This is a genomic window from Streptomyces sp. NPDC053048 (genome assembly GCF_044547045.1).
Lineage (GTDB): Bacteria > Actinomycetota > Actinomycetes > Streptomycetales > Streptomycetaceae > Streptomyces.
In genome coordinates, this window is the sequence record NZ_JBITZS010000012.1 from 54,941 (window position 1) to 110,603 (window position 55,663).

Here is a 55,663-nt window from a genome sequence, read left to right on the forward strand (position 1 = left end):
CCCTCGGCCCCATGCTCACCCCCTGGCTGCGCGCGCTGGGCGCCGAGGTGACCGCGACCCGCTGCCTGGGCGACGACGAGACGGCGCTGCGCGCCGCCCTGGAGGCCAGCGACGCCGACGTCGTCGTGACCACCGGCGGCACGGCCGCGGGCCCCGTCGACCACGTCCACCCCACGCTGCGCCGGCTCGGCGCCGAGCTGCTGGTCGACGGCGTCGCCGTCCGTCCGGGCCACCCCATGCTGCTCGCCCGCCTCACACCGGGACGGCACCTGGTGGGCCTGCCCGGCAACCCCCTCGCCGCCGTCGCGGGCCTGCACACCCTCGCCGGCCCCCTGCTGCGCACGCTCGCGGGTCGCCCGCCGGCCGAGCCGCGCCGGGCCGGGCTCACCGAGGCCGTCCCCGGCCACCCCACCCACACCCGGCTCGTCCCCGTGGTGCTGCGCGCCGGCGGAGCCCACCCGCTGCGCTTCCACGGCCCGGCCATGCTGCGCGGCCTCGCGGCCGCCGAGGCGCTGGCCGTCGTCCCGCCGGGCGGCGCAGAACGCGGCGACGCAATCGACCTCCTGGACCTGGGCCCGGTCGGCCCGGTCCCGGAGACGGGCCCGTACCCGGGAGGCGGCCGGTGAACCTCCCCCGCCACGACGCCGCGGCGCGCGAGAGCCATCACGAGAGCGACTTCCGGGTCCTGCTGCCGCGCTACACCGTGGCCCCGATACGGCAGGTCGGCCGGCGTCTGCTGCTCGCCCTGGGCGTCATGGTCGCCACGGTCTTCATCGTCTACACCGACCGGGCCGGCTACCACGACAACGCCGACAACAGCGTCGACTTCCTCGACGCCGTCTACTACTCCACCGTCACCCTGTCCACCACCGGATACGGCGACATCGTCCCCTACAGCGACAGCGCCCGGCTGACGAACGTGCTGCTGGTGACGCCCCTCCGTGTCCTCTTCCTGATCATCCTGGTCGGCACCACCCTCGAGGTCCTCACCGAGCGCACCCGCGAGCAATGGCGTTTGACCCGATGGAGGTCCGCTTTGAGAGATCACACCGTCGTCGTCGGCTTCGGCACCAAGGGCCGTTCGGCCGCGCAGACGATCTGCGGGCCGGCCGCCTCGATCCGCGAGAAGGAGAGGATCGTCGTCGTCGACCCCAACCCCAAGGTCGTCGAGGCGGCCACCGCCCACGGCTACGCGGGCGTGGTGGGGGACGCGACCCGCAGCGACGTCCTGCTGCGCGCCGAGGTCCAGAAGGCCCGGCAGATCATCATCGCCACCCAGCGCGACGACACTGCCGTCCTCGTCACCCTGACCGCCCGTCAGCTCAACCGTGCCGCGAAGATCGTCGCCGCCGTGCGGGAGGAGGAGAACGCCCCGCTGCTGCGGCAGTCCGGAGCGGACGCGGTCATCACCAGCGCCAGCGCCGCGGGCCGGCTGCTGGGCATGTCCGTGCTCAGCCCCAGCGCCGGCACCGTCATGGAGGACCTGATCCAGAAGGGCAGTGGCCTCGACCTCGTCGAACGGCCCGTCGTCAAGGCCGAGGTGGGGCGCATGGTGCGCGACACGGACGACCTCGTGGTGTCCGTGCTGCGCGGCCACCGGCTGCTCGGCTACGACGACCCGGAGGCGAGCCCGCTCAAGGCCACGGACCGGCTGATCACGATCGTGCGGGCGCGCCCGGCCGGCACCGAGGAGTAGCGCGCGCCCCGGGAATTCGGATGCCGCCGGTAGTAGTTTCGCCAGCATGCATGCGATCACCATTCCCGTTCCCGGCGGACCCGAGGCCCTGGTGTGGGCCGAGGTCCCCGACCCCGTGCCCGCCGAGGGCGAGGTCCTGATCGACGTTGTGGCCAGCGGCGTCAACCGCGCCGACGTGGTGCAGCGGCAGGGCTTCTACGACCCGCCGCCCGGTGCCTCCCCCTACCCGGGGCTGGAGGTCTCCGGCCGGATCGCGGCGCTGGGGCCGGGCGTGAGCGGCTGGTCGGTCGGCGACGAGGTGTGCGCGCTGCTGGCCGGCGGCGGCTACGCGGAGAAGGTCTGCGCGCCGGCGGGCCAGTTGCTGCCCGTGCCCGACGGGATGGACCTCGTCTCGGCGGCGTCGCTGCCGGAGGTGACCGCCACCGTCTGGTCGAACGTGTTCATGGTGGCCGGACTGCGCCCCGGCGAGACGTTCCTGGTGCACGGCGGCGGCAGCGGCATCGGCACGATGGCCGTGCAGCTGGCCAAGGCGGTCGGCGCCCGGGTCGCGGTCACGGCCGGCGGACAGGACAAGCTGGAGCGCTGCCGCGAACTGGGCGCGGACATCCTCATCGACTACCGGCAGCAGGACTTCGTCGAGGAACTGCACAAGGTGACCGGCGGCATCGGCGCGGACGTCATCCTCGACATCATCGGGGCCAAGTACCTCGCCCAGAACATCGACGCCCTCGCCGTCAATGGCAGGTTGACCATCATCGGCCTCCAGGGAGGCCGCAAGGCCGAACTGGACCTGGCCGCGCTGCTCACCAAGCGCGCGGCGGTGGCGGGCACTTCGCTGCGCGCCCGGCCGCTCGCGGAGAAGGCGGCAATCGTGGCCGCCGTGCGCGAGCACGTGTGGCCGCTGATCGCCGGAGGGCGGGTACGGGCGGTCGTCGACCGCACGCTGCCGCTGCGGGAAGCGGTGACGGCGCACCGGGTGCTCGAGGAGAGCTCCCACGTCGGCAAGGTGCTCCTCACTACGTGAGGAGCCACCGGCCGGGCTCGCCCGCCGTCACCCGACCGGCCGCTCAGCGCGCCCCGTGGCACAGCGCGTGTGAGGGTGGGGATGTCCGTAGGGGGGTGACTCTCGCGGAGGGTGCGACATGGACGGTGCAGCACGGGCGGCGGTCCTGGTCGGGCTGGCGGTGTCGGCCGCGCTGATATCCACCGGGGCCGCGCGGGCGGACGATCCGGACCCCTCGGCCCCGCCTCCTTCGGCGCCCGTCCCGGCCACGACGTCCACCACGGTCTTCCCGTCCTCGCCGCCGTCACCCGGAGCCAGTGAACTGGCCGGAACCGTGGCCGGCGTGGGGCGTGAGCACCCGGGCCGGGCGGCCGAACCGTCCCCGTCCGGGCGGCCGGGCATCCGGTCGCCGCGCGCCCCGCACCCGCAGGACGGACAGCAGCCGGCGGACGAGCGGGAGCAGACGGCGGCCGAGGAAGGGCCCAGCCCCCACCCTGGGCCGCCGCGCGCCCCCGCCCGCCGTGCCGCGCCGGAGCGGGAGCGGCAGGACGCCGGCGCCACCGACCGGGAGCGGGTGATGCGGGTGCTGCCGCTGGGCACGGGCATGGCGCTCGCCGGGCTCGGGCTGGGCTTCATCGGACTGCGCCTGCGGCGGCGGTAGGCCGCCCGGCGGCCCGGCGGGGGCGCGCCGGACCGGACGGAACGGGCGTGCGCCCCGGAAAGTCGTGCGCCCCCGCGCGCCCCCGCGTTGGATCAGGTGTGTACGGGGGCATCACCAGGGGGAAATCACCTGTGCGAGAGAATGGCGGCATGGATATGCCGAGGAATGAACGGTCGCAGGAGAGCCCGCACGTCCTGGTCGTAGGCCCGGACGGCATGGCTCTCGGCAGCGCCAGCCCCGGCGGCGGGGAGGGCGACGACGAGTCGCGCGAGGTCCCGGTGACGGAGATGGTGGAACAGCCCGCCAAGGTCATGCGCATCGGCAGCATGATCAAGCAGCTGCTGGAGGAGGTGCGCGCCGCACCTCTGGACGAGGCGAGCCGCGTCAGGCTCAAGGAGATCCACCACAGCTCCGTCAAGGAGCTGGAGGACGGGCTCGCTCCCGAGCTCGTCGAGGAGCTGGAGCGCCTGTCGCTGCCCTTCACGGACGAGACGATCCCGACCGAGGCGGAACTGCGCATCGCGCAGGCCCAGTTGGTCGGCTGGCTCGAGGGGCTCTTCCACGGCATCCAGACCGCGCTGTTCGCCCAGCAGATGGCCGCACGAGCCCAGCTGGAGCAGATGCGCCGGGCCCTGCCGGCCGGTGTGGCGGGCGACGACGAGCACGACGCCCAGCAGCACGGCGGCGCCCGCTCGGGCCCGTACCTGTAGGCCCCGACAGGCCAGGGCGGACGTCCGGACGTAGGACGCAGGTACGGCGAGGGCCGGTTGTCGATGCGACAACCGGCCCTCGCCGTACACGCCCCCAGGTTCTAGGAAGGCGCCTCACCCGTCGAGACGGTCAGCACGAACTGGCCGGTGTTCGGGTCGAAGGGGTCGCCCGAGTCGGGGAGCTGGGTCATCACGGTGCCCTTGCCCCACGTGTTCTCGTTCACCGTGTCGACCCGGTACTTCCATCCGGCGGCGACGAGGCACGCCTTCACCGAGTCGATGTAGATGTACTTGAAGTCCGGGGCGCTCTTCTTGGTCTTGTCCCGGTAGTTGTCGTAGGCCTTCGTGCACCGCTCGGCGTCGATGGTCTTGGACTTGTCGCCTTCCTTGACCTTCGCCTGGGTGCCGCCGGTGGCGCCGCCCGTGCCGCCGGCGGTGACGCCGCCGCCCGTGGTGGCCGAGGACGGGGCCTGGGTGGGCTTGTCGTCGGCCTCGTTCTTCTTGCCGCCGCCGTTCAGGGCGATGGCGGCGATGACGCCGATGACCGCGAGCACCGCGACGACACCCGAGCCGATGAGGACCGGCTTGTTGCTCTTTCCACCGGAACCGCCCGAGGCGGGCGCCGAGGGAGAGGTGTAGGGCGGCGGCGTGCTCGGACCGGGCTGGTACGGCTGCGGGGTCGTGGCGTAGCCCTGGGGGCCCGGAGCGGGCGTGGAGGGGCCGTAGCCGCCGTTGTACGGGCTCTGGGCGGTGGACTGGGGCTGGTACGGGGTCTGGACGCTCTGCGGCCCGGGAGCGGGCGTCTGGCCGTCCACGGGCGGGAAGACGGCCGAGCTGACGCCGGCGCCGCTGCGGGCCGGGGGGCCGCCCGCGATGATGATCGGCGAGGGCGCCGACATCGCCGTGCCCGCCACGCGCGCGCACTCGTCACGCATCGCCTCGGCGCTCGGGAAGCGCTCGTTCGGGTTCTTCTTCAGAGCGCGCAGGACGAGCGCGTCCACGGCCGGCGGGATCGACCGGTTGATCGTGGAGGGCGCGACCGGCTCCTCCTGGACGTGCGCGTAGGCGATGGCCAGCGGCGAGTCCGCGTCGAACGGCAGCCGGCCCGTCAGCAGCTCGAAGAGCATGATCCCGACCGAATACAGGTCGGAACGGGCGTCCACACCGCGTCCCAGGGCCTGCTCGGGCGAGAGGTACTGCGGGGTGCCGACGACCATGCCGGTCTGCGTCATCGAGGTGACGCCGGACTGCATGGCGCGGGCGATGCCGAAGTCCATGACCTTGACCACGTTGCGCTTGGTCATCATCACGTTGCCGGGCTTGATGTCGCGGTGGACCAGGCCCATCTCGTGGCTGACCTCGAGCGCGGCGAGCACATCGGCTGTGATCTTCAACGCCTTCTCGGTGGGCATCGCGCCGTACTGGGCGACGTCCGCGTCGAGCACCGAGCGCAGCGGCTGGCCCTCGACGTACTCCATGACGATGTACGGCATGGTCGACCCGTCCAGGTCGTCCTCGCCCGTGTCGAACACCGAGACGATGTTGGTGTGCGTGAGCTTGGCCACCGACTGCGCCTCGCGCCGGAAGCGCTCGCGGAAGGAGGACTCGCGGCCCAGCTCGGTGTGCAGGGTCTTGATCGCGACCTGGCGGTCCAGGACCGAGTCGTAGGCCAGGTGCACGGACGCCATGCCGCCCTCGCCGAGCAGATCGCGCAGCTGGTAGCGGCCGCCGCCGACAGATCGTCCCGCGTAACGGCCCTGTGCGCCGTCCTGGCTCATGGTGTTACTTCCCCCTCGGCGCACTGCCTGCTCGAACAGGCTCACCGTGGGGCCTGCTCAAAGGTCTGATCCAGCTGTTCTTCGTCGTATCCCGGCCAAGTCTGCCCCAGGCCACGGGCACGTCAAGCCGCGTGCCCGTTCCGTGACCGGATGCGCGACAAGGTGTCACGGGATTTGCCTTGCTCGTGCCGGTACGGGTTTGATAGCCGGTCCATCCCGGACCGGCACGTGGCCCGGAGGCTGTAGCGTGCCTTAGCGGAAGACAGCTTTCTCGAGTTCCACCCGCGCGATCGCCTCCGATGCGAGCGGACCAGATACGACGGCGAGGACTGATGGCACAGACGCAGAGCGCCCAGGGTCCGTCCGACCCTGACGCCAACGGGGGCGGAATGCCCGATGTGCCTGAAATGTGGGGTAACGGCGGACTGGTCGGCGACGGCCGCTACCGCCTCACCCACCGACTGGGCCGCGGCGGCATGGCCGAGGTCTTCGCCGCCGAGGACGTGCGCCTCGGCCGCACGGTGGCGGTGAAGCTGCTCCGCGCCGACCTCGCCGAGGACCCGGTCTCCAAGGCCCGCTTCACCCGCGAGGCACAGTCGGTCGCCGGCCTGAACCACCACGCCGTGGTCGCCGTCTACGACTCCGGCGAGGACACCGTCGGCCGCAACGTCGTGCCGTACATCGTCATGGAGCTGGTCGAAGGCCGCACCATTCGCGACCTGTTGCTCAACGCCGAGGCCCCGCCGCCCGAGCAGGCGCTGATCATCGTCTCGGGCGTGCTCGAGGCGCTGGCCTACAGCCACCAGCACGGCATCGTGCACCGCGACATCAAGCCCGCCAACGTGATCATCACCAACACGGGCGCCGTCAAGGTCATGGACTTCGGCATCGCCCGCGCCCTGCACGGCGCGGCGTCCACCATGACCCAGACCGGCATGGTCATGGGCACCCCGCAGTACCTCTCGCCCGAGCAGGCCCTCGGCAAGACCGTCGACGCCCGCTCGGACCTCTATGCGACCGGCTGTCTGCTGTACGAACTGCTGGCCCTGCGCCCGCCGTTCACCGGCGAGACCCCGCTGTCGGTGGTCTACCAGCACGTCCAGGACACCGCGGTGCCGCCGTCCCAGGTGCTGGAGACGGTGCCGCCGGAGCTGGACGGGCTCGTCATGCGCTCCCTGGCCAAGGACCCGGACGACCGGTTCCAGAGCGCCGAGGAGATGCGCGGGCTGGTCCAGTACGGGCTGCAGATGCTGCACGACGCCGGCAGCCACACGGGCGTGTGGAACACCGGCCCCATCGACCACGCCACCGCCGCCACACAGGTGATCGGCGGCGCCGGCATGGGCGCCACCACGGCCATGCCGCACCCGCAGCACGGCGACACCTCGCAGCAGCCGATCCTGCCGCAGCGGCAGGGCGCCGACAGCGGTGGCTTCGACGGCTACAACGGCGGCCCCGGCAGCCGCCGTCCGGGCGGCAGCGGCAAGGGCAAGGTGTGGCTGATGGCCGCACTGGCGCTGGTCGCGGTCGTGGCGGGCATCGCGTTCGTGATCAAGAACAGCAACGCCACCGCCGGCAAGAGCGAGAAGAACGAGCCGAGGCAGTCCACCGTCTCCACCTCGCCGAGCGCCAACAGCAGTAAGGACCCGAAGAAGCAGAGTCCTACGCCTCACGAGCAGGGCGGCACCACCGGCGGCACCGGTGAGCGGGACAGCGACTCGGACTCGGACAACGACACGGGCAACTGGCCGACCAAGGACCCGCAGACGCAGCCGCCGACGGGCCCCCCGACGGGCCAGCCGTCGCCGGACCCGCAGCCGTCGAACCAGCCGTCCACCGGCCCGACGGGCGACAACAAGCCGCCGACGCAGGGCCCCAACCCGCCGACCGCCGACCCGGCCACCCAGGGCACCACCAACCAGGGCCCGACCGGCGGCTGAACCACCCATAACTGAATCGACCGAGCCGGGCCCCCGTGGCCCGGCTCGGTCGTTTTCGGTCCGCTAGCGCCGCTCAGTCGGTGAACGCCTCCCGTACCGACTCGTACGCGCGCGTCCACCACACCGACAGCGCCGCCGAGGCCGGGAAACCGGGGTCGGCGCGCAGGTCGCCGAGCTGATAGCGCCAGCGCAGCATCCAGAAGTCGTTGAGCCGTTCCCACCACACCCGGTGCACCGCCGCGGCCAGTTCGGCCGCGTCGGCGCCGGTCGCGCGGCGGTACGCGCGCGAGTACGGCCGCAGCTTCGCCAGGTCCAGCGTGCCGTCGGGCTTCAGGAAGAAGATCACCGCCGCGCGCACCGCCTCCTCGGCGCGCGGCTGGACGCCCAGCCGGTCCCAGTCGACGATCGCGGCGGGCTCGCCGCCCCGGTAGAGCAGGTTGAGCGGGTGGAAGTCGCCGTGCACCCAGCCCCGGGCCGGGGTCGCGGCGGGCGGCGGACGGCGGTGGGCGTGCCGTTCCAGCAGGGCGCGGCGCTCGACGAGGCGGTGCTCGGCCAGTTCGTCGAAGGAATCGCGCGGACGGGCCCGTACGAGGCCCAGGAGCTCCTCGATGAGGGCGAAGGTGTCCTCGGGCGCCGCCGCGGCGTCCGAGCCGCCCAGCGGGCCCGTACAGCCGCCCTCGGGGCCCTCCATGACCTCCTCCAGGCACAGGTGCACATGGCCCAGCAGGGTGCCCAGCCGGTCGGACTGGGCCGAGGTGAGCTCGCCGCCGTCGCGGTGGTGGCCCTCGATCCAGGGGTGCAGGGCGTAGCAGCGGCCGCCGAGGACGGCGACGGTGTTGCCGTCGGCGTCGGCGACGGGCGGGGCGACGGGCAGGCCCAGGGCGTCCAGGCGGCGGGTGACCTCGTGCTGGCGGGCGATGGCCTCGCGGTCGCCGTCCAGGTGGTGCTTGAGGAAGAAGCGGCCGCGGGTGGTGGAGAGGCGGTAGCCGCGGTTGAGGAGGCCTTCGGTCAGCGTTTCGCAGGCCACGGGCTCGCCGGCGCCGTCGTAGCGGCGCAGGAGCGTGCGCAGGGTGCCGGTGTCGGGGCCGGTGTCGGGTGGGGCATCGGTGACAAGTGAGCGCGGCACGCCCCAAATGTTAGTTCACGCTGAGTGCTCGACCCGTCGCGCGGGTACGCCTTCGAGGTGGTGCAATGAGATGAACTGAGGTTCTATGCACAGGTATTCGGGAATGAAGGGCGCGTCGTCGGCGGTGTGCGGGGCGCGGCCGAAGAGATCCAGTTCCGCCGGGCCGGGGACGAAGATCCGGGCCGTGCCGACGAACTCCACGGTCCACACCGACTCGTCGCCCTCCTCGCGCCCGGCGAGGTTGTCGGCGCCGTAGGCCACCACGCTGCCGTCGCAGGCCTGGGCGTAGCCGAAGCCGCCGTGCAGCCGCAGCAGCACCCGCCCGTCGACGACGATGTGCCGGGCGACGGTCACGAACGGGAGTGCGCGCATGCTGACCGACACCCGCCCGTACGGGGTGCGGGCCAGTAGTTCGAGTGCCCGGTTATTCATCGGAGGGCTCGGAGGGATCGGAAGGCGCTGCAAGCATGGGCACCACTGTGCACCGCCGTACGCCGGGCACGTAGAGGCACCCGCCCCTATGTGCGCAGGGCCCTTGGTCCCTAGGGCGTGGCCGACCGGTCGGCACGGGCCCATCGGATACGCCCTAGCGCTTCTCCGCCTGGAGACGGGCCACGTAGGCCGCCGCCTGGGAGCGGCGTTCCATGCCCAGTTTGGAGAGCAGGCTGGAGACGTAGTTCTTGATGGTCTTCTCCGCCAGGTGCAGGCGCTCGCCGATGGCGCGGTTGGTCAGGCCCTCGCCGATCAGGTCGAGAATGCGGCGCTCCTGCTCGGTGAGGGAGGCGAGCCGGTTGTCGCCGCCCGAGGCCTTGCCGTCGCGCAGCCGTTCCAGCACCCGGGCGGTCGCCACCGGGTCCAGCAGGGATTTCCCGGCGGCCACGTCACGGACGGCCGAGAGCAGCTCATTGCCCCGAATGGCCTTGAGGACATAGCCGGCCGCGCCCGCCATGATGGCGTCGAAGAGCGCCTCGTCATCGGCGTAGGAGGTGAGCATCAGGCATTTGATGTTTTCGTCCTGCGAACGGATCTCACGGCATACTTCGACTCCACTGCCATCCGGAAGGCGAACGTCCAGTACGGCGACGTCGGGCCGGGTGGCGGGAATGCGCACGAGTGCGTCCGCTGCGGTGCCGGCCTCGCCGACCACCTCGATGTCCTCTTCGGACGCGAGCAACTCATGGACGCCGCGACGTACGACTTCATGGTCGTCAAGCAGAAATACCGTGATTTTTCCTTGTTCGCGCACGCAGCCAGTCTCACACATCGGCTCTTCCCCTGCTCTTGTCCTCCGGGATAACGTGCCCCCGTTCCGGCGGCTCGCAAGGCGCTGACCAGTGGATTGGCCCCCGCATTGGCCCGGCTTTCTCGATTTACTTGGAAATCCAAGCAAAATCGCAGGTCAGGCGGGGTTTCGCAGGAATGCCGCGTACTGGGTAACGTGCTTATTGCAGGCCATTCGCCGGGGCGACCTGTCACGCCCGGTTCCGGCCTCGGCACACCCACCCCGTGTGCCGTCGGGGATCGAGCGAGCCTCTCTCCGCCTGGCGGTGGAGAGACCCCCTCTGGCCGCCGGCGACCCCGGGGGCCGGACAGACGGAGGAGCACACGTGACCGTGGACAGCACTGCCGCGCGCAAGCCACGACGCAGCAGCAGCAAGCGCGCCGGCGCCAAGAAGGCGGCCGGCGAGCCCGAGCTCGTACAGCTGCTGACGCCGGAGGGCGAGCGGGTCGAGCACCCGGACTACTCCATCGACCTGTCGCCCGAGGAACTGCGTGGTCTGTACCGCGACATGGTGCTGACCCGCCGCTTCGACGGCGAGGCGACGACGCTGCAGCGCCAGGGCGAACTGGGTCTGTGGGCCTCGCTGCTGGGCCAGGAGGCCGCGCAGATCGGCTCCGGCCGTGCGACGCGCGACGACGACTACGTCTTCCCGACCTACCGCGAGCACGGCGTGGCCTGGTGCCGCGGGGTCGACCCGACGAACCTGCTGGGCATGTTCCGCGGCGTCAACCACGGCGGCTGGGATCCCAACGAGAACAACTTCCACCTCTACACCATCGTCATCGGCTCGCAGGCGCTGCACGCGACCGGCTACGCGATGGGCATCGCCAAGGACGGCGCCGACTCCGCCGTGATCGCCTACTTCGGCGACGGCGCCTCCAGCCAGGGCGACGTGGCCGAGGCCTTCACCTTCGCGGCCGTCTACAACGCGCCGGTCGTCTTCTTCTGCCAGAACAACCAGTGGGCGATCTCCGAGCCCACCGAGCGGCAGACCCGCGTCCCGCTCTACCAGCGCGCCCAGGGCTACGGCTTCCCCGGCGTCCGGGTGGACGGCAACGACGTGCTGGCCGTGCTCGCCGTGACCAAGGCCGCGCTGGAGCGCGCCCGCACCGGCGAGGGCCCGATGCTGGTCGAGGCGTTCACCTACCGCATGGGCGCCCACACCACCTCCGACGACCCCACCCGCTACCGCCGCGACGAGGAGCGGGAGCTGTGGGAGGCCAAGGACCCCATCCTGCGCCTGCGCGCGTACCTGGAGAAGCAGGGCCTGGCGGACGAGGAGTTCTTCGCGGCGCTCGAGACCGAGAGCGACGCGCTCGCCAAGCGGGTGCGCGACACCGTGCGCACCATGCCCGACCCCGACCACCTGGCGATGTTCGAGCACACCTACGCCGACGGTCACGCGCTGGTCGACGAGGAGCGCGCGCAGTTCGCCGCGTACCAGGCTTCGTTCGCAGAGGAGAGCAAGTAGTCATGAGCACCGAGAAGCTCACGATCGCCAAGGCGATCAACGCCTCCCTGCGCACCGCCCTGGAGACCGACCCCAAGGTCCTGATCATGGGCGAGGACGTCGGCAAGCTCGGCGGCGTCTTCCGCGTCACCGACGGGCTGCAGAAGGACTTCGGCGAGGACCGGGTCATCGACACCCCGCTCGCCGAGTCGGGCATCGTCGGCACCGCCATCGGCATGGCGCTGCGCGGCTACCGGCCGGTGGTGGAGATCCAGTTCGACGGGTTCGTCTTCCCCGCCTACGACCAGATCGTCACCCAGCTGGCGAAGATGCACGCCCGCGCGCTCGGCAAGATCAAGCTGCCGGTCGTCATCCGCATCCCCTACGGCGGCGCGATCGGCGCGGTCGAGCACCACAGCGAGTCGCCCGAGGCCCTGTTCGCGCACGTCGCGGGCCTGAAGGTGATCTCGCCGTCGAACGCCGCCGACGCGTACTGGATGATGCAGCAGGCCATCCAGAGCGACGACCCGGTCATCTACTTCGAGCCCAAGCGCCGCTACCACGACCGCGGCGAGGTCGACACGGCCGCGATCCCGGGCCCGCTGCACGCCGCCCGCACCGTCCGCGAGGGCACCGACCTGACGCTGGTCGCGTACGGGCCGATGGTCAAGACCTGTCTGGAGGCCGCGGCCGCGGCCGAGGAGGAGGGCAAGTCGCTGGAGGTCCTGGACCTGCGGTCGGTCTCGCCCATCGATTTCGACGCCATCCAGCGGTCCGTGGAGAAGACCCGCCGCCTGGTCGTCGTCCACGAGGCCCCCGTCTTCTTCGGCTCCGGTGCCGAGATCGCCGCCCGGATCACCGAGCGCTGCTTCTACCACCTGGAGGCCCCGGTCCTGCGGGTCGGCGGCTACCACGCGCCCTACCCGCCGTCCCGGCTCGAGGACGAGTACCTGCCGGGCCTGGACCGGGTGCTCGACTCCGTCGACCGCGCGCTCGCGTACTGAGGCTGAGGAGAGTCGTGACGATGACTGCAAGCACCGCCAACACCGGCCAGCGGTTCCGCGAGTTCAAGATGCCCGACGTGGGCGAGGGACTGACCGAGGCCGAGATCCTCAAGTGGTACGTGGGCGTCGGCGACCCCGTCACCGACGGGCAGGTGGTCTGCGAGGTCGAGACCGCCAAGGCGGCCGTGGAGCTGCCGATCCCCTTCGACGGCGTGGTGCACGAGCTGCGCTTCGGCGAGGGCACGACGGTCGACGTCGGCCAGGTGATCATCTCGGTGGACACCCAGCCCGGCGCGGGGCCCGCGGAGGAGGCCCCGGCCTCGACCGCCGCCCACGCCGAGCGCTCGGCCGCCTCGGCGCTCGCGGAGGAGCCCGAGCAGCAGGGCCGCCAGGCCGTGCTCGTCGGCTACGGCGCCGCGCCGTCCTCCACCAAGCGCCGTGCGCGCAAGCCGCAGCCGGGCGCCGCGGCGCAGCCGCTGGCCGCCGCCATCCAGGCCGAGATGAACGGGCACCCGGCTCCGGCCGCTCCCGCCCCGGCGCCCGCCGCCGCACCGGCCGCCGCCCGGCCGCTGGCCAAGCCGCCCGTGCGCAAGCTGGCCAAGGACCTGGGCGTCGACCTGGCGACGGTCGTACCGACCGGCGAGGGCGGCGTCGTCACCCGTGACGACGTCCACGCCGCCGTCTCCGCCCGGGTGGCCGCCGCCGAAGCGGTCGCCGAGCCCGCCGCCGCCGAGGCCGCGCCGGCGGCACCGGTCGCACCGGTCGCCTGGCAGGGCCGCGAGACCCGCATCCCCGTCAAGGGCGTCCGCAAGGCCACCGCCCAGGCCATGGTGGCCAGCGCCTTCACCGCGCCGCACGTCACGGAGTTCGTCACCGTCGACGTCACCCGCACGATGAAGCTCGTCCAGAAGCTCAAGGACGACCCCGACATGGCGGGCCTGCGGATCAACCCGCTGCTGCTGATCGCCAAGGCACTGCTGGTGGCGATCCGGCGCAACCCGGACGTCAACGCCGCCTGGGACGAGGACAACCAGGAGATCGTCCGCAAGGACTACGTGAACCTGGGCATCGCCGCCGCCACCCCGCGCGGCCTGATCGTCCCGAACATCAAGGAGGCCCAGGCCAAGACGCTCCCCGAGCTGTCGCAGGCCCTGGCCGACCTGGTGGCCACCGCCCGTGAGGGCAGGACGAGCCCGGCGGACATGTCCGGCGGCACGGTCACGATCACCAACGTCGGCGTCTTCGGCGTCGACACCGGCACGCCCATCATCAACCCGGGCGAGTCCGCGATCCTGGCCGTCGGCGCGATCAAGCTCCAGCCGTGGGTGCACAAGGGCAAGGTCAAGCCGCGCCACGTCACCACCCTGGCGCTGTCCTTCGACCACCGTCTGATCGACGGCGAGCTGGGCTCCCGCTTCCTCGCCGACATCGCGGCCGTCCTCGAGAACCCCCAGCGGCTGATCACCTGGGCGTAACACCGGACGGGGAACGGGCGTAGCACCGGACGCCGGAATCCGGACCGGGGATGCGGGCGCGAAACCGCATCCCCGGTCTGGAAAACCGCCCCCTCAGGGCGGAAGAAACGCACAGGCCAGAGGGCCCGGACACCCACTCCTCGCCCCCCTCCAGCGAGGAGGGAGCAGTCGTCCGGGCCCTCTGGCGGCGTGCTGAGCGGCCTCGGGACACCACCCCCCACAGGGGGTGGAATGGCCCGTGCTGCGCAATTTACTTAAGATTGACCGACACTTGCACTGTCGGAATTGGAGGCCGCGCCTTGACGGCCGAGGTGGACCACATGGGCGACGGTGAATCCATCAGTCGCCTGCTCCGCGCCTGGCGGGCACGCGTCGACGCGAGGACCGTGCCGGAGCTGCGCGGGGTGTTTCCCAGACCGGGCCGTCGGCTTTCGCAGAAGCACGTGGCCCGGATGACGGGCGTCAGCGAGGGCTGGTACCGCGCCCTGGAGGCCGGCCGCCGCCAGGACTTCTCCGAGGCGTTCCTGCTGCGCGTCGCCCAGGCGCTCCGGCTCGGCGAGGCCGAGCGGCTCACCCTCTTCCTGGCCGTCTCCGGCCGCCGCCCCCCGGAACCGGCCGGGACGCGCGCCGACCTGCCCCCGGGCGTCAAGGCCCTGCTCGAACAGCAGGTCTCCTACCCCGCCTACCTCTCCGACGTCGCCTGGAACGTCGTCGCCACCAACTCCCTGATGGGCGAGTGGTTCCCGTGGGTGCGCCGCCCCCGGCCCAACCTCATGCGCTGGGCCCTGCTGCACCCCGAGGCCCGCGAGCAGATGCTCGACTGGGAGAACAGCTGCGCCCGCGTCTACCTCGCCATGCTGCGCGTCGCCGCCAACAGCAACCCCCGCAACGAGGAACTGCGCGCCCTCGTCCACGAGATCCTGGACGCCGACGCCGACTGCCGCCGCATCTGGGCCGAGGAGCACGACGTCGTCGAGCACCGCGACGGTCATGTCTTCAGGCTGCGCCTGCCGTACCACGGGAACGCCGAGATCCGGGTGACGTCCCATGTGCTGCTGCCCATACAGCGCACCGACCTGCGGTTCGTCTTCATCACCCCCGCCGACGGCTGGGCCGGCGTATAGCGGGAGCGCGACGGCCGTTACGCCCGCGCATTTCTGACAACCCGTCGATCGTCCGGATCGCGGACGCCCCCTCACCAGGCATCTGTGTTGTATCTATGCTGTGCGCATGTCTTCCGCACCCGCCGTCCAGGTCAGACAGCCCCCCGCCGCCGAGCGGGTGTACGCGCACGTCAAGGACGGCGTACTGCAACGGCGCTACGAAGGGGGCACGCTCCTGACCGAAGGCGACCTCGCCGAGGCCGTGGGGGTCTCCCGGACGCCTGTGCGCGAGGCGCTGCTGCGGCTGGAGGGCGAGGGGCTGCTCAAGCTCTACCCGAAGAAGGGGGCGCTCGTGCTCGCCGTCTCCGCCCAGGAGATCGCCGACGTGGTGGAGACCCGGCTGCTGGTGGAGAAGCACGCGGCCGCCAAGGCCGTCCCGGCCCCGCCCGCGCTGCTCGAACGCCTCGAGGAACTGGTCGCCGACATGCGCCGCCAGGCCGCCGCCGGCGACCTGGCCGCCGTCTCCCTCAGCGACCGCGCCTTCCACGCCGAGATCGTGCGCAGCGCCGGAAACCGCATCCTGTCCGGCCTCTACGAGCAGCTGCGCGACCGGCAGCTGCGGATGGGCGTCGCCGTGATGCACGCCCACCCCGACCGGATCGCCAAGAACATCGCCGAACACACCGAGATCCTCGAGGCCCTGCGCTCCGGGGACGCCGCCGCCGCGATCGCCGTCGTCGACCGCCACGTCAGCTGGGTCCGCAATCTGGCCCGGGGGGAGACCCGATGAGCTCAGGCCCGCCGGCACTGCCCGGTGATCCACCCGGCGGACGCCGGGTGCTGGCCGTGTGGGGGACCGGCGTCGCGGTCTACTTCGTCGCGATCGTCTTCCGGACCAGCCTGGGCGTCGCCGGCATCGACGCCGCCGACCGCTTCGGCATCAACGCCTCGGCCCTGTCGACCTTCTCCATACTCCAGCTCCTGGTCTACGCCGGAATGCAGATACCCGTCGGCCTGCTGGTCGACCGGCTCGGCACCAGGAAGGTGCTGGCCCTGGGCGTCGTGCTGTTCACCTCCGGACAGCTGGGCTTCGCCCTCGCGCACTCCTACCCCGCCGCCCTCGCCTGCCGGGCGCTGCTCGGCTGCGGCGACGCCATGACGTTCATCAGCGTGCTGCGCCTGGGCGCGCGCTGGTTCCCCGCCCGCACCGGCCCGATGATCGCGCAGGTGGCGGCCCTGTTCGGAATGGCGGGCAACCTGATCTCGACGCTGGTACTGGCCCGGCTGCTGCACAGCGCCGGTTGGACGGCGACCTTCGCGGGCAGCGCCGGAGCGGGCGTGGTCGTCCTCGTCCTGATGCTGGCCTTCCTCAAGGACCACCCCGAGGGCCACGAGCCCGCGCCGGGACCGCGCCCCGCGAAGGGCTTCGTCCGCCGACAGATCGCGCGGGCCTGGCGCGAGCCCGGCACCCGGCTGGGGCTGTGGGCGCACTTCACCACCCAGTTCCCCGCGATGGTCTTCCTCCTGCTGTGGGGGATGCCGTTCCTGGTCGAGGCCCAGGGCCTCACCCGCGGGACGGCCGGCTCGCTGCTGACGCTGATCGTGCTGGTCAACATGGCGGTCGGCCTGGTCTATGGACAGATCATCGGCCGCCACCACGCCGCCCGGCTGCCCCTGGTGCTGGGCACGCTGGCGGCGACGGCCCTGCTGTGGGCGGCGGTCCTCGCCTGGCCCGGGGCGCACGCCCCCATGTGGCTGCTGATCACGCTGTGCGCGGTGCTCGGCGCCTGCGGACCCGCCTCGATGATCGGCTTCGACTTCGCGCGTCCCGCCAACCCGCCCGAGCGGCAGGGCACCGCCTCCGGCATCGTCAACATGGGCGGCTTCATCGCCTCCATCACCACGCTGCTGGCCGTGGGCGTGCTGCTCGACGCGACCGGCGGGAACTACCGGATCGCCTTCGCCTCAGTCTTCGTCCTCCAGGCGCTGGGACTCACCCAGATCCTGCGGCTGCGCGGCCGGGCCCAGCGGCGCGAGCGGGAGCGGATCGTCGCCTCGCGTGTGGAGACCGTGCACGTGCCCGTGTGAACCGGGGCGGGGGCGGGGGCGCGGGCCGGGCCGGTGCCGGGCCGTCAGCGCGTGACCGCGAACTCCCGCAGGATCGCCCCCGCCAGCTGCCGGTCCCCCTCGACCTTGATGTGGTCGGCGACCGCCTCCGGCCGCACCCGCCCGCACGCCAGCCGGGCGTACGTCTCCCAGTCCAGCGCGAACGTCACCGTCGGCCCCAGCGAGACGCTGCTGTCGATCGTCCCCTTGCCCTGCGGCCCGACCCGAACGGTCCGCAGGAACTCCAGCGGGCCGTGCACGTCGAACGCCGCCGTCGAACCCGGCCCGGCCCCGGCCTTCTTGGCGACCACGTCCGGCAGCGCGAGCAGCAGCACGTCCCGGGCGACGACCGCGGCCGGGGAGTCCAGGTTCCCCGGCATCCCCAGCGCCCGCCGCACGTCCTGCTCGTGCGTCCACACGTCGAACGCCCGCAGCGCCAGCATCCGTTCGAGGGTGTGCTCGGCGGCACTGCCCAGCGGCCAGCGCACCGTCGTCTGCGGCGAGCGGTGCTCGTTGCGCAGCTGACGGCAGCGCCGGATGATCGTGTACTCGAGCTCGGAGGTCATCTCCAGGGCCGTGTGGCAGCGCCGCACGTCGACCTGCACCTCGATGTAGCGCGAGAACTCGTCGGTCACGTGCCGCAGATCGCGCGGCAGCGTGTGGATCGGCCGCGGTTCGCCCAGCATTTCGCACTCCACGCCGATGATGTGCGAGACCACGTCGCGCACGGACCACCCCGGGCACTCGGTGGCCCGGTTCCAGTCGCTCTCGGCGAGCGTTTTCACCAACTCGTTGACGGATTCGATGGAGTGGGTCCAGGCGTCGATGGCGGGCTGAAGACTCGGGTGGACTGTCACGGGCGGATCCCTCGGCGGTGCTGGGCGGCGGGTGCGTGCGCGTGGGCGGCAAGTGGTGTCTGGGTTCTACGCAGTTAAGTTACGCTGCGGACGGTCGCCCCGGCAGAGGTTTCGTGTGACGCATGCGGAGAGTGGTGGTACTGTGCGCGCCTCTTTGATCCAGCTCGGTGTGGACGACGATGAGACCGCCGCCGCCCGCCGCGAACGCGCCGCCGCCCTCGTACGGCGGCAACAGGGCAGTGACCTGGTGGTCCTCCCTGAGCTGTGGCCCGTGGGCGCCTTCGCCTACGAGGCCTTCGACCGCGAGGCCGAGCCGCTGGACGGGCCGACGGCCGAGGCCATGTCGCACGCGGCACGGGACGCGGGGGCCTGGCTGCACGCCGGTTCCATCGTCGAACGCTCCTCCGAGGGGCCGATGTACAACACCTCCCTCGTCTTCTCCCCGGCCGGCGCCCTGGTGCGCGTCTACCGCAAGATCCACCGCTTCGGCTTCGACAAGGGCGAGGCCGTCCTGATGGGCGCGGGCGACCGCCCCGTCACCGTCCGCCTCCCGGACACCACGCTCGGCCTGGCCACCTGCTACGACCTGCGCTTCCCCGAGCTCTTCCGCGCCCTGACCGACGCCGGTGCCCACACCTTCGTCGTCCCGGCCGGCTGGCCCGAGCGCCGCCGCGAACACTGGACCCTGCTCGCCCGCGCCCGCGCGGTGGAGAACCAGTCCTACGTCCTGGCCTGCGGCACCGCCGGCACCCACGCGGGCGTCCAGCAGGCGGGCCACAGCATCGTCGTCGACCCCTGGGGCGAGGTCCTGGCCGAGGCGGGCCACGACGAGGAGGTCCTGACCGTCGACCTGGACCCGGGCCGGGTGGCGAAGACACGGGAGGAGTTCCCGGCGCTGAAGGACAGGGTGTTGGGGCGCTGACGCGCATCCGCGGGAGGCGGTTGCTAGTCCGCGTAGTCCTTCAGCTTCTCGGTTTCGAGGGTGATGCCGACGGGCTGGGGAATCTCGACGACCTTGCCGAAGGTCCACGACCTGCTGAGGCGGTACTTTCCGTGATCCGGCTCGTGGTGGACGGTGAGGGTGCAGTCGTCCCGGTCGATGAGCAGGTAGACCGGAATCCCGGCAGCCGCGTATCCGTCGCGCTTCTCCCGGCGGTCGCGCCGATCGGTGTCCGGATCGCCCGACGTGATCTCGACAGCCATCAGGACCCCGTCAGGATCGGCCCACTCGCCCTGCCCGGCGAAGTACTCCTCGGGCGCGAGGGTGCCGTCCGGGCGCGCTCGTCCCTTGCGGTAGGCCTCGACCTTCAGCCCCTGCTCAGGAAACAGCGACAGCTCCGGACGCTGTTGCATGCACTGTTTGATGAGCCACATCAGCATCTGACCGTGATTCCCGTCCGGCACGGGCTTGACCTCGATCTTTCCGTTGATGAACTCCAACCTGATGGTTTCGGGAGCCCTGCGGGCCAGCTCCTCGAAATCCTCAGTGAGTACCTGAGGCTGGTCAGCGGTGCTGGGGGTCATGGCGTCGCCTCCTCCCCCCAATGGTGCCCCGATGACGGGAGGCGCGTCGTGCACAGCGGTCATGCGCGGATCCTTTCGCTCGAGCGGGCAGCCGCCCGCAGCTCCGCGACGCGGGCGCGGACCTCGTCCGCACGCTCGGGCGGCTCCGGGGGACGCGGCTCGCCCCGGCAGTCCCGGCACAGCCCACCCGGCAGTGCCTCCGGGCGGCCCGGTACGCCGCAGACGGCGCACTCCATGTAGCGCAGGGGCGCCGGGCGGGGCTCCGGCTCCGGCTCCCGCTCCGGCGGCAGCCTGTCGATCAGGCGGCGGCGTGTCAGCCCGCCCGGAGACTCGACCTCGGGCGGCAGTCTCTCCGTGAGCGCACGGATGATCTCCGGCTCGGTCGCCCCACGCGCCAGCCACTCCGCCGCGAGCGGCTCCAGTGCCGCGCACTCCGCCGCCGACAGCGCCAGCCGGGAATCGGTCCTGATCAGCCTCGCCAGCACCGCGTACGCCCGCGATTGCGCGGGGCGGCCCGCGGGCGGCGGCGGGGGTGGTGCCGGTGCCGGTGCCTCGTCCTCGTCCGGGACGTCGCCGCGCAGGAAGCCCGCCCACCACGCGTCGTCCCGCGCGGTCCGCGAGAAGTACGTACGGGTCACCCAGCGCTTGCCGTCCTCGGTGAGCAGGTGCTCCTTGACCCGCCGCAGGTGCCCGGCCTCGGTGAGCCGCTTGAGCGCCGTCCGGCAGGCCGCCTGGCCGTACTCGGGGCTCTCCTTGGCCAGCGTCTTGGCATCCATCGCCGCTCCCTCGGGAAGGCGGTCGATCAGTGCCGCGATCGCCGCTTCACGCCTGGGCAGGTGTGCGAAGTCGCCCTTGCGGCGGGCGGTTTGGCCGGGCGCGCTGTGTTTCCCGTAGCCGGGGTTGGCCATGGAGCGTGCGGGGGCAAGCGGAACGGCACTAGAGTTGGCAGAAGCCACGGATCGAACCTCTATCTTCGATCTCGGAGGTCAGGCCCCGGCATGGTGTTGCTAGCACCCGCCGGGGCCGTTTGTTGTTGCGCACGCTAGACGGTCGCAACGCGGCGTCGCAACCTGATCACAAAAAGTCATCTGCGCGTGCTATGGCGGCACTTGGGTGGGTGGGTGGGTTGTACCAACCCACCCATTCCTTGGATAAAGGGCTCGGGTTCCGCGGCCCGGGGCCCGGAGCTCAAAAAGTCGCGCCGCCAGGTGGCTGTGACACCACGTTCATGCGGGGATGGCACGCTTGAACCATGAACCATGCTTCTCGTGCCCGCGTCCGTGCCCCCGAACTGATCGGCAAGGGTGGCTGGCTCAACACCGGCGGGAAGGAACTCAGCCTCGCCGAGCTCCGAGGTAAGTGCGTTGTTGTCGATTTCTGGACGTTCTGCTGTGTGAACTGCCTGCACGTCCTCGACGAGCTCCGTGAGCTCGAGGAAGCGCACCGCGACACCGTGGTGATCGTCGGCGTGCACTCGCCGAAGTTCGTGCACGAGGCCGAGCACCAGGCCGTCGTCGACGCCGTCGAGCGGTACGAGGTGCACCACCCCGTCCTGGACGACCCCGAGCTCGCCACGTGGAAGCAGTACGCCGTCCGCGCCTGGCCCACGCTCGTGGTGATCGACCCCGAGGGCTACATCGTCGCCCAGCACGCGGGCGAGGGGCACGCCCACGCGATCGCGAAGCTGGTCGAGGAGCTGGAGGCCGTGCACGAGGCCAAGGGGACGCTGCGGCGCGGCGACGGGCCCTACGTCGCCCCCGAGCCGGTCGCCACCGATCTGCGCTTCCCCGGCAAGGCCGTGCTGCTGCCCAGCGGCAACTTCCTGGTCTCCGACTCCACCCGGCACCAGCTGGTGGAGCTGGCCGCCGACGGCGAGACGGTCGTGCGCCGCGTCGGCACCGGCGAGCGCGGGTTCACCGACAGCCCCGCGAGCTTCAGCGAGCCGCAGGGCCTGGCGCTGCTGCCCGACGGCACCGTGATCGTCGCGGACACCGTCAACCACGCGCTGCGCACGTACGACCCGGCCACCGGCGAGGTGCGCACGGTCGCCGGGACCGGTCGCCAGTGGTGGCAGGGCTCGGCGACCTCCGGCGCCGCCCGTGAGGTCGACCTGTCCTCGCCCTGGGACGTGGCCTGGTTCGCCGACCGGGTGTGGATTGCCATGGCGGGCGTGCACCAGCTGTGGACGTACGACCCGGCCACGGCCACGGTCGCCGTGGCGGCCGGCACCACCAACGAGGGCCTGGTCGACGGGCCGGCGGCCGAGGCCTGGTTCGCCCAGCCGTCCGGGCTCGCCGCCGCCGGGGACCGGCTGTGGCTCGCGGACTCCGAGACCTCGGCGCTGCGCTGGGTCGAGCGGGACGGTGACGGCTTCGCCGTCCGCACGGCCGTCGGCGCCGGGCTCTTCGACTTCGGGCACCGGGACGGCGACGCCGCGCAGGCCCTGCTGCAGCACCCGCTCGGCGTCACCGCGCTGCCCGACGGGTCGGTGGCCGTCTCGGACACCTACAACCACGCGCTGCGCCGCTACGACCCGGCGACGGGCCAGGTCACCACGCTCGCCACGGATCTGCGCGAGCCGTCGGACGCCGTGCTCGCCGGCGAAGACATCGTGGTCGTCGAGTCCGCCCGGCACCGGCTGACGCGGCTGCGGCTGCCGGAGGAGGCCGTGCGGGTCGAGGCCGTCGAGCACCACACGCGGCGTGAGGCGACGGAGGTCGCCGCCGGCAGGCTGCTGCTGGACGTGGTCTTCCAGGCGCCGGCCGGCCAGAAGCTGGACACCCGCTACGGGCCGTCGACGCGGCTGCTGGTCAGCTCCACGCCGCCCGGTCTGCTCGCCGAGGGCGCGGGCCAGGGCACCGATCTCAGCCGTGAGCTGGTGCTGGCGGACGGGGTGGACGAGGGCGTGCTGCACGTCTCGGCGATGGCGGCCTCGTGCGACGACGACCCGGCCAACGAGTACCCCGCCTGCCATGTGCACCAGCAGGACTGGGGTGTTCCGGTCCGGGTGGTGGCCGGTGGCGCCGAGCGGCTGCCGCTGGTGCTGGCGGGGCTGGACGCCTGAGCGCGAGGCGACGGTCGAGTGCTCGGCCCCGGCCGAGCGCTCAGCGCACGAACCGGTGGTCCTCCTCGATGACGGGGGCCGCCGGGCGCGGCGGCTGCATCCTGCGGCGCTTGAACACGCTCACATAGGCGCTCAGCCCCAGCAGGCCGGCCGCCATGAGGATCAGGCCCACCAGGGGGATGTTCATGCCCTCGATGTGCCAGTCGACCGCGAAGGTGAGGATGCCCCCCGCCGCGATCAGACCGATGCACCATCCCATTCCCATGGGGAAACGCCTCCCGTTGTGATCGGCCGTGCCGTGAGTGGCCGGCCCGGACAGGGCGGGTACCCCGGTCCGGGACGGCCAATCAGGGATCGGGGCCGGCTCGCCGGTCGGCGGCTACCACTCGAGGGCGGTGGCCTCGTCGTACAGCCAGTACGTCGTGCGGGCGGAGTCGTCGATGTGCAGCTTTCCGCCCGGCGCGGCGGCCTGCGCCGGGTCGCCCTCGATGGGGTCGCCCTTGGGCGTCTGGAAGGTGACGGAGATCCGCTGGGCGTCGCGGCCCTTGCCGCCGGAGCCGTCGGCGGCGGAGGTCCGCACCCCGGCGTAGGCGGACTTGCCGGGCTTGAGCCCGATGCGGTCCTGCGGCTTGCTCTCCTCGACGACCACGGCTGTGGCCTGATCCTGGTCGAAGCGCAGGAAGGGGAAGCCGTAGGCGAAGCAGGTGGACTCGGAGGTGTTGGTCGCCACCAGCAGGACGTGGTTGACGGGCGACTTCACCGCCCTGACCTCGAGCTTGACGTCACCGGGCGCACAGGCGTCGCCCTTGTCCTGGGGCTTGGGCTTCTCGTCGGCGACGCTGTCCTGGCCTCCGCTGCCGCCGTCGCCGCTCGCCTCGTCGCCCGCCTCGGCCGGGGCACCGGAGGCCTGGCCGTCGGCCTTGGCCTTGTCGTCCTTGCCGCCGTCACCGTCGCCGCCGCATGCGGTCAGGGTCAGGGCGGCGACGGCAGTGAGCGCTGCGGCGGCGATCCGCAGGGTGCGGGTGGTCATGGTGCTTCCCCCGGTGGGATGTTCGAGTCGGTAGGCGCTGTGTATATCAGCCTTCGAGGAAGGCGGTGAGCGCGGCGGCCAGCAGGTACGGGTCGTCCGCGCCGCACAGCTCGCGCGCCGAGTGCATGGACAGGATGGCCACGCCGATGTCCACGGTGGTGATGCCGTGCCGGGCGGCCGTGATGGGGCCGATCGTCGTACCGCAGGGCATCGCGTTGTTGGACACGAAGTGCTGCAGGGGAACGCCGGCCCGCTCGCACGCGGCGGCGAAGACGGCCCGGCCGCTGCCGTCGGTGGCGTAGCGCTGGTTGACGTTGACCTTCAGCAGCGGGCCGCCGTTGGGCATCGGGTGGTGGTCCGGGTCGTGGCGCTCCGGGTAGTTGGGGTGCACGGCGTGGCCGGTGTCGGAGGACAGGCAGACGGTGCCGGCGAAGGCGCGGGCCCGGTCCTCGTAGGTGCCGCCGCGTGCGAAGACCGAACGTTCGAGGACGTTGCCGAGCAGGGGTCCCTCGGCGCCGGTGTCGGACTGGCTGCCGTTCTCCTCGTGGTCGAAGGCGGCCAGCACGGGGATGCACGGCAGGCTCGCGGAGGTGGTCGCGGTGGTCAGCGCGGCCAGGCCGGCGTGGACGGACAGCAGGTTGTCCATGCGCGGGCCGGCCAGCAGCTCGCGGTCGCGGCCGAGGTAGGCGGGGGCCTCGACGCTGTGGACCATCAGGTCCCAGCCGCCGACCTGTGCGGCGTCCAGGCCCGCCTCCTGGGCGACGAAGCGGATCAGGTCGCCCTCGTCGACCTTGCCCAGGCCCCAAATGGGCGTCATGTGGCGCTGCTTGTCGAGCTTGAGGCCGTCGTGGTTGACGGTGCGGTCGAGGTGCACGGCGAGCTGCGGGACGCGCAGCAGCGGGCGGTCGATGTTGACGAGGTGGTGGCTGCCGTCGCGCAGGGTGAGCCGGCCGGAGAGGCCGAGGTCGCGGTCGAGCCAGGTGTTGAGCAGGGTGCCGCCGTAGAGCTCGACGGCCACCTGGCGCCAGCCGTGGGAGCCGGTGTCGGGCAGCGGCTTGACGCGCAGGTTCGGGGAGTCGGTGTGGGCGCCGATGATGCGGAACGGGGTGGCGGCGGTGGCCCCTTCCGGTACGTACCAGGCGATGATGGCACCGCCGCGCGTCACGTATCGGCCGCCGGCCTGTGCGTCCCAGGCGTCGGTTTCCGCGACCTGGCGGAAACCGGCCTTCTCCAGCCGCTCGGCGGTGTTGGCCACCGCGTGGTACGGCGACGGACTGGCCGCGAGGAAGGTCATCAGGTCGTCGGTGTGGCCGCGGTCGAAGCGGTGCGCAGAGCTCATGGCCTCAGGATAGGGACAAGGGGCAGGAGCCGGGCGTTCCTTTCGGTGCCCGGCTCCCGCCCCTGGAGTCCCCGTGTCGTCGGGCGACTTGGAAAGCGGTCCTTGGAACGAGGTTCTTGGAACGAGGTTCCTAGAACGCGGCCTCGTCCAGCTCCATCAGGGAGTTGTCGACGGCCTCGGCGAGCGAGCGCTCGACGGAGACGCGCGGCAGGATGTCGGTGGTGAAGAACTTCGCCGCCGCGATCTTGCCGGTGTAGAACGCCTTGTCCTTGGCGGAGGCGCCGGCCAGCTTCTCGGCGGCCACGGCCGCGCCCTTGAGCAGCAGGTAGGCGACGACGACGTCACCGGAGGCCAGCAGCAGGCGGGTGGTGTTCAGGCCGACCTTGTAGATGTTCTTGACGTCCTCGCCGGTGGCGGTGAGGTCGGTGATCATCTTGCCGACGATCGCCTCCAGGTCCACCGCGGCCTTGGCGAGCGCACCGCGGGCGCCGGCCAGGTCCTCGCCGCCGGCCTCGGAGGCAAGGAACTTCTTGATCTCCTCGGAGAGGGTGTTCAGGGCCTGGCCCTGGTCACGGACGATCTTCCGGAAGAAGAAGTCCTGGCCCTGGATCGCCGTGGTGCCCTCGTAGAGGGTGTCGATCTTCGCGTCGCGGATGTACTGCTCGATCGGGTACTCCTGCAGGTACCCGGAGCCGCCGAAGGTCTGCAGCGACTGGGCGAGCTGCTCGTAGGACTTCTCGGAGCCGTAGCCCTTGACGATCGGCAGGAGCAGGTCGTTGAGGCCGTGCAGGGCCTTGGCGTCCTCGCCCGCGGCCTCCTTGACCACGATCTCGTCCTGGACGGAGGCGGTGTAGAGGACCAGGGCGCGCATGCCCTCCGCGTACGCCTTCTGCGTCATCAGCGAGCGGCGCACGTCGGGGTGGTGGGTGATGGTGACCTTGGGCGCGGTCTTGTCCATGAAGTTGGCCAGGTCCGGACCCTGCACCCGCTCCTTGGCGTACTCCAGCGCGTTGAGGTAGCCGGTGGAGAGGGTGGCGATCGCCTTCGTGCCGACCATCATGCGGGCGAACTCGATGATCATGAACATCTGGCGGATGCCGTCGTGCTTCTCGCCGATGAGCCAGCCCTTGGCGGGGTGCTTGTCGCCGAAGGTCATCTCGCACGTGTTGGAGGCCTTCAGGCCCATCTTGTGCTCGACGTTGGTGGCGTAGACGCCGTTGCGCTCGCCCAGCTCGCCGGTCTCGAAGTCGAACTCGTACTTCGGCACGAGGAAGAGGGACAGGCCCTTGGTGCCCGGTCCGGCGCCCTCGGGGCGGGCGAGGACGTAGTGGAGGATGTTCTCCGCCATGTCGTGCTCACCCGAGGTGATGAAGCGCTTCACGCCCTCGATGTGCCAGGAGCCGTCCTCCTGCTGCACGGCCTTGGTGCGGCCGGCGCCCACGTCCGAGCCGGCGTCCGGCTCGGTCAGCACCATGGTGGAGCCCCACTGCTTCTCCACCGCGATCTTCGCGATGTGCTTCTGCTGCTCCGTGCCCTCCTCGAAGAGGATGCCGGCGAACGCCGGGCCCGAGGAGTACATCCAGACGGCCGGGTTGGAACCCAGGATGGACTCGGCGTAGGCCCAGATCAGCGAGCGCGGGGCGGTGGTGCCGCCGATCTCCTCCGGGATGCCCAGGCGCCACCACTCGGCGTCCATGTACGCCTGGTAGCTCTTCTTGAAGGTCTCCGGAACCGGGGCGGTGTTGGTCTCGGGGTCGAAGACCGGGGGGTTGCGGTCCGCGTCGGCGTAGGAGTCGGCCAGCTCGTTCTCCGAGAGGCGCGTGATCTCCGACAGGATGTCCTTGGCGGTCTCGACGTCCATCTCCGCGAACGGACCGGAGCCGTACAGCTTGTCGCGGCCGAGAACCTCGAAGAGGTTGAACTCGATATCGCGGAGATTCGACTTGTAGTGGCCCATGACAGACGGCTCCGTAGGTGACGGGAGGGCGATCCTCTGTGCGTACCGGTCAGTAAGCAGCATGATGCTACCCAGCGGTAACAAGACGCAAGACCTGATCGCCCAACTGTGACTCGTTACGCTTTGGCCCATGTACGGCTACGACCAGAACGCGGCACAGCAGGGCTACGCGCCTCCGCAGCAGCCCGGTGGCTACGGCGAGCAGCCGCTCTACCCCGAGCCGTCGCCCCCGTCGCTCGCCGACGCGGTACGGGCCTTCACCACGGGACAGATGTCCGCCGAGGACTTCCAGACGATCTTCGCCAACTCCAAGGTCTACTGCCCGCGCGGCGACAACCCCGGGTTCCTGGCGCTGCACAACACCCAGCAGCCGGTGATCCCGATGTTCACCTCGCTCAAGGAGCTGCGCCGGTACGCGGGCAAGGAGTCCAAGTACTTCGTGATCACCGGCGCCGAGGTGCTGGACCTGCTGCCCACGGGCTACGGGTTCGTCCTGGACATGGAGGGCGACCACCGCATCGTCTTCGACGCGAAGTCGGTGGAGCAGATGGTCGACTTCGCGATGCGCCGGATGTACGGCTGAGCGGCGGCTACCCGGTCGCGCGTTCGTAGAGTCGCTTGATCGCGCTGCCGAAGTAGGGGCTGTACGAGGTCTCCTCGTCGCCGCCCTCGTCCTTGCCGCCCAGGACCCCGATGATCGTGCCCAGGCCGGTGGCGGCGTCCACGTCGGTGAGGAACGGGCTGCCGCTGGTGCCGTTGGGCAGGCCGGCGCAGTCGAAGCGCAGCTGGGTGCGGCTCTCGGTGTCCGTCGTGTTCTGGCAGGACAGTGGGCGTTCCCCGCTGTTGGGGTAGCCCAGAACCCGGGCGGGCCGGCGCGTCGGCGGGTCGAAGCGGATGCGCTCCGCGCCGGTGATTCGTTCGAGGGGCGTGCGGCCTTCGACCGGGCGGACCCGCAGGAATGCCACGTCGTGGTCCGGGTCGCGGTCCGCGGCCCACTCCGGGTCGATGTCGATGGAGGTCGGCACCCACACCCCGTACGGGGCCTCCCCGTCCCGGTAGCCCGGCACGAAGGCGACGTCGGTGCGGAAACCGCCCTGGTGCACGCAGTGCGCCGCGGTGACGACCAGGTCCTCGGTGCGGCTGTGCACCACGCTCGCCGTGCAGCCGTGCCCGGGTGCACCCCCGGCGGTGTAGAACAGCGGGCCGACGGCCGCCGAGGGCTCGGCCTCCTTCGCGGCCGGGGGGTCCGAGGGGGTCAGCGGGTCCTTCCGGCCGGCGTCCCGTCCGGCGGGCGCGTTCAGCGGGGCGGGTGCCGAGGCGTCGACGCGCACGGCGGACCTCATCGCCTCGCCCGTCTCCTCGGCCCGTTCCTTCGGCTGCTCGAAGTGGCCGGTGGCGTCGCCGTCGGCCGTCGGGCCGCCCGTCGCCGGCACGCGGCCCGCCACGAGCAGGCCGACGACGGCGAGGACCGCCACGGCGGCGGCGAGGACGGCGTGTTTCAGGCGCATTGATCAAGTGTCCCTCTTCGGGGTGCGAGCCCCCCTCCGGGAATACGCGCACCCTTGCAGATGGTTCATTGTTCAACTAACTTTGACGGCGCCAACCACCCGAGGAGGCCGCAATGCCCGCCGTGACCGTAGAGAACCCGCTGGTCCTGCCCCGTGTCGCCGCTCCCGCGCAGGCGCGGCAGCGCCCGGTGCTGTACGTCGGCACCGCGCCGGCAGGCTTCGAGGGCGAGGGCTTCCCCGTGCGCAGGGCGTTCGCGGGGATCGACTACCGCCACCTCGACCCGTTCATCATGATGGACCAGATGGGTGAGGTGGATTACGCCGCCGGCGAGCCCAAGGGCACCCCCTGGCACCCCCACCGCGGCTTCGAGACCGTCACCTACCTGATCGACGGCACCTTCGTGCACCAGGACACCCACGGGGGCGGCGGCACGATCAAGGACGGCGACACCCAGTGGATGACCGCCGGCTCCGGTCTGCTGCACATCGAGGCCCCGCCGGAGGCCCTGGTCGCCAGCGGCGGGCTCTTCCACGGCCTCCAGCTGTGGGTGAACCTGCCGCGCAAGGACAAGATGATGCCGCCCCGCTACCAGGACATCGGCGGCGGCAAGGTCAGGCTGCTGACCTCCTCGGACGGCGGCGCGCTGGTGCGCCTGATCGCCGGTGAGATCGGCGGTCACCAGGGGCCGGGCATCACCCACACGCCCATCACGATGACGCACATATCGCTGCGCCCCGGCGCCGAGCTCACCCTGCCCTGGCGCCCCGACTTCAACGCCCTGGCCTACGGGCTCGCCGGCCACGGCACCGCGGGCGCCGAGCGGCGGCCGTTCGGCACGGGCCGGACCGTGGTCTTCGGAGAGGGCGACGCGATCACCGTCAGGGCCGACGACGCGCAGGACTCGCGCAGCGAGGACTTCGAGTTCGTGCTGCTGGGCGGGCAGCCGATCCGCGAGCCGATGCGGCACTACGGGCCGTTCGTGATGAACACCGACGCCGAGCTGGCGCAGGCCTTCGAGGACTTCCGGGCCGGGCGGCTCGGCACGGTCCCCGCCGACGCGGCCTGACCCGGCATCGGGCCCGCCGGGCTCGGTGATCGGCCTCTGATCGGCCTCTGATCGGCCCCACCGGGCTCGGGTGATCGGCCCCGCCGGGCTCAGGTGATCGCCTCGAAGTCCTCCTCCGAGGCGGCCTCGTAGAGCTCGAACCAGATGTTCTTGCCCTCGCCCCGCGGATCGACCCCCCACGCCCCGGCCAGCAGCTCCATCAGCACCAGGCCGCGCCCGGAGGAGGCCATCTCCCCCGGGTGGCGGCGGTGCGGCAGCTCGTCGCTGGCGTCCTCGACGTCCACGCGCACCCGGCGCCCGCCGGGCCGCCCCGATATCTCCGCGATCAGCAGCGCGTCCCCGTCCGTGTGCACCAGGACGTTGGTGACCATCTCGGAGACCATCAGCACCGCCGAGTCGGTCTGGTCGGGGTCGGGCCAGTCGTGCATCAGGTCGCGGATCTGCTGCCGGGCCTCCGCGATGCGCTCCGGCTCGGCCTGCGCGACGGTCAGCACCGTGCGCCGGGGCGGGCGCGGGACGGCGGGCGGGGCGCCGACCCCGGTGGGGGCCGGCAGGTCGCGGCGCAGGAGCAGCAGGGCGATGTCGTCCTCGCGGCGGTCGATGAGCGGCCCGGTCGTGTAGTGCGAGGGCGGCCCGTGGACGGCCTGGACGAGCGCGTCGGCCAGCTTCTCCAGGCCGCCGCCGTCGCCGTCGCCGTCCGGCGGATGGCCCTCGACGACCTCGCGCAGCCGGTTCCAGCCGGTCTCCAGGTCGTGGCCGCCGGTCTCGATGAGCCCGTCGGTGCACACCAGCATCGTCTCGCCCGGTTCGAGGACGATCCGCGTGGTGGGGTAGTCGGTGTCCGGGACGATGCCCAGCGGCAGCCCGCCCGCCGTGGGACGGACGAGCATGGTGCCGTCGCTGAGCCGGATCGCCGGATCGGGGTGGCCGGCGCGGGCGATGACCAGCGTCCCGCTGCTGGGGCAGGCCTCGATGTAGAGGCAGGTGGCGAAGCGCTGCTCCGCGCCTTCGTCGCCGTCGCCGTTGATCCCGGCCAGGAAGCGGGAGGCCCGCGAGAGCACCGCGTCGGGGTGGTGGCCCTCGGAGGCGTAGGCGCGCAGGGCGATCCGCAGCTGGCCCATCAGCCCGGCCGCCCGCACGTCGTGCCCCTGGACGTCGCCGATGACCAGGGCGATCTTCCCGGAGGGCAGCGGGATCATGTCGTACCAGTCGCCGCCCACCTCCAGCCCGCCGCCGGTGGGCACGTAGCGCGCCGCCACCGACATGCCGGGCACGTCGGGCTGCACGGTGGGCATCATCGAGCGCTGCAGGCCGACGGTCAGCTCGCGCTCGGACTCGTGGACGCTGGCCCGGCCCAGGGCCTGGGCGAGCATCCGGGCGACGGTGGTGAGCACCGAGCGCTCGTCGGGGGTGAAGGAGACCGGGATGCTGAAGCCGGCCATCCAGGCGCCGATGGTGCGGCCCGCGTTGATCAGTGGCAGGAAGGCCCAGGAGCGCCGGCCGAAGTGTTCCACCAGCGGGTAGATGGTGGGGAAGCGGCGCCGGTAGTCGTCGGGGGAGGGCAGGTAGACCGCGCGGCCGGTGCGGATGACCTCGGCGGCCGGGTAGCCGGTGTCCATGGGCTGGTCCAGGAACTCCTCCATGTCCCCGGGCGCGTAGCCGTGGTGGCCGATGAGCTTGACCCGCCCGCCCTCGCTGACGAACACGGCCAGCCCCGACGGCTCGAAGCCCGGCATCGACAGGGTCGCCGCCACCCGCAGCACCTCGGCCGTCGAGCGTGCCTCGGCCAGCGCCCGGCCGGCGTCGAGCAGGAAGGCCTCGCGGTTGCGCCGCCAGTCGCCCGTGACCGGGGTGCGGGCGGCGGAGGTGCCCTGCTGCGGCTCGGGGACCTCCTCGAGGGTGCCCACGAGTTTGTAGTCACCGCCGTGCCCGAAGGGCTTGGTGCGGCTGCGCACGGTCCGCAGCACCCGGCCCTCCTCGTCCACGATCCGGATGCGGGCCTCGGCCAGCGTGCCCTCGGCCACGGCGAGGTTGATGATGCCCTGCACCTCCACCCAGTCCACGGCGTGGAAGCGGGCGCGGGCGGCCGACTCCGACAGCTCCACCCGGGTGGGCGGCAGGCCGAGCAGCCGCGCGGCCTCGGCGTCGAAGGTGACCCTGCGCGAGACGTTGTCCCAGTGCCACAGGCCGGTCGCGACGGCGGCCAGTACGTCCTCGGTGCGCATTGCCCCACCTTATGCAGGTATGCACAGGGGAGACCACCGATGCCGGGTGGGGCAGTACCCTTGCTTGGTGCTGTATGCACTGTGCGGCGCACCTGACGACCAACGCCCTCGACCACGACTTGGATGAACGATGCATCGGTACCGGTCCCACAACTGCGGCGAGCTCCGTGCGGCTGACGTCGACACCGACGTCCGTCTGAGTGGCTGGCTGCACAATCGGCGCGACCTGGGCGGCATCCTCTTCATCGATCTGCGCGACCACCACGGTCTGGTCCAGCTCGTGGCCCGGCCCGGCACCGCCGCCAACGAGGCGCTGAGCCACCTGACCAAGGAGACCGTCGTCCGCGTCGACGGCAAGGTCATGAGCCGTGGCGCCGAGAACGTCAACCCCGAGCTGCCCACCGGTGAGATCGAGATCGAGGTCACCGAGGTCGAGGTGCTCGGTGCCGCCGAGCAGATCCCCTTCACCATCAACACCGAGGACGGGGTGAACGAGGAGCGCCGTCTGGAGTACCGCTTCCTCGACCTGCGCCGCGAGCGCATGCACAGCAACATCATGCTGCGCTCCGCCGTCATCTCCTCCATCCGCGAGAAGATGACGAACCTCGGCTTCAACGAGATGGCCACCCCGATCCTGTCCGCCACCTCCCCCGAGGGCGCGCGCGACTTCCTGGTGCCCTCCCGTCTGCACGCCGGCAAGTTCTACGCGCTGCCGCAGGCCCCCCAGCAGTTCAAGCAGCTGCTGATGATCGCGGGCTTCGACCGCTACTTCCAGATCGCGCCCTGCTTCCGTGACGAGGACGCCCGCGCCGACCGCTCGCCGGGCGAGTTCTACCAGCTCGACATGGAGATGTCCTTCGTCGAGCAGGAGGACGTCTTCCAGGTCATCGAGAAGGTCATGACCGACCTCTTCGAGGAGTTCGGCAACGGCCGCCACGTCACCTCCCCCTTCCCGCGCATCCCCTTCCGCGAGGCGATGCTCAAGTACGGCTCCGACAAGCCGGACCTGCGGGCGCGGCTGGAGCTCGTCGACGTCACCGACGTCTTCGAGGGCTCGGAGTTCAAGGCCTTCGCCGGCAAGCACGTGCGTGCCCTCGCGGTGCCCGCCGTCCAGGACCAGCCGCGCAAGTTCTTCGACGGCCTGGGCGACTTCGCCGTCGAGCAGGGCGCCAAGGGCCTGGCCTGGGTCCGCGTGGGCGAGGGCAACCAGCTCTCCGGCCCGATCGCCAAGTTCCTCACCGCCGAGAACGTCGAGGCGCTCGCCGGCCGCCTGGGCCTCGAGCCCGGCCACGCGGTCTTCTTCGGCGCGGGCGACTTCGACGAGGTCTCCAAGATCATGGGCGCCGTGCGCGTCGAGGCCGCCAAGCGCGCCGGCCAGTTCGAGGAGAACGTCTTCCGCTTCTGCTGGATCGTCGACTTCCCGATGTTCGAGAAGAACGAGGACACCGGCCAGATCGAGTTCTCCCACAACCCGTTCTCCATGCCCCAGGGCGGCCTCGAGGCCCTGGAGACGATGGACCCGCTGGACATCCTGGCCTGGCAGTACGACATCGTCTGCAACGGCACCGAGCTGTCCTCCGGCGCCATCCGGAACCACGAGCCCGAGGTCATGTACAAGGCCTTCGAGATCGCCGGTTACTCCAAGGAGGACGTCGAGCGCGAGTTCGGCGGCATGCTGCGCGCGTTCAAGTTCGGCGCCCCGCCGCACGGCGGCATCGCCCCCGGCATCGACCGCATGGTGATGCTGCTGGCCGACGAGCCGAACATCCGCGAGACCATCGCCTTCCCGCTCAACGGCAACGCCCAGGACCTGCTGATGGGCGCCCCGAGCGAGGTCGACGACGCCCGCCTGAAGGAGCTCCACCTGAGCATCTACAAGGGCGCGGCCAAGGCGACGCCGTACAAGCCGACGAAGTAACCGTCACCCGGCATGCGAAGGGGCCCGGCAGCCGTGCTGCCGGGCCCCTTCGCATCCCCCCGTCGTTCCCGTCCGTTTCAGACCAGGGCGGCCTCTATCGGCACTCTCGGGCAGCAGCCCGCCGCCTGGTGGACCGCGCGCGAGAGCCGGCCCGGCGTCAGCCGGTCGGCCCGGAGCACGGACCGCACCCCGTACTCCGCGACCGCCATCAGCTCGGTCTCGCCCAGCTCCTGCGCGACCAGCACCAGCGGCGCGCGGCCCGCGCGCGCCAGGCGGCGCAGCTCGTCCGGGCCGTCCTGGTCGTGCCGGCCCATGACCAGGATGTCGACGGCGGCGTCCTCGTCCCCCCGGACCACGCCGACCCCGGGCAGGGCCCGCAGCTGCCGGACGATGCGGTGGCGGCCCAGCTCGTCGGCGGCACGGACGTTCACGGTGATGCGTTTCTCGAACACTGCTCTTCCTCGTCTTCCCCCGCGTCTCGTCCTTCCCATCGTGTGCTCGGGGGCTGAACGAACGATTGCCGATCGATCAACGGCCTAGCCGTTGCCCTCCTTCAGGGCGATCCCCTGGAGGTTGTAGAGGGTGCCGTCGGCGGACTCGGCCTTGGACGGGTAGAGGATCTGCGCCCGTACGTCGAGTGGGGTGTTGGGCTCGATGCTGTGCCCCGTCGCGGGCGACTCGAGGACGACGTGCCCGTCGACGCTGCCGTCCTTGACCACGGTGTACCAGTGCTGGTTGTACTGCGGGTTGAACCGGCCGGGCACGGGCAGGTCGAAGACCAGCTGCCACTGCTGGATCCGGTTCTTGCTGGCCGCCAGCTCGAAGAGGAACGACCACACGTAGCCCTTGGCCTCGGGCGGCCAGGACTGCTCGAAGCCCGTCTTCTCCTTGACGGTGATGTCGATCTTCGGGGGCGTGACCTTGGTGGTGAAGGAGGCGGACTTGTAGGGCGAGGTGTTGGTGACCTTCTTGGTGTCGATCTTCGAGGTGACGGTGAGGTCGCCGGTCCAGTTCTGCTGGATCGTGCCGCTGATGCGGATGACCGCCTTGCCGCCCTTGGGGAGCTTCAGGGGCTGGGTGAACGCGCCGCCGTCAACCGTGCCCTGACCGGCGGTGGCACCGCCGGAGAGCTGGGGAGCGTCGAACTTCACCCCCGTGAGCTGTGCCGGGAAGGCGCCGGTGAGGTCCGCCTCGGCGACGTCGCCCGGCCCGTTGTTCTGGACGGTCATGGCGTACGAGACGGGCTTCCCCGAGTCCGCGACCGCCGGGCCCCGCATCCCCAGCGGGACGTCGGCCGTCGGCGGCGCGGTCACCTTGGTGGTGACGGAGTCGGAGTACTTCGTCGCGATGTTCGATCGGGTCTCCGAGGCGATCGTGGCATCGCAGGTGATGTCACCGACGACACCGGTGTTGATCGTCCCGTTCAGCGGGATGACGGCGCCGCCGCCCTTGGGGAGGACCAGTGGCTGGGTGAACGTGCCGTTGGTGATGGTCCCGGCACCGGCGGTCGCGCCGCCGGTGAGCTCGATCGTCCCGAAGACCGTGCCTGAGACCTCGGTGGGGAGCTTGCCTGTCACCTTGGCGTCGGGCACGGCGTTGGGGCCCTTGTTCGACACCGTGATCCGGTAGCCGATCGGCGAACCAGCCGTCGCGGCCTGCGGCCCGGCCATCGCCAGCGGCATCTCGGCCGGGAGCGTGACCGCCAGATCGCGGACCTCGTAGTTGTTGGTGCACATACCGGTGGCCGCCGAGAGGCCCAGTTTGAGCGTGGCGGGCAGCGCCGCCTGGCCGGTCGCGTTCCTCAGGTCGTAGTCGATCAGCCGCTGCCAGGCGTTGTCCTTGCGGACGGAGACCGTCACCACGCGGTCGACGACCGTCAGCAGCACCCGCGTGGGGCTCTGCCGGCTCAGGCTGAGCGCCGGCAGCCCGGCCCCGGTGAGATAGCGGTAGCCGTCGTACTGGTCGCCCGAGCCGCGCAGCACGACGTTGTTCGGCCTCGGTCCCGGTCCGCCGTTACCGGCCTGGTTCGGATCGGAGAACGAGCCGTACTGGTCGACGCCGATGCCGATGTAGCCCTTGGTCACGCCGGGCTTCTGCTCCGCTCCGCCTTTCTGGTAGCAGGCATAGCCCAGCGCCCCGCCCGGACCGCCCGCCCCGGTCTCGTACGCGCCGTCGATCAGGAAGAACGACATGCCGTCGGCGACGGTCGAGGACCCGCCGTGGGCCGCGAGGTCGAACTCCACCGAGATGCCGTCGGTGCTGGGGAAGGCGATGTTCAGCAGGGCGGTGCCCGCCTGGTAGGTCTGCGCCTGGGTGAGGCTGAGCCAGCCCTCTCCGGTCATCTTCGCCGAGCCGTACAGCTTCCAGTCGGGCGGAACGGTGGTGCCTGCGAACGACTGCTTGTAGGGGAAGAGCGACATCAGAGGGACCTCCGGTGTGCGAACCCGTCGCGTACGCGAAGAACAGACGGACCGTACGCCGGGCCCACGCCGGTCACAGGGGCGCCTACGAGCCAGCCGGTGACATCCGGACAGGCGGCGGCCGGCGGCCTCTCCACCGGCGCCGGTTCCTGACAAGTGCGCCGTGGCCGTGGCCGGAACCGGCTCGGTAACCGTTTCTGCCGGCAGACCGGCGAGCGCGGCATGGCGTTAAATGCTCCACCGCCGTTCCGTATGCGTGAGGGCCCGGGACCGCCGTAGCGGTCCCGGGCCCTCACGGCCGGATGCCCGTCATGCTCAGGCGGCGGTCTCCCCGCCGCCGAAGCGCTCGGTGTACGAGGCCAGGTCGTCCTCGGTGATCTTCGCGAAGAGCACCGGCGGCACGGTGAACGGCGTGCCGGCCGGGACGAACGTCAGCGACTTCGCCTCGTCCTGGGTGACCCAGGTGGCGTTGTCGACCTCCAGCTGGAAGGCCGAGCGCATGGCGGCCGCCGAGGCCGGGATGAAGGGCTCGGAGACGATCGCGTAGAGGTGGATGAGGTTCATCGCCGTGCGCAGGGTGAGCGCGGCGCCCTCGGGGTCGGTCTTGATCTCCAGCCAGGGGGCCTTGGTCTCCAGGTAGGAGTTGCCCGCGCTCCACAGGGCGCGCAGCGCCTGCGCAGCCTTGCGGAACTGCAGCTCCTCCAGGTGCCGCTCGTACTCCGCGAGCAGCTCGGCGATCTGGCGGCCCAGCTCGGCCTCGGCCTCGCCCTCCTCGTTGCCGGCCGGGACGTTGTCGCCGAAGCGCTTGCGGGAGAAGGACAGCACGCGGTTGACGAAGTTGCCGAGGGTGTCGGCGAGGTCCTTGTTGACCGAGGCGGCGAAGTGCTCCCAGGTGAAGGAGGAGTCGTCGGACTCCGGCGCGTTGGCCATCAGGAAGTAGCGCCAGTAGTCGGCCGGCAGGATCTCCAGGGCGGCGTCGGTGAAGATGCCGCGCTTCTGCGAGGTGGAGAACTTGCCGCCGTAGTAGGTGAGCCAGTTGAAGGCCTTGACGTAGTCGACCTTCTTCCAGGGCTCGCGCGTGCCGAGCTCGGTGGCCGGGAACATCACCGTGTGGAACGGGACGTTGTCCTTGGCCATGAACTGCGTGTAGCGCACGTCCTCGGCCTCGTACCACCACGACTTCCAGTCGCGGTCCGCCTCGCCCTGCTCCGCCCACTCCTTCGTCGCGCCGATGTACTCGATCGGCGCGTCGAACCACACGTAGAAGACCTTGCCCTCGGCCGCCAGCTCCGGCCAGGTGTCGGCCGGGACGGGGACGCCCCAGTCCAGGTCACGGGTGATCGCCCGGTCGTTGAGGCCCTCGGTCAGCCACTTGCGGGCGATGGAGGAGGCCAGCACCGGCCAGTCCTTGCCGTGCTCGTCGATCCACGCCTCGACCTCGCCCTGCAGCTTCGACTGGAGCAGGAAGAGGTGCTTGGTCTCGCGCACCTCCAGCTCGCTGCTGCCGCTGATCGCCGAGCGGGCGTCGATCAGGTCCGTCGGGTCCAGTACGCGGGTGCAGTTCTCGCACTGGTCGCCGCGGGCCTTGTCGTAGCCGCAGTGCGGGCAGGTGCCCACGATGTAGCGGTCCGGCAGGAAGCGGCCGTCGGCGAGGGAGTACACCTGGCGGATCGACCGCTCCTCGATGAACCCGTTCTTCTGCAGCTGACGCGCGAAGTGCTGGGTGATCTCCCGGTTCGCCGGGGAGGAGCTGCGGCCGAAGTAGTCGAAGGACAGCTGGAAACCGTTGTAGATCGCCTTCTGCGCGTCGTGCTGCTGCGCGCAGAACTCGGCGACGGGCAGCCCGGCTTCCTTGGCGGCCAGCTCGGCCGGCGTGCCGTGCTCGTCGGTGGCGCAGATGTACAGCGCCTCGCGGCCGGTCTGGCGCAGGAAGCGGGTGTAGACGTCCGCCGGGAGCATGGACCCCACCATGTTGCCCAGGTGCTTGATCCCGTTGATGTACGGAAGGGCGCTGGTGATGAGGTGTCGAGCCATTGCGGCTGCTCCCTGGTCGGTGTGTGTGCAGATTGAGGTGCACCTTTAGCGTATCCGAGGGCCAGGGGCGTACCGCGCGGCGTTTATGACGGCTGTGTCAACGCATCCAGGCCCGCCAGGGCCGGGTGATCAGCTCCCGGTAGGTGTGGTGCGAGGGGTTGCGTCCCGCGTGCCGGAACGTCCAGCTCTGGGCCGTCGCCGCGTCCTCGTCCGGCTCCGATTCCGCTCCGCACACCACGCACTGCATGGCGTAGGTGACCGGCTCGGCGTCGGGCTCCCGGTCGGGCTGCAGCGTCCAGGTGCCGAAGAGGAAAACCGTTCGTGCGGTCACTGGTGCCACCCCCCGGGACCGTCGGCCGTCTCCTCCTCGGAGACGGGACGGGCGTGCTCGGGCGGGCAGTTCCACTCGAGCCCGCCGCGCGGCGGTCGTAGCTGTAGGTAACCGGCGTGGTGGTCCATGACCTGTCCGAGCCGACCGGTCCGGGTGTCGACGGCGTAGGCGCCGGGGGGAATTTCGTTGCTCACGCCCTATGCATGCCCACTCCGACGGCACCTGATCAGCCGGGCGGGTAAATACGGAGAGTGATATGCCGGGCCGTCGGGATGACGGCGGCCCGGCGGTGCGGGCCCGGCGCTCCCGTGTGCCCTAGGGGAGGATGCCGGCGGTGCGGGCCTCGGTCAGCCACTCGGGGAACTCGACCATGAGCTCCTTGTACAGCTCCTCGTCCGACATCAGCCGCGGCTCGCGGCCGGCGTGGAAGAAGCCGGCGTTGTCGACCACGCGCCGTTCCGGCACCGGCAGCTCGTCGAGCCTGCGCAGGAAGTCGAAGCCCTTGCCGTCGGGGTCGCCGAAGCCGACGAACTGCCAGAAGATGGGCAGCTTCGCCGCCTCGCACAGGGCGCGCTCGGCGGCGGGCTTGCTGTACGGGGCGCCGTCGGTCTGGAAGATGACGAAGGCGGGGTCGGTCGCGCCGGACTTCTTGTAGTGGTCGACGACGGCCTCGATGGCCCAGTGGTAGTTGGTCCGTCCCATGTGGCCGTAGGACTCGTGCAGCTGCTGGATGCGGCCGTCGTAGTCGGTCAGGTCCAGCTCGGCGGTGCCGTCGACGTCCGTGGAGAAGAAGACGACGGGCACGACGCCGTCGTCGTCGAGGTTGGCCGCGAGGCCCAGCGCCTGCTCGGCGAGGTGCTGGACGGTGCCGTCCTTGTAGTAGTTGCGCATCGAGCCGGAGCGGTCGAGGACGAGGTAGACGGCCGCCCGCCGGCCCGCCAGGCCGTGCTTGCGCAGCGAGACGCCGGCGGACTTGTAGAGGCTGACCAGCCCGGGGGCCGTCTCGCGCACCTTCTCCAGGCTGACGGCGGGCGTGCCGTCGGCGTCCCCGCGCGCCGGCTCGGGCTCGGGCTCCGGGCCGGGGGCGGGTTCGGTGCGGGGGCCGGGCTCGGGCCTGGGGGCCGGCTCGGGCTCCGGGACGGGCCTCGGCGTCGGCATCGGGCTCGGCCGGGGCTCGGGCTCCGGGACGGGCTCGGGCTCCGGGACCGGCTCCGGGCGGGGCGGTCCGGGCGTGGGGATCGGGCCGAGCGGACCCGGGTCGGGGACGGTCGGGCCGGTGCGCCCGGCACCCCGGTCGGTCGGCTGGGCCGGTACGGACACGGCGGCGGGAGCGGCGTCGTCGGGCCCCGCACTCTGCTGGGGCAGGCTCGGTTCGTCGCGCGTGGCTGTTCTCGACCGGCCGAACGCGTTCCGCAGCAGACTCCGAATGCCCATGGGGAGATGTCCTTCATGTGTCTCGGGTGCGAGTGAATTGTCCGTAGTGCGGGGAAAAATCCCCTGACTTGGCGACTACGTAAGGCTAGCCGTCAAGTCCCGTCCCGTCCGTTCACACCCGACACGCCGTGCGCGCGTGTCCTGTACGGGCGTACGGAGCCGCCTTTCCGGCGGTCGGCGGAATGGAGGATTCGGCCTCTCTCCACCTGCGCGTCGACCGGCCTTCATCCGGTGCGGGTAACCGCCCCCGACGGCATTCGTTGCCGCGAACACCGGAAGAAGCACAGGGCACGGGCAGGGCAAGAACAGGGCAACAAATGGGTGCAGGGCAACCCTTTCCGTCCGTACCCGCCTCTTTACCGGTGACCATTGCGGACCGAACACGAGTACCCAGCACGGGGGCAGGGAGTTGAGGGGCACATGGGCCTGACCAGCCGGTCACTCTTGTACACGGTGGTGTTCGTCGCCATTGTGTGTGTGGGGCTCACGATATGGCTCTGGCCGAGGCTCTCCGGGCGGGGCCCGCTGCCCGTGCTGGGCCGCCTGGGCGCGATCCTGGTGACACAGCTGACGATCATGTCCTCGGTGCTGCTCGCGGTGAATTCCGCCAATAGCTTCTACGGCACCTGGGGCGAGCTCATCGGTAAGTACGACCGGTCGCCGGGCCAGGTCACCCAGGGCGCCGACGCCGGCGCGAATGCGCGGATCGACACCGGTAAGGGCGGCCTGGTGCGGCCCGCCGGCTCGGAAGGCCTGGAGAAGGCCGGACTCCCCAAGGGGCCCAAGGACGAAGTCGGTGCGCTGGAGTCGGTGCGGCTGGTCGCCCGCCGCGCGAATGTCGTCGAGCCCGCGTTCGTCTATCTGCCGCCCCAGTATTTCCAGAAGCAGTACGAGCGCGCCCGCTTCCCCGTGATCGTGGCCATCAGCGGATACCCGGGCGGCATCAACAATCTCTCCCAGTACCTGCAGGTGCCGAAGACGGCGAGCACACTGATCTCCGAGAACCGGATGCAGCCCACCATCGTGGTGATGGTCCGGCCGACCATCGCCCCGCCGCGCGACACCGAGTGCGTGGACGTCCCCGGCGGCCCCCAGGCGGAGACCTACTTCACCAAGGACCTGCCCGAGGCCCTGCGCAGCGCCTACCGCGTCGGCCACGAGGCCAGCGCCTGGGGCGCCATGGGCTATTCCTCGGGCGGCACCTGCGCCCTCGAACTCGCGATGCGCCACCCCGGCGTCTATCCGGTGGCCGGCGCGCTCTCCGCCGATTACCGGATCAAGAACGATCTCACCACCGGCAATCTCTTCGGCGACGGCGAGGAGGGCAAGCGGCGCCAGCGCGAGCACGACCTGATCTGGCGGCTGAAGAACCTGCCCGTTCCGCATGTCTCGGTGCTCGTCACCAGCAGCGAGAAGGGCGAGAAGAACTACGCGGAGACCAAGAAGTTCCTCGACGCGGTCAAGGAACCCATGACGGCCGCGAAGATCATCCTTCCCGCCGGCAGCCATAACTTCACCACCTGGCGACGGGAGATCGCGCCCACCCTGGAGTGGATGGGCAAGCAGCTCACCTTTCCCCAGGACACGGCGGACAAGCGGAAGCCGTCCGACAAACAGCGCGAGGAAGACAAGAAGAAGGAAGAAGAGAAGAAGCGGGAAGAGCAGAAGAAGCAGGAAGAGGAGAAGAAGCGGGAAGAGGAGAACGAATAACGGCCCGTCATTCCCTTCGGACGCGCTCACCCGGCTCCGCCGTCACCGCGCAGGAGAACACCAGCTCGTCCTCCTGATGACCGCTGACGCGAGTGACGAACGAACCCGAGGCGTCGGGGCCTTCGCGCTCGGCGGCTATCCGGATCGGGCTGTCCAGCTCGGCGTAGCGGTGGAACGATCCGGCGAGGGCCGTCGGGAGGATCACCGGGTGCGGGGCGAGGGCGGTGGCCGCCTGCCGGGCGGCCTCCAGCAGCACCATCCCCGGGACGTGGTCGACGGGGTGGTCGAAGAGTATGGGGTGCCGCCCGTCCGCCCGCAGCGTCCAGCGGCCCGGCCGGGCATCGTCCTCCGCGCCCAGGACCACGTCGAACGCCGAGGCCCGGCCCACCGATCCGGGCGCCACCGCCGGTATGCCCGGCACCTCCGGGGTGCCCGGCGCCCGGTCGCCGCGCAGCCGGCGGTAGACCTCCGGCGAGGTGCAGGTGTAGGACGCGCTGCCGGTGGCGGCGACCTCGCCGTCGCGGCGGATCACCACGTCGTAGCGCATGGCCGACAGCACCCTGCCGCGCCGCCGCACGTCCGAGCAGACGACGTCCAGCTCCAGCTCCGCGGGAGCGGCGCCGATGTCCAGCCGCTCGGGGCGGACCGAGTACTCCAGATGCCACATCAGGAACTGGTAGCCCAGCGGCACGTCGAACTCGGCGTGCGCGAGGAGCGAGCCGATCTGCCGGATCGTCTCGGCGACCATCAGGGGATCGTGCCGCGTACCGTGGACCGGGGTGAAGAAGCTGTGCCCGCGAGGCCACTGGGCCCGTACCCGGAAGCGCTGCTCGTCCACTCTGCGCCAGCCGGTCAGCAGCACCTCGGCGACCGCCGCGCGGTGCACGAACTCCCGGGGCACCGTCGTGGTCAGCCGGGGCAGAGCCGGTGCGAAGGACCCGGGCACGGTGGTGGTCGGGTACATGATTCCCCCTCGGATCGATATGCAGAGCTGGCCGGTTGACCGACGATTGTCAAGGTGCGTGCCATCGGGTTTTCTTTTAGAGTGTTGACCTTCCGCGGTCAACGCCCTTCGGGGGGTCAAGATACAAGGCGGTTGACGGCCACTCAGCCATGATGTGATTTACCTCTCGCGTGCGGAACGTTCGTACTGGGCGGTTTAATTTTTCAGGGTTCTTCCGCCAATCAATGGAGGTCGATTGTGGCCGTGCCGCTGCGCCGGATACGCCTGGCCGCCGTCAATATCGACGGCGTCCTTCTGAATGACACGTTCAGCCCGATGATCCACCGCTTCGTCACCAGCCGCGGCGGGCGGTACACCGCCGAGGTGGAACGAGCGATCTTCTCCCAGCCGCAGCTCGTGGCCGCCCGCGCCATGGCCGGGGCGGCCGGCGTGGACTGGAGCCCGGAGCGGGTGCTGGAGGTCTACTTCGAGGAGCGCGCCGCCTACCTCGAACAGGACCCGATCCGCCTCCTCGACGGGGCCCTCGAACTCCTGCACAGGCTGCGCGCCCTCGGGCTGCGCACGGTCTGCTACGGCGGCCTGGACGCCTCGCACTTCACCCGCTACCTCGGTGAACACGCCGGCCTCTTCGACGGCCCCGGGTATGTATGCACCAACGATTTCCGGCCAGGAATCACCGAGATCACCACGGACGTCTTCGGGCTCGGGTATGACGAGGCCCTTTTCGTCGACGACGTGGCCCGGGTCGCGGAGTCCGCGCGCTCGCTGGGCGTGGCCTTCATCGGCCATCCGTCCGGCTTCGAGCACGGATTCCAGGGCGAGTTGATGCGCGCGGCGGGCGTGCGGCACGTGGTCGGTTCGCTTGCCGACATCGACGAGGCGCTGCTGCGCACCGTCGACGCGGAGATGGAGGCCGGGACCCACTGGACGGGCTCCGGCGCGTACGAGAACGAGAAGGGCGGGAACGATGACCGGTGAGAACGGGCTGCTCCGGGGCAGGGTCGCACTGATCACGGGTGCCAGCAGCGGTATCGGAGCGGCGTCCGCGCGGGTGTTCGCCAGGGAGGGTGCGACGGTCGTCCTGGCCGCCCGGCGCGAGGACCGGCTGCGCGAGCTGGTGGACGAGCTGAAGGGCAAGGGCGCCGAGGCCGCGTACGTGGTCACCGACGTGACCCGGCGCGAGGACGCCAGGCGGGCCGTGGAGTTCGCGGTCGAGCGCTACGGCCGGCTGGACTCGGCGTTCAACAACGCCGGTTGGGGCATGGGCCGCACCCCGCTGCACCTGATGGACGACGCCACGTACGACAGCATCATGGACGTCAACGCCCGCGGTGTGTGGAACTGCCTGCGCGACGAGGTCGCCGCGATGCTCGCCTCCGGCAACGGCGGCACCATCGTCAACAACAGCAGCGTCGGCGGGCTGTTGGCGACGCCGGTCGCCGCCCCCTATGTGGCGGCGAAGCACGCGGTCATCGGCCTGACGAAGGCAGCGGCCGCCGAGTACGCGACCCAGGGCATCCGGGTGAACGCCGTGGCCCCGGGCACCACGCGCAGTGAGGTCGTCGCCGACTGGTTCGCGCAGAACCCGGGCATCGAGGAGGCGCTGCACGCGGCGACCCCGCAGCCGCGCACCGCGGAGCCCGAGGAGATCGCCCAGGCCGCCGCGTGGCTGCTCAGCGACCGGGCGTCCTTTGTCACCGGCGCCACGATGCCGGTGGACGGCGGATTCACGATGGTGTGATTCCGGGGGTGCGATTCGGCTTGGTGTGCGGGATTCACCAGGGTGAGAATTGCGCCAGATTGCGAGGCCGGGCTTGATAGGATACGGACTCGCCGGTTTGATTTCGGGGGCGACAACCGCACCAGGGGGGTGCACCTGTCGCCCTCGCCGCCGATACGCGGCGAAGCGACCCAATTGATCCGGAGGCAACCGTGGCAAAGCAGGACCGTGCGATCAGGACTCGCCAGTCCATTCTGGAAGCGGCCGCGGTGGTGTTCGACGAGCGGGGCTACGACGCCGCCACCATTACGGAGATCCTCGCGCGGGCCGAGGTGACCAAGGGGGCGCTGTATTTCCACTTCGCCTCCAAGGAGGAACTGGCGCTCGCCGTCATAGACGCCCAGATGTCGACCGTGCCGGAACCGGCCGCACTGACCGGATCCTGCAAGATGCAGGACCTGGTCGACATGGGCATGATCTTCGCCTACCGGCTGCTCGACGACCCGCTGCTGCGCGGCAGCGTCCGGCTCACGCTGGAGCACGGCTCGTCGAACCTCAACCGGGCCAGCCCCTTCAACGGCTGGACCGAGGTCCACACCCGGGTCCTGCTGGAGGGCAAGGAGCGCGGCGAGGTGCTGCCCCACGTGGTGCCCGCCGACACCGCCGAGCTGATCGTCGGGGCGTACGCGGGCATCAACACCATGTCGCAGGCGGTCACCAACCGCGCCGATCTCGAGCGCCGGGCCACCGTGCTGTACGAGCACCTGATGCCCAGCGTGGCGGTGCCCTCGGTGCTGGCCCGGCTCGACATGGGCCCCGGCCGCGGTGCCCGTGCGCTGGCGCTGGCCGAGGCGGAGCGGGCGCGCGCCGAACGGGCGCAGTCCGGGCACCTCATTGCCGCCGGCTGATCGATTCGGTGAAACCGACCCGGCCCGGCGGCGGTGATCAAACCGTCGTGCCGGTATCGGGGCAACGGAAGGGCGGCTCGATTCACCGGGTGGTGGCCGGTTCCGTCTCCTCCCGGCCCGCGTCCGTCCGGTCGGCCGAGTCGAGGATCTCCAGGGCGACCCGGAGGAGGGCGGCGCGCTTGTCCTCGGGGTCGCCCTTCAGCGTCTCCAGGGTGAACGCGCCGTGGTGGACCGTCAGCAACGCGCTGGAGAACCGGACAGAGGTCTCCAGTGCTCCGTCACCCGCGTGGATGAGCCGCGAGACGGCCGTCACCCGCTCGCGCAGGGCCTCGCCGATGCTGAGCTCCCGCAGCGTCGCCTGGTTCTCCTGGAGGATGCGGTAGATGGGAGCGGCGTCGCGCAGGGCGACGCTGTAGCGCCGCAGCAGCTCGCGCTTGGTCTCCAGGGTGGGCGGCTGGGCCTCGCCCCAGGCGATGAGCTCGTCGACCGGCCGGCCGAGCTGGTCGGAGAGGGCGCTGAGGATGTCCTCCTTGGTCTTGAAGTGGTAGTACAGCGCGGCCTTGGTGACCCCGAGCTCCTCGGCGATCTCCCGCAACGACGTCTTCTCGTAGCCGCGCGAGACGAACAGGGCCAGTGCCGTCCTCTGGATGCGCTCGCGGGTGTCGCTCTTGCGGGGCTGTGGGGTGGTGCCCATGGGCTCACTCTCCTGCTGTCCGTCGTCCGTCGTCCGTGCACTCAATTAGCCCGTCGGCAAGTAAGCGCAGGTGGGGCTCCCCGACACGTTAGGGGAGAAAGATCGGCCCGCAGGACACAGTCGGTACGGCGATACCGCTGCCGACCGGTACGTCCGGCGGCGTAGGCCCGGTGGTCGGGGCGTCCGCCGCCGCCTCTGCGCAGGGTGCCGGGCGCGGGTCCGGCCCGGCCGGCGCGGATTTCCCGTGAACAAAACTTCCCGCTGGTCACCGTCGCCGCGGTCAACGCGCTGCCACGGCGCCCGCGCGGAGCGGGGCGGCTGGCCGGTTCCTTATGGCCGGGAACTTTCGTTCAACGGTATCTAACCGGGCGGCAAGCAAGGAGAAAGCATACTTGACGCCCGGTTAGGAGGTGCATACTCTTCCGGCGGAGCTGGCTGGCCTGGCGGCAAGTATGTAAACGCGACTGGACCGAGGGGATGGTGCGCGTCGAGATGGCACGAAACATGGCTGCCGCGATCGACTACTACGCCGCACACGACTACGACGCGGTGGACGAGCACCGGGCGGTGGACGACCACGGCGCGGACGGCTGGGTGGTGGAAGAGCCCATACCCGCGGTCTTCGAGGGGCTGAGCGTTCCGGTGCGGACCGCGGCCTCGCTGCTCGGGCTGACGCCATGGACCGTCGCCCACCTGATAGAGCGCGGCGAATTGCGCAGCGAACGTGGCGGGCAATATCGCTATGTCACGCTGACCAGCATTTTTTCCTATCGGCGGCTGACACGTTGATGTCTGTTTCGCGGTAGCACCACTCACTGGCTCGAATGAGTGAAAGCCGGTTGAATGCCCGGAACTTCCCGAAAGGGCCGGAGTTATTCAGAACGCTTTCTCAGTGGGGGCGCTACTCGATCGAAAGGCAATAGACGTGCTCAAGAAGGTACTCGCGACGGCCGCCGTGACGGCTTCCGCGGTCGGCGCCATCGCCTCCCCCGCGATGGCCATCGGGAACGACCAGGACGTCCTCAACGCCAATGGTGCCAAGACCGGCTACGGCAACACCAAGACGGGCGGCAAGGAAAGCCCGCAGATGAGCCTGATCCAGGGCACGCTCAACAAGCCCTGCATCGGCATCGGCAAGGTCGGCATCCAGTCCGTCCTCGCCCTCCTGCTCAACGTCGGCATCCAGGACATCCCGATCCTCACGTCCCAGCAGCAGCAGCAGTGCACCGACAACTCCACGATCAACGACGGCGACGACCCGCTGTCGCACATCCTGGACGAGATTCCGATCCTGTCGGGCAACGGCTCCGGGAACGAGGGCGCCCTCTTCGGCGGCGAGCACGGACACGGCGGCCACTGACGGCAGTCCTCCCGGAATTCCGGGAAATCCCCCTGCGGCGGATGTGCGGGATCCGCTACGGGGGGATTCCCCTTTTCCGGACCATGGTTTGATAATTCCGGCCGCTGGGCCGAAAGACTGAAGCCCGATAACCTTTGCGGGCGGCTTCCGGTTAGACATGGCGTTCTTGTCATTCGTCGACTCGGAGCGAAGGAACCACTGTGCTCAAAAAGGTAATGGCCACGGCCGCGCTCGCCGTCTCCGCAGTCGGTGGCGCCGCCGGTCCGGCCCTGGCGGCCGGTGGCGGTGATACGCAGGACGTCATCAACGCCAACGGCGCCGGCCAGATGTACGGGAACACCTACACCGGCGGCTACATGAGCCCGCAGATGGGGCTCATCAACGGCTCGCTCAACAAGCCGTGCATCGCCATCGGCAAGCTGGGCGCCCAGTCGCTGCTCGCGCTGATCAACGTCGGCATCCAGGACGTTCCGATCCTGTCCTCGCAGCAACAGCAGCAGTGCACCGAGAACTCCACGATCAACGACGGCGACGACCCGCTGTCGCACATCCTGGACGACATCCCGATCCTGTCCGGCAACGGCTCGGGCAACGAGGGCCACGGGCTCTTCGGCGGCCTCGGCCGCCACGGCCACGACGGACACGGACACGGGCACGGTCACGGGCACGACGGCCACCACTGACCGTCCCCCGAGGAGCAGAACCGCCCCCCGGCGATCCCGGGGGGCGGTTCTTTGCGGCCCCCGGACGGGCGTACCCCCGTTCGGACGCCCGTCCGGCTTCCGCCGTGGCGCAATTATGCAGGCCGAATCCGGTCAGCCCTCGTAGTAGACCGTGAGCACCGCGCCGCCGATCTCCACGCGCCGCTGCCCGTGGCCCTCCCCCCGGCGCAGCGCGCGCAGGCAGGCGCGGAACATGGCCATCTCCTCGCGGTCGAGGACGGCGGCCGCCAGGTCGAGGAGTTCGGCGACGCTCCGGTCGGTGAGCACATCGGGCAGGTCCCCGGAGAGCAGGACGACGGATTCCCCGGTGCGTCCCCGGACGACGGCGTTGGACGTCGAGCCACCACTGACAACGAGCACGCAATTCCCCCCTGGCCTCGGCAGAGCGAGACGATATCCGGGAAGCGGCGTGATCCTCGGCCGGACGGGAATATTCGCTGGAATCAACTGTTCCGGGAACCGCGGCAGTTCGGCGCGGCGTCCGGTACGCGCGCGTGGCGCCTCTGCGGCCGGCTCAGTCCTCGGCGGGTGGCTCCTTGGGGGCGCGTTCGAGGAGCGATTCGACCAGTGCCGCCACATGCCTCCGGTCGTCGGAGGACAGCCGCTGGACGCTGGCGATCAGCAGGTCCACCTCGGGGTCCGGGCGGGACTCCGGTGCCTCCTCGTCCGCCGGGTAGAGGTGGATGCCGCAGGCCTCGGCGGCCGCGCGCCGCACGGTGTCCAGGGGGAGTTCGAGGCCCCGGGACAGTCCTTCGAGCGTGGCGGGCTGCGGCATGCGCACCAGGCGCTCGGCGGTGGCCAGGTGGTGCACGGTCGAGCGAGGGATGCCGCCCCTGCGGGCGACGTCCCCGTAGGACCACCCCTGCCGGTCCAGGCGCTGTCTCATCATCTGCTGCAGTGCGTTGGCCACTGACGGTCGCTTCCTGCTCTCGGCGGTTCGGCTCTCGGCTGGCTCGGCCCTCGGGTGGAACCGATTCTACGGGCGGCCCTCGGGCGAACCGCTTGCGCGGTGCCGACGACCGCCACTACTGTCCAATCTCGTTGGACAGCACGTCCGATCGCATCGGACGCGGGCTGGGGGGTCCTGCCCGTGCCCGGCGTCTTTATTCGCGCACTCCGCGAACAACCATCCCGGAGGGGGACAACCATGCTCGACGCGCATGAGCTCGAGGCCGAGTCCGCTGAGCTGCTGCCCGGTCGTGAGGCCCTGGGCAAGCTGAAGTTCAGCTTCACCCGCACCACGAACGTCACCAAGCACGTCGCCAACGTCTCGGCGCACAACTCGTCGGCGGCGCTCAACGCCTTCTCGCCGGACGCCGTCGCGCAGTCCGCGGCCGGCCAGTCGATCGCCATTTCGCAGTAGTGCGCCGCGGGCCACCGTCGCCCGCAACAGGCGTGCAACAGCACGTCACAGAACGGTCCGCGAGCCGGACCGGTCGCAAGCACCCTCGTTGGACACGTCGTTGGACAGAAAGGCATCGCCATGAGCATGAACCCGAACGAGCTCGAGGCCGAGTCCGCTGAGCTGCTGCCCGGCCGTGAGGCCCTGGGCAAGCTGAAGTTCAGCTTCACCCGCACCACGAACGTCACCAAGCACGTGGCCACCGTCCACGCGAGCAACGAGTCGCTGGCCGTCAACCAGGTCTCGCCGTTCGCGGTGGCGCAGTCCGAGGCGACGCAGGTCATCTCGATCAAGCAGTAGCCCGGCCCACACACTCGGCGGGCCGCGTCCAGGGGAAGCGCGGTCCGCCGATCAGGGGGGGAGAACAGCGGTTTCGCCGAGGGGGAGGAACGTGGATGACGGTGGTCGGAGACCACGAGGCCGGCCGCAGCCGCCATCGCAGTAACGGCGAGACCGCGACGATCCAGATCGACACCGGGGTGTCCGACGTCCGGACAGGGGACGCCGGCGCCCCGGTGCCGGGGCCCGGGGGCTTTCCGTACGCCGCCACGCGCGCGTGCGGGGAGGGGGAGCCCGAGGCCACCACCGTGCGGCTGCCGCTCGCGAAGCAGCCCGAGCCGCCGCCGCGGCCCGAGGCGGGATCCGTCGTCCCACGCCTCGGTGCCGGGCTGCGGCTGCACGGCGAGTACCAGGGCTCGGGCTTCAACGAGCCCAAGTACATCGCCCGTCGGGGCGACGGCCAGGTCGTGCAGCTCTCCCGGCTGCTGCACCTGGTCGCGTCCGCCATCGACGGCGTGCGTGACCTGAACGCCGTCGCCCGCGAGGTCAGCACCGAGTTCGGTCGCGAGGTCAGCGCCGACAACGTCGCCTACCTGGTGGAGAAGAAGCTCGAACCGCTCGGCATCACCGTGCCGCACGGCCAGGAGAGCGACGAGGTCGACGGCCCCCGCTCGGACCTGCTGCTCAGCCTCAAGGGCCACCGCGTCATCTTCAACGAGAAGCGGGTGGCCGTCATCGCCCGCTCGCTGGCCTGGCTGCACCGGCCGCCCGTCGTGGTCGCCGTCCTGCTGCTGGCCGTCGCCATGGACGTATGGCTCTTCGCCTTCCACGGCGCCATGGAGCCCGTACTCAGCGTCCTCGACCAGCCGTTGCTGCTGCTCGTGGTCTTCGTGCTGACGGTCGCCTCCCTCGTCTTCCACGAGTTCGGGCACGCCTCGGCCTGCAGATACGACGGCGCCCATCCCGGCTGCATCGGCTGCGGCATCTTCCTGATCTGGCCCTCGATGTACACAGACGTCACCGACGTCTACCGGCTCGGGCGCGCCGGGCGGATCCGCACCGACCTGGGCGGCGTCTACTTCAACGTCGTCTTCATGCTGCTGCTGACCGGCGCGTACTTCGTCACCGGCGAGCCGTTCCTGCTCTGCGCCGTCTACCTCGGCCACTTCGAGGTGCTGGAACAGCTGATGCCGGCGGTCCGGCTCGACGGCTACTTCATCCTCGGCGACCTCGCCGGGGTGCCGGACCTCTACGGCAAGATCAAGCCGATCCTGCTGAGCATGATCCCGGGCCGCAAGCCCGACCCGGCCGTGGCCGACCTCAAGCGCAAGACCCGGATCATCGTCACCACCTGGGTGCTGACGATGGTGCCCTTCCTGGTCGGCGAGCTCTGCTACGCGCTGTGGAACCTGCCCCGCCTGGTCGCCACGGGAATGCGCTCGCTCACCAACCAGCTCACCGGCACCTACGAGGCGTTCGCCGAGGGCGAGCTCCTGGCCGGGCTCGCCGGTGTGCTCGGCAGCCTCATGCTCATCGTGCCGCTGGCCGGCATGACGTACCTGTCGATCCGGCTGACCGGGCGACTGGGCCGCAACGCCCTGCGCGCCACGGCCGAACGTCCGCGGCTGCGAGCCGGACTGGTGCTCGCCGTGGCCGCCGTCGCGACCACCCTGGCCTACGCCTGGACCAGCGGCGTCACGCCCAAGCCGCTGCCCGCCGAGCCGCCGATCGCCCCGATCCTGCAGCCGCACGTGCCCAAGGCCCCCGCGTCGCCCAGCCCCTCGCTCCCGGGCCACGACCCGTCGCAGGACGACGCGCCGGGGGCCTGGGCCCCGGACGGTGCCGCCCCCGTACCGACGCCGCTGCCCTGGCGCACCCCGCCCGCCGTCCCGGGCCTGCCGACCCTGCCGGCCCCCGCACCGGCCGAGCCGGGCGCCCCGGCCGCCGCGCCCGCCCCGGCCCCCAAGCCCACCACGCAGGCCACGGCCCCGGTCGTCCTGCCGCCCACCATGCCTCCCGCACTGCCCCCCGCCCTGCCGCCGTCCGCCCCGCCCAAGCCCGCGCCGAGCGCCACGACCGCGCCCCCGACGGTCGCGCCCACGACGCCCGCTCCGGCACCCGCCCCGACGGCGAGCCCGTCCGACGCGGCCACCAGCCCGGCGCCCTCGGCGCCGGAGACGTCGCCGCCACCGTCACCGTGAACCGTCCAAGGAGAAGACCGTGAACGCCTTTCTCTCCCGCCACTTCCTGCGCCTGGGCCTGCTGGCCGCCGGTATCGCCACCGTCACGACGGCGGGCCCCGCCCAGGCCGCCGAGGCCGTCGCCGTCGCCCACGACGCCGTCCGCACCACCGCCAACCACCGCCACCACACCCAGTTCCGCGACAGCTTCTCCGTCCGCCAGCTCGGCACCGTCGCCGCGGCCCGCGTGGGCAACCACGCCACCGCCCGGTCGGTGGGCTGCACGGCCGACGACGCCTGCCGGTCGGTGGCCCTGTCCTTCCAGATCGTCACGTACTCGGGCGAGCGCGTCCGCCTGGCCGCGGTCAACGCCGGCCGCGCCACCAACGACCACTGCACCGGCTGCCAGACCCTGGCGGGCGCCTACCAGTTCGTCGTCGTGACCCCGAAGGCCACCCGCCTCACCCCGGCGGCCCAGCGCCGCCTCGCCGACATCCACCGCCGCCTGGACGCCCTGGGCGCCTCCCGCCTCCCGGCCGCCGAACTGAAGAAGGAGGCCGACGGCCTGGCCGCCGAGGTCGCCTCGCTCCTCGCCGACCCCGCCTCCACGGCCACCGCCCCCTCCGCCCGGCCGACCGTGAAGGTCCACCGGCAGCTGGACGGGTGGCCCCGCCGCTGACGGCACGCCGCCCGCCCCTGCGGAATAATCCCGATCATGAGGCTCACCGGGTCGCACCAGCGGCTGCTCGCCGATCTGGCCGCCGTCGGGGCGCCGTACCCGCTCGTCCTCGCGGGCGGGTACGCGCTCGGGGCGCACGGCCTGGTGGACCGCCCGTGCCGGGACGTGGAGCTGGCCACCGACAGCGCGGTGCCGATGACGGACATCGCGGCGGTGGTCCGCTCCGGACTGACCGAACGCGGCTGGAGCGTCCGGCACTCCGACGCCGGCCCGCTCGAGGCACGCTTCCTGCTGACCGGCACCGGGACGGCGGAGGGGGCGGTGGAGGAGTGCACGGTGATCCTCCTCAAGGAGACGATGTGGCGGCCGCCCGTACACACCGAGTACGGGCTCGTCCTCGCCGCCGAGGACGCCGCCGGCATCCGTGTGCGCGCCCTGGCCGACCAGGGGCTGGCCCCCGACCTGGTCGACGCCCGCGCGGCCTCCGGCCGCTGGTCCCGCCCCGACCTCGAGGAACTGGCCCGCCGCCACGCCCCCGACACCTTCGACCTCACCGATCTGCAGGCCCGCCTCGAGGGTTCCGACTGGATCGACGACGCCGAGTTCGCCGCCTGCGGCCTCGACGAGGACGGCATCGCGGAACTGCGCCGCTGGGCGCACGCCTGGGCCGACGACATCGCCGAACGGCTGGCGGAGGAGGCGCCCTACGAGGAGGACGAGGGCGGCTGAGGGCCAGCGGTCCCGCTGAGCCCATCGTGCCCTCCTGTGGCCCGAGTTCCGCAGGAGCACGCTACTGCGGAAGCTTCGCCTCCACCGTCGGCCGGGGAATCCCTCAACAGCGGACCGGCTGGCCGCTCTGGCGGATGATGTTGTCGGCGGACATCCAGCCCGCGGTCTTCGTCCCCTCGACGCGGACGTAAATCCACTTGTGACCGTAGGAGTTCTCGACGGAGCAGTGGAACCAGAGCTTCGTGCCGGACTTGACCTTGGACACGGCGGAGCAGACCTTGTAGGGCCCTGTCAGCACATAGCGGTCGCCGGTCAGGTAACCGTACGTGCCCGGCTTCGGATCCTTGTGCTTCCATCCGGCGCAACTCGTCGACACGGGACTGGGCGTGGCCTTCGTGGCACTGGGCTTGGCCGTCGGAGAGGCCGCCGAGGGCGAGGGAGAGGGCGAGCCGGAGGGCTTCCCGGACGGCGAGGCGCTCGGGGAGTTCGCGTCGGCGCTCGCCGCACCCCCGCTCGGCTGTCCACCGGCCGCCGGGGAGCCGGCCGCGGGCGGCGCCGCCTGTGGCTCGTCCCCGTTCTTGCCGCTGTCCTTGCCGGCCAGGGCGTACGTGACGCCGCCCCCGACGAGCACGACGAGAGCGGCCGCCGCTGCGACGAGGGCGCGGTTGCGACGCCGGGCGGGCTGCGGGGAGCCGGCCTGCGGGGAGCCGGCGTGCGGAGGCTGTGGTGCGGGCTGCTGGAACGACGGCGGGGCGGGCTGCTGGAACGGCTGCGGGGAAGGCTGAGGGAACGGCTGCGGGGCGCCGAACCCGGGCGGCGGGGCGGCCCCGAACGCCGGCGCGGCCCCGAACCCCGGCGGCGGGCCCGGAGCGACAGCCTGCGTCGGCATGGGAGTGACGGGGATGGGGGCAGGGGCGGGGGCCTGCGGCGGCGTGGGTGCCGGCGCCGCGTGCCCGGGGGCCTGGCCCGCCGCCACTCGCTCCAGCATCTCGCGCGCCTGGTCGGCACTCGGCCGGCTCTCCGGCTCCTTCGCCATCAGCGCCAGCAGCACCGGCGTCAGCGCTCCCGCGCGCTGGGGCTCCGGCAGCGGCTCGGTGACGATCGCCGACAAGGTGGACCACACGGATGTGCGGCGGAACGGTGACGTTCCCTCCACCGCCGCGTACAGCGTCATGCCGAGCGACCAGATGTCCGACGCCGGGCCCGGCTCCTTGCCCTGTGCGCGCTCGGGCGGCAGGTAGTCGAGGGAGCCGACGAGCTGACCGCTCTGGGTCAGCTTGGCCATGGCCTCGTCGCCGGAGGCCTCCATGCTGGCGATGCCGAAATCGGTGAGCACGACCCGGCCGCCGTGCTCCAGCAGCACGTTCCCCGGCTTGACGTCCCGGTGCAGCACACCGGCCTTGTGCGCGGCGTCGAGCGCGTCCATCAGCTTGGCGCCGATCGCCGCGGCCTCGCCCGGATCGAGCGCGCCGCGCTCCGCCAGCACGTCGTCGAGTGAGGGCCCGTCGACGAGCTCCATGACGATGACCGGGAGTCCCTGCTCCTCGGTCACGTCGTGCACGGTGACCACGCCCGCGTGCCGGATGCGGGCGGCCGCCTGTGCCTCCCGCTGCATCCGGGTGCGCAGGTCGAGGAGTTCGGGCGTGGTGGCGTCGGTGAAGGCCCGCAGGACCTTGACGGCGACCTCCCGGTTCAGCAGCTCGTCCACCGCTCGGGCGACCACGCCCATCCCACCGCGCCCGATCATCGCGGTCACCCGGTAGCGGCCACCGAGCACCTTGCCTATCAGCTCGTCGCCGTTCGCTTCCCCCGTCGTCACCGCACGCTCCGTTCCCTCACCACTCGTCGTTCACCATCCGGCGGCTCCAAGACCATCCGGCGGCCCCAAGAGTAGAGGCAGCGCGCCGGAAGGACGGCGATCGCCCGGACCGCGATCGGCCGGGCGCTACCGGTCGTCCGGCCCGGCGCCCAGCAGACCCGCCTCATAGGCCATGACGACCGCCTGGGTGCGGTTGTTCGCGTCCAGTTTGGTGAGCACGTTGCCCACGTGCGTCTTGACGGTCTCCAGGCTCAACCGCAGCGCGGTGGCGGCGCCTTGGTTGGAGTGGCCCTCTGCCATCAGCCGCAGGATCTCGATCTCGCGTCCGGTGAGCAGGGCGGCCCGGCCGGCGGCGCCGTCCCGCCGAGCCGGCCTGGCCGTGGCCAGCCGGCGGACGGCGTCCGGGAACAGCAGGGAGTCACCGGCGGCCACCAGCCGGATGGCGTGGGCGATCT

At 71.2% G+C, this 55,663-nt stretch carries 54 protein-coding genes (2 of these 54 cut by a window edge); 29 read left to right on the forward strand and 25 right to left on the reverse strand.

The window, feature by feature from the left end; all coding sequences use genetic code 11:
- From ACIG36_RS29060 to ACIG36_RS29080, 5 genes are all read left to right on the forward strand, one after another.
- Positions 1-626 carry the end of a molybdopterin molybdotransferase MoeA gene (locus ACIG36_RS29060; protein ID WP_399934107.1) on the forward strand. It extends 1,009 nt beyond the left edge of the window, so only the last 626 of its 1,635 coding nucleotides appear in the window; its start codon lies beyond the left edge, outside the window; its stop codon occupies positions 624-626.
- On the forward strand, positions 623-1,696 hold the full coding sequence (locus tag ACIG36_RS29065) for a potassium channel family protein (RefSeq protein WP_399934110.1): 1,074 nt from the start codon (positions 623-625) through the stop codon (positions 1,694-1,696). The genes ACIG36_RS29060 and ACIG36_RS29065 overlap by 4 nt, the downstream gene beginning before the upstream one ends.
- Positions 1,697-1,742: 46 nt before the next feature.
- A complete protein-coding gene (locus ACIG36_RS29070) occupies positions 1,743-2,720 on the forward strand; it encodes an NAD(P)H-quinone oxidoreductase (RefSeq protein ID WP_399934113.1) in 978 nt (325 codons plus the stop codon).
- 118 nt (positions 2,721-2,838) lie between these two features.
- Positions 2,839-3,360 carry a hypothetical protein gene (locus tag ACIG36_RS29075; protein WP_399934116.1) on the forward strand — a complete coding sequence of 174 codons (522 nt, stop codon included), beginning with the start codon at positions 2,839-2,841 and terminating at the stop codon, positions 3,358-3,360.
- Between the two features lie 149 nt (positions 3,361-3,509).
- Positions 3,510-4,070, forward strand: a complete 561-nt coding sequence (locus ACIG36_RS29080) for a bacterial proteasome activator family protein (RefSeq protein ID WP_399934119.1) — start codon at positions 3,510-3,512, stop codon at positions 4,068-4,070.
- Between the two features lie 101 nt (positions 4,071-4,171).
- On the opposite strand, the gene ACIG36_RS29085 is transcribed toward ACIG36_RS29080, so the two are convergent.
- Positions 4,172-5,848 carry a protein kinase gene (locus ACIG36_RS29085; RefSeq protein WP_399934122.1) on the reverse strand — a complete coding sequence of 559 codons (1,677 nt, stop codon included), beginning with the start codon at positions 5,846-5,848 and terminating at the stop codon, positions 4,172-4,174.
- 332 nt (positions 5,849-6,180) lie between these two features.
- Between ACIG36_RS29085 and ACIG36_RS29090 the strand changes: the two genes are divergently transcribed.
- The gene (locus ACIG36_RS29090) at positions 6,181-7,788 is read left to right on the forward strand and encodes a protein kinase (protein ID WP_399934125.1); all 1,608 of its coding nucleotides are present in this window, start codon (positions 6,181-6,183) and stop codon (positions 7,786-7,788) included.
- A 73-nt stretch (positions 7,789-7,861) separates the two neighbouring features.
- Here the strand turns inward: ACIG36_RS29090 and ACIG36_RS29095 are convergent, their stop codons facing one another.
- From ACIG36_RS29095 to ACIG36_RS29105, 3 genes are all read right to left on the reverse strand, one after another.
- Positions 7,862-8,914, reverse strand: coding sequence for a phosphotransferase (locus tag ACIG36_RS29095; protein ID WP_399934128.1), 1,053 nt, complete (start codon positions 8,912-8,914; stop codon positions 7,862-7,864).
- A gap of 15 nt (positions 8,915-8,929) precedes the next feature.
- Positions 8,930-9,346 (reverse strand): pyridoxamine 5'-phosphate oxidase family protein, encoded by a 417-nt coding sequence (locus ACIG36_RS29100; protein ID WP_399934130.1) that lies wholly within the window; start codon positions 9,344-9,346, stop codon positions 8,930-8,932.
- 154 nt (positions 9,347-9,500) lie between these two features.
- Positions 9,501-10,160: a response regulator gene (locus ACIG36_RS29105; RefSeq protein WP_399934133.1), complete on the reverse strand. Its 660-nt coding sequence runs from the start codon at positions 10,158-10,160 to the stop codon at positions 9,501-9,503.
- A gap of 361 nt (positions 10,161-10,521) precedes the next feature.
- Here ACIG36_RS29105 and pdhA point away from each other — a divergent pair, with 361 nt between their 5' ends.
- From pdhA to ACIG36_RS29135, 6 genes are all read left to right on the forward strand, one after another.
- Complete coding sequence (pdhA, locus tag ACIG36_RS29110; protein ID WP_399934135.1) at positions 10,522-11,667, forward strand: pyruvate dehydrogenase (acetyl-transferring) E1 component subunit alpha; 1,146 nt, start codon at positions 10,522-10,524, stop codon at positions 11,665-11,667.
- A gap of 2 nt (positions 11,668-11,669) precedes the next feature.
- A complete protein-coding gene (locus tag ACIG36_RS29115) occupies positions 11,670-12,650 on the forward strand; it encodes an alpha-ketoacid dehydrogenase subunit beta (RefSeq protein ID WP_399934138.1) in 981 nt (326 codons plus the stop codon).
- A 20-nt stretch (positions 12,651-12,670) separates the two neighbouring features.
- Positions 12,671-14,125, forward strand: a complete 1,455-nt coding sequence (locus ACIG36_RS29120; RefSeq protein WP_399934140.1) for a dihydrolipoamide acetyltransferase family protein — start codon at positions 12,671-12,673, stop codon at positions 14,123-14,125.
- 320 nt (positions 14,126-14,445) lie between these two features.
- On the forward strand, positions 14,446-15,249 hold the full coding sequence (locus ACIG36_RS29125; protein ID WP_399934143.1) for a helix-turn-helix transcriptional regulator: 804 nt from the start codon (positions 14,446-14,448) through the stop codon (positions 15,247-15,249).
- Between the two features lie 106 nt (positions 15,250-15,355).
- Positions 15,356-16,018 carry a GntR family transcriptional regulator gene (locus tag ACIG36_RS29130; protein WP_399934146.1) on the forward strand — a complete coding sequence of 221 codons (663 nt, stop codon included), beginning with the start codon at positions 15,356-15,358 and terminating at the stop codon, positions 16,016-16,018.
- Positions 16,015-17,316 (forward strand): nitrate/nitrite transporter, encoded by a 1,302-nt coding sequence (locus ACIG36_RS29135; protein WP_399934149.1) that lies wholly within the window; start codon positions 16,015-16,017, stop codon positions 17,314-17,316. The genes ACIG36_RS29130 and ACIG36_RS29135 overlap by 4 nt, the downstream gene beginning before the upstream one ends.
- Positions 17,317-17,360: 44 nt before the next feature.
- On the opposite strand, the gene ACIG36_RS29140 is transcribed toward ACIG36_RS29135, so the two are convergent.
- On the reverse strand, positions 17,361-18,191 hold the full coding sequence (locus ACIG36_RS29140; RefSeq protein WP_399934152.1) for a maleylpyruvate isomerase family mycothiol-dependent enzyme: 831 nt from the start codon (positions 18,189-18,191) through the stop codon (positions 17,361-17,363).
- A gap of 142 nt (positions 18,192-18,333) precedes the next feature.
- Here ACIG36_RS29140 and ACIG36_RS29145 point away from each other — a divergent pair, with 142 nt between their 5' ends.
- A complete protein-coding gene (locus tag ACIG36_RS29145; protein ID WP_399934155.1) occupies positions 18,334-19,113 on the forward strand; it encodes a carbon-nitrogen family hydrolase in 780 nt (259 codons plus the stop codon).
- A gap of 23 nt (positions 19,114-19,136) precedes the next feature.
- Here the strand turns inward: ACIG36_RS29145 and ACIG36_RS29150 are convergent, their stop codons facing one another.
- Both ACIG36_RS29150 and ACIG36_RS29155 read right to left on the reverse strand, forming a co-directional pair.
- The gene (locus tag ACIG36_RS29150; RefSeq protein WP_399934157.1) at positions 19,137-19,715 is read right to left on the reverse strand and encodes a Uma2 family endonuclease; all 579 of its coding nucleotides are present in this window, start codon (positions 19,713-19,715) and stop codon (positions 19,137-19,139) included.
- 59 nt (positions 19,716-19,774) lie between these two features.
- Positions 19,775-20,623, reverse strand: a complete 849-nt coding sequence (locus tag ACIG36_RS29155; protein WP_399934160.1) for a hypothetical protein — start codon at positions 20,621-20,623, stop codon at positions 19,775-19,777.
- 344 nt (positions 20,624-20,967) lie between these two features.
- On the opposite strand from ACIG36_RS29155, the gene ACIG36_RS29160 reads away from it, so the two are divergent.
- Positions 20,968-22,779 (forward strand): NHL domain-containing thioredoxin family protein, encoded by a 1,812-nt coding sequence (locus ACIG36_RS29160; RefSeq protein WP_399934163.1) that lies wholly within the window; start codon positions 20,968-20,970, stop codon positions 22,777-22,779.
- A gap of 40 nt (positions 22,780-22,819) precedes the next feature.
- Here the strand turns inward: ACIG36_RS29160 and ACIG36_RS29165 are convergent, their stop codons facing one another.
- The 4 genes from ACIG36_RS29165 to ACIG36_RS29180 all read right to left on the reverse strand — a co-directional run bounded on the left by ACIG36_RS29165 (position 22,820) and on the right by ACIG36_RS29180 (position 27,105).
- Positions 22,820-23,044, reverse strand: coding sequence for a hypothetical protein (locus ACIG36_RS29165; RefSeq protein ID WP_399934166.1), 225 nt, complete (start codon positions 23,042-23,044; stop codon positions 22,820-22,822).
- A 114-nt stretch (positions 23,045-23,158) separates the two neighbouring features.
- Positions 23,159-23,809, reverse strand: a complete 651-nt coding sequence (locus ACIG36_RS29170; RefSeq protein WP_399934169.1) for a DUF4232 domain-containing protein — start codon at positions 23,807-23,809, stop codon at positions 23,159-23,161.
- A gap of 46 nt (positions 23,810-23,855) precedes the next feature.
- Positions 23,856-25,148 (reverse strand): M18 family aminopeptidase, encoded by a 1,293-nt coding sequence (locus ACIG36_RS29175; protein WP_399934172.1) that lies wholly within the window; start codon positions 25,146-25,148, stop codon positions 23,856-23,858.
- 130 nt (positions 25,149-25,278) lie between these two features.
- On the reverse strand, positions 25,279-27,105 hold the full coding sequence (locus tag ACIG36_RS29180; protein WP_399934175.1) for an acyl-CoA dehydrogenase: 1,827 nt from the start codon (positions 27,103-27,105) through the stop codon (positions 25,279-25,281).
- 130 nt (positions 27,106-27,235) lie between these two features.
- On the opposite strand from ACIG36_RS29180, the gene ACIG36_RS29185 reads away from it, so the two are divergent.
- Positions 27,236-27,688, forward strand: coding sequence for an SseB family protein (locus ACIG36_RS29185; RefSeq protein ID WP_399934178.1), 453 nt, complete (start codon positions 27,236-27,238; stop codon positions 27,686-27,688).
- Positions 27,689-27,695: 7 nt separating this feature from the next.
- Here ACIG36_RS29185 and ACIG36_RS29190 read toward each other — a convergent pair whose 3' ends face one another.
- Positions 27,696-28,613: a trypsin-like serine peptidase gene (locus ACIG36_RS29190; protein WP_399934180.1), complete on the reverse strand. Its 918-nt coding sequence runs from the start codon at positions 28,611-28,613 to the stop codon at positions 27,696-27,698.
- A gap of 113 nt (positions 28,614-28,726) precedes the next feature.
- Between ACIG36_RS29190 and ACIG36_RS29195 the strand changes: the two genes are divergently transcribed.
- Positions 28,727-29,680, forward strand: a complete 954-nt coding sequence (locus ACIG36_RS29195; RefSeq protein ID WP_399934183.1) for a pirin family protein — start codon at positions 28,727-28,729, stop codon at positions 29,678-29,680.
- 89 nt (positions 29,681-29,769) lie between these two features.
- On the opposite strand, the gene ACIG36_RS29200 is transcribed toward ACIG36_RS29195, so the two are convergent.
- The gene (locus tag ACIG36_RS29200) at positions 29,770-31,905 is read right to left on the reverse strand and encodes a SpoIIE family protein phosphatase (protein WP_399934186.1); all 2,136 of its coding nucleotides are present in this window, start codon (positions 31,903-31,905) and stop codon (positions 29,770-29,772) included.
- 130 nt (positions 31,906-32,035) lie between these two features.
- On the opposite strand from ACIG36_RS29200, the gene aspS reads away from it, so the two are divergent.
- The gene (aspS, locus tag ACIG36_RS29205; RefSeq protein ID WP_399934189.1) at positions 32,036-33,823 is read left to right on the forward strand and encodes an aspartate--tRNA ligase; all 1,788 of its coding nucleotides are present in this window, start codon (positions 32,036-32,038) and stop codon (positions 33,821-33,823) included.
- Positions 33,824-33,900: 77 nt separating this feature from the next.
- On the opposite strand, the gene ACIG36_RS29210 is transcribed toward aspS, so the two are convergent.
- The 6 genes from ACIG36_RS29210 to ACIG36_RS29235 form a co-directional block, all read right to left on the reverse strand.
- The gene (locus ACIG36_RS29210; protein WP_399934191.1) at positions 33,901-34,275 is read right to left on the reverse strand and encodes a DNA-binding response regulator; all 375 of its coding nucleotides are present in this window, start codon (positions 34,273-34,275) and stop codon (positions 33,901-33,903) included.
- Positions 34,276-34,359: 84 nt separating this feature from the next.
- Positions 34,360-36,243 carry a hypothetical protein gene (locus tag ACIG36_RS29215; protein WP_399934193.1) on the reverse strand — a complete coding sequence of 628 codons (1,884 nt, stop codon included), beginning with the start codon at positions 36,241-36,243 and terminating at the stop codon, positions 34,360-34,362.
- 315 nt (positions 36,244-36,558) lie between these two features.
- Complete coding sequence (gene metG / locus ACIG36_RS29220) at positions 36,559-38,277, reverse strand: methionine--tRNA ligase (RefSeq protein WP_399934196.1); 1,719 nt, start codon at positions 38,275-38,277, stop codon at positions 36,559-36,561.
- Positions 38,278-38,374: 97 nt separating this feature from the next.
- Positions 38,375-38,608: a hypothetical protein gene (locus tag ACIG36_RS29225; protein ID WP_399934199.1), complete on the reverse strand. Its 234-nt coding sequence runs from the start codon at positions 38,606-38,608 to the stop codon at positions 38,375-38,377.
- Complete coding sequence (locus ACIG36_RS29230; RefSeq protein ID WP_399934201.1) at positions 38,605-38,802, reverse strand: hypothetical protein; 198 nt, start codon at positions 38,800-38,802, stop codon at positions 38,605-38,607. The genes ACIG36_RS29225 and ACIG36_RS29230 overlap by 4 nt, the downstream gene beginning before the upstream one ends.
- Positions 38,803-38,923: 121 nt before the next feature.
- Positions 38,924-40,042, reverse strand: a complete 1,119-nt coding sequence (locus ACIG36_RS29235) for a vWA domain-containing protein (RefSeq protein WP_399934203.1) — start codon at positions 40,040-40,042, stop codon at positions 38,924-38,926.
- A 420-nt stretch (positions 40,043-40,462) separates the two neighbouring features.
- Here ACIG36_RS29235 and ACIG36_RS29240 point away from each other — a divergent pair, with 420 nt between their 5' ends.
- On the forward strand, positions 40,463-41,752 hold the full coding sequence (locus tag ACIG36_RS29240) for an alpha/beta hydrolase (protein WP_399934206.1): 1,290 nt from the start codon (positions 40,463-40,465) through the stop codon (positions 41,750-41,752).
- A 7-nt stretch (positions 41,753-41,759) separates the two neighbouring features.
- On the opposite strand, the gene ACIG36_RS29245 is transcribed toward ACIG36_RS29240, so the two are convergent.
- Positions 41,760-42,716: a ScbA/BarX family gamma-butyrolactone biosynthesis protein gene (locus tag ACIG36_RS29245; protein ID WP_399934209.1), complete on the reverse strand. Its 957-nt coding sequence runs from the start codon at positions 42,714-42,716 to the stop codon at positions 41,760-41,762.
- A 237-nt stretch (positions 42,717-42,953) separates the two neighbouring features.
- On the opposite strand from ACIG36_RS29245, the gene ACIG36_RS29250 reads away from it, so the two are divergent.
- The 3 genes from ACIG36_RS29250 (at position 42,954) to ACIG36_RS29260 (ending at position 45,344) form a co-directional block, all read left to right on the forward strand.
- Positions 42,954-43,694 carry an HAD family phosphatase gene (locus tag ACIG36_RS29250; RefSeq protein WP_399934210.1) on the forward strand — a complete coding sequence of 247 codons (741 nt, stop codon included), beginning with the start codon at positions 42,954-42,956 and terminating at the stop codon, positions 43,692-43,694.
- Positions 43,684-44,457 (forward strand): SDR family NAD(P)-dependent oxidoreductase, encoded by a 774-nt coding sequence (locus ACIG36_RS29255; RefSeq protein WP_399934213.1) that lies wholly within the window; start codon positions 43,684-43,686, stop codon positions 44,455-44,457. Before ACIG36_RS29250 ends, ACIG36_RS29255 begins: the two co-directional genes overlap by 11 nt.
- Before the next feature lie 191 nt (positions 44,458-44,648).
- Positions 44,649-45,344: a ScbR family autoregulator-binding transcription factor gene (locus tag ACIG36_RS29260; protein ID WP_399934215.1), complete on the forward strand. Its 696-nt coding sequence runs from the start codon at positions 44,649-44,651 to the stop codon at positions 45,342-45,344.
- Between the two features lie 82 nt (positions 45,345-45,426).
- On the opposite strand, the gene ACIG36_RS29265 is transcribed toward ACIG36_RS29260, so the two are convergent.
- A complete protein-coding gene (locus ACIG36_RS29265; protein WP_399934218.1) occupies positions 45,427-46,038 on the reverse strand; it encodes a TetR/AcrR family transcriptional regulator in 612 nt (203 codons plus the stop codon).
- A 504-nt stretch (positions 46,039-46,542) separates the two neighbouring features.
- On the opposite strand from ACIG36_RS29265, the gene ACIG36_RS29270 reads away from it, so the two are divergent.
- From ACIG36_RS29270 to ACIG36_RS29280, 3 genes are all read left to right on the forward strand, one after another.
- On the forward strand, positions 46,543-46,827 hold the full coding sequence (locus tag ACIG36_RS29270; protein ID WP_399934220.1) for a hypothetical protein: 285 nt from the start codon (positions 46,543-46,545) through the stop codon (positions 46,825-46,827).
- A 136-nt stretch (positions 46,828-46,963) separates the two neighbouring features.
- Positions 46,964-47,398, forward strand: a complete 435-nt coding sequence (locus ACIG36_RS29275) for a rodlin (protein ID WP_399934223.1) — start codon at positions 46,964-46,966, stop codon at positions 47,396-47,398.
- 200 nt (positions 47,399-47,598) lie between these two features.
- Positions 47,599-48,081 (forward strand): rodlin, encoded by a 483-nt coding sequence (locus tag ACIG36_RS29280; RefSeq protein WP_399934226.1) that lies wholly within the window; start codon positions 47,599-47,601, stop codon positions 48,079-48,081.
- Between the two features lie 132 nt (positions 48,082-48,213).
- On the opposite strand, the gene ACIG36_RS29285 is transcribed toward ACIG36_RS29280, so the two are convergent.
- Positions 48,214-48,480 carry a hypothetical protein gene (locus ACIG36_RS29285; protein WP_399934228.1) on the reverse strand — a complete coding sequence of 89 codons (267 nt, stop codon included), beginning with the start codon at positions 48,478-48,480 and terminating at the stop codon, positions 48,214-48,216.
- A gap of 154 nt (positions 48,481-48,634) precedes the next feature.
- Positions 48,635-49,030, reverse strand: a complete 396-nt coding sequence (locus tag ACIG36_RS29290; RefSeq protein ID WP_399934231.1) for a helix-turn-helix domain-containing protein — start codon at positions 49,028-49,030, stop codon at positions 48,635-48,637.
- Positions 49,031-49,267: 237 nt separating this feature from the next.
- Here ACIG36_RS29290 and ACIG36_RS29295 point away from each other — a divergent pair, with 237 nt between their 5' ends.
- The 5 genes from ACIG36_RS29295 (at position 49,268) to ACIG36_RS29315 (ending at position 53,389) form a co-directional block, all read left to right on the forward strand.
- Positions 49,268-49,483 carry a hypothetical protein gene (locus tag ACIG36_RS29295; RefSeq protein WP_399934234.1) on the forward strand — a complete coding sequence of 72 codons (216 nt, stop codon included), beginning with the start codon at positions 49,268-49,270 and terminating at the stop codon, positions 49,481-49,483.
- Positions 49,484-49,603: 120 nt separating this feature from the next.
- The gene (locus tag ACIG36_RS29300; protein WP_399934237.1) at positions 49,604-49,822 is read left to right on the forward strand and encodes a hypothetical protein; all 219 of its coding nucleotides are present in this window, start codon (positions 49,604-49,606) and stop codon (positions 49,820-49,822) included.
- Positions 49,823-49,917: 95 nt separating this feature from the next.
- Positions 49,918-52,002 (forward strand): hypothetical protein, encoded by a 2,085-nt coding sequence (locus ACIG36_RS29305; RefSeq protein WP_399934239.1) that lies wholly within the window; start codon positions 49,918-49,920, stop codon positions 52,000-52,002.
- A 19-nt stretch (positions 52,003-52,021) separates the two neighbouring features.
- Positions 52,022-52,660, forward strand: coding sequence for a hypothetical protein (locus tag ACIG36_RS29310; protein ID WP_399934241.1), 639 nt, complete (start codon positions 52,022-52,024; stop codon positions 52,658-52,660).
- A 36-nt stretch (positions 52,661-52,696) separates the two neighbouring features.
- Positions 52,697-53,389: a hypothetical protein gene (locus ACIG36_RS29315; protein WP_399934244.1), complete on the forward strand. Its 693-nt coding sequence runs from the start codon at positions 52,697-52,699 to the stop codon at positions 53,387-53,389.
- A gap of 103 nt (positions 53,390-53,492) precedes the next feature.
- Here the strand turns inward: ACIG36_RS29315 and ACIG36_RS29320 are convergent, their stop codons facing one another.
- Positions 53,493-55,208 carry a serine/threonine-protein kinase gene (locus tag ACIG36_RS29320; protein WP_399934247.1) on the reverse strand — a complete coding sequence of 572 codons (1,716 nt, stop codon included), beginning with the start codon at positions 55,206-55,208 and terminating at the stop codon, positions 53,493-53,495.
- 126 nt (positions 55,209-55,334) lie between these two features.
- A protein-coding gene (locus ACIG36_RS29325) for a response regulator (protein ID WP_399934250.1) crosses the window boundary here: on the reverse strand, positions 55,335-55,663 show its end. The gene runs 373 nt beyond the window's last position; the window shows 329 of its 702 coding nt (coding positions 374-702); its start codon lies off the right edge, out of view; it ends in the stop codon at positions 55,335-55,337.

What these genes read in the sequence shown, in the direction of transcription:
- ACIG36_RS29150 (WP_399934157.1), bottom strand. Translation starts at nt 19,715, where the DNA reads ATGACCCCCAGCACCGCTGACCAGCCTCAGGTACTCACTGAGGATTTC.
- ACIG36_RS29170 (WP_399934169.1), bottom strand. Translation starts at nt 23,809, where the DNA reads ATGACCACCCGCACCCTGCGGATCGCCGCCGCAGCGCTCACTGCCGTC.
- ACIG36_RS29075 (WP_399934116.1), top strand. Translation starts at nt 2,839, where the DNA reads ATGGACGGTGCAGCACGGGCGGCGGTCCTGGTCGGGCTGGCGGTGTCG.
- ACIG36_RS29245 (WP_399934209.1), bottom strand. Translation starts at nt 42,716, where the DNA reads ATGTACCCGACCACCACCGTGCCCGGGTCCTTCGCACCGGCTCTGCCC.
- ACIG36_RS29155 (WP_399934160.1), bottom strand. Translation starts at nt 20,623, where the DNA reads ATGGCCAACCCCGGCTACGGGAAACACAGCGCGCCCGGCCAAACCGCC.
- ACIG36_RS29085 (WP_399934122.1), bottom strand. Translation starts at nt 5,848, where the DNA reads ATGAGCCAGGACGGCGCACAGGGCCGTTACGCGGGACGATCTGTCGGC.
- ACIG36_RS29180 (WP_399934175.1), bottom strand. Translation starts at nt 27,105, where the DNA reads ATGGGCCACTACAAGTCGAATCTCCGCGATATCGAGTTCAACCTCTTC.
- ACIG36_RS29265 (WP_399934218.1), bottom strand. Translation starts at nt 46,038, where the DNA reads ATGGGCACCACCCCACAGCCCCGCAAGAGCGACACCCGCGAGCGCATC.
- ACIG36_RS29120 (WP_399934140.1), top strand. Translation starts at nt 12,671, where the DNA reads ATGACTGCAAGCACCGCCAACACCGGCCAGCGGTTCCGCGAGTTCAAG.
- ACIG36_RS29185 (WP_399934178.1), top strand. Translation starts at nt 27,236, where the DNA reads ATGTACGGCTACGACCAGAACGCGGCACAGCAGGGCTACGCGCCTCCG.
- ACIG36_RS29195 (WP_399934183.1), top strand. Translation starts at nt 28,727, where the DNA reads ATGCCCGCCGTGACCGTAGAGAACCCGCTGGTCCTGCCCCGTGTCGCC.
- ACIG36_RS29190 (WP_399934180.1), bottom strand. Translation starts at nt 28,613, where the DNA reads ATGCGCCTGAAACACGCCGTCCTCGCCGCCGCCGTGGCGGTCCTCGCC.
- ACIG36_RS29215 (WP_399934193.1), bottom strand. Translation starts at nt 36,243, where the DNA reads ATGTCGCTCTTCCCCTACAAGCAGTCGTTCGCAGGCACCACCGTTCCG.
- ACIG36_RS29130 (WP_399934146.1), top strand. Translation starts at nt 15,356, where the DNA reads ATGTCTTCCGCACCCGCCGTCCAGGTCAGACAGCCCCCCGCCGCCGAG.
- ACIG36_RS29070 (WP_399934113.1), top strand. Translation starts at nt 1,743, where the DNA reads ATGCATGCGATCACCATTCCCGTTCCCGGCGGACCCGAGGCCCTGGTG.
- ACIG36_RS29305 (WP_399934239.1), top strand. Translation starts at nt 49,918, where the DNA reads ATGACGGTGGTCGGAGACCACGAGGCCGGCCGCAGCCGCCATCGCAGT.
- ACIG36_RS29240 (WP_399934206.1), top strand. Translation starts at nt 40,463, where the DNA reads ATGGGCCTGACCAGCCGGTCACTCTTGTACACGGTGGTGTTCGTCGCC.
- aspS (WP_399934189.1), top strand. Translation starts at nt 32,036, where the DNA reads ATGCATCGGTACCGGTCCCACAACTGCGGCGAGCTCCGTGCGGCTGAC.
- ACIG36_RS29270 (WP_399934220.1), top strand. Translation starts at nt 46,543, where the DNA reads ATGGCTGCCGCGATCGACTACTACGCCGCACACGACTACGACGCGGTG.
- ACIG36_RS29315 (WP_399934244.1), top strand. Translation starts at nt 52,697, where the DNA reads ATGAGGCTCACCGGGTCGCACCAGCGGCTGCTCGCCGATCTGGCCGCC.
- ACIG36_RS29115 (WP_399934138.1), top strand. Translation starts at nt 11,670, where the DNA reads ATGAGCACCGAGAAGCTCACGATCGCCAAGGCGATCAACGCCTCCCTG.
- metG (WP_399934196.1), bottom strand. Translation starts at nt 38,277, where the DNA reads ATGGCTCGACACCTCATCACCAGCGCCCTTCCGTACATCAACGGGATC.
- ACIG36_RS29090 (WP_399934125.1), top strand. Translation starts at nt 6,181, where the DNA reads ATGGCACAGACGCAGAGCGCCCAGGGTCCGTCCGACCCTGACGCCAAC.
- ACIG36_RS29160 (WP_399934163.1), top strand. Translation starts at nt 20,968, where the DNA reads ATGAACCATGCTTCTCGTGCCCGCGTCCGTGCCCCCGAACTGATCGGC.
- ACIG36_RS29080 (WP_399934119.1), top strand. Translation starts at nt 3,510, where the DNA reads ATGGATATGCCGAGGAATGAACGGTCGCAGGAGAGCCCGCACGTCCTG.
- ACIG36_RS29175 (WP_399934172.1), bottom strand. Translation starts at nt 25,148, where the DNA reads ATGAGCTCTGCGCACCGCTTCGACCGCGGCCACACCGACGACCTGATG.
- ACIG36_RS29200 (WP_399934186.1), bottom strand. Translation starts at nt 31,905, where the DNA reads ATGCGCACCGAGGACGTACTGGCCGCCGTCGCGACCGGCCTGTGGCAC.
- ACIG36_RS29300 (WP_399934237.1), top strand. Translation starts at nt 49,604, where the DNA reads ATGAGCATGAACCCGAACGAGCTCGAGGCCGAGTCCGCTGAGCTGCTG.
- ACIG36_RS29235 (WP_399934203.1), bottom strand. Translation starts at nt 40,042, where the DNA reads ATGGGCATTCGGAGTCTGCTGCGGAACGCGTTCGGCCGGTCGAGAACA.
- ACIG36_RS29100 (WP_399934130.1), bottom strand. Translation starts at nt 9,346, where the DNA reads ATGAATAACCGGGCACTCGAACTACTGGCCCGCACCCCGTACGGGCGG.
- ACIG36_RS29295 (WP_399934234.1), top strand. Translation starts at nt 49,268, where the DNA reads ATGCTCGACGCGCATGAGCTCGAGGCCGAGTCCGCTGAGCTGCTGCCC.
- ACIG36_RS29255 (WP_399934213.1), top strand. Translation starts at nt 43,684, where the DNA reads ATGACCGGTGAGAACGGGCTGCTCCGGGGCAGGGTCGCACTGATCACG.
- ACIG36_RS29135 (WP_399934149.1), top strand. Translation starts at nt 16,015, where the DNA reads ATGAGCTCAGGCCCGCCGGCACTGCCCGGTGATCCACCCGGCGGACGC.
- ACIG36_RS29165 (WP_399934166.1), bottom strand. Translation starts at nt 23,044, where the DNA reads ATGGGAATGGGATGGTGCATCGGTCTGATCGCGGCGGGGGGCATCCTC.
- ACIG36_RS29125 (WP_399934143.1), top strand. Translation starts at nt 14,446, where the DNA reads ATGGGCGACGGTGAATCCATCAGTCGCCTGCTCCGCGCCTGGCGGGCA.